Origin of the sequence: Anabaena subtropica FACHB-260 (genome assembly GCF_014697105.1) — a bacterium.
Classification (GTDB): domain Bacteria; phylum Cyanobacteriota; class Cyanobacteriia; order Cyanobacteriales; family Nostocaceae; genus Trichormus; species Trichormus subtropicus.
In genome coordinates, this window is the sequence record NZ_JACJRF010000001.1 from 1 (window position 1) to 57,671 (window position 57,671).

General features: G+C 41.1%; 49 protein-coding genes and 1 pseudogene (1 of these 50 running past the window's edge). 31 read left to right on the forward strand and 19 right to left on the reverse strand.

What is annotated here, in order from left to right; all coding sequences use genetic code 11:
* Positions 1 to 263 precede the first annotated feature (263 nt).
* Positions 264 to 779, reverse strand: coding sequence for a bidirectional hydrogenase complex protein HoxE (gene hoxE, locus H6G18_RS00005; protein WP_190405026.1), 516 nt, complete (start codon positions 777 to 779; stop codon positions 264 to 266).
* 167 nt (positions 780 to 946) lie between these two features.
* A complete protein-coding gene (locus H6G18_RS00010; RefSeq protein WP_190405027.1) occupies positions 947 to 1,483 on the reverse strand; it encodes a universal stress protein in 537 nt (178 codons plus the stop codon).
* A 626-nt stretch (positions 1,484 to 2,109) separates the two neighbouring features.
* On the opposite strand from H6G18_RS00010, the gene H6G18_RS00015 reads away from it, so the two are divergent.
* From H6G18_RS00015 to H6G18_RS00025, 3 genes are all read left to right on the forward strand, one after another.
* Positions 2,110 to 7,377, forward strand: a complete 5,268-nt coding sequence (locus H6G18_RS00015) for a response regulator (RefSeq protein WP_190405028.1) — start codon at positions 2,110 to 2,112, stop codon at positions 7,375 to 7,377.
* Entirely contained in the window at positions 7,349 to 7,735 is a 387-nt protein-coding gene (locus tag H6G18_RS00020) for a response regulator (RefSeq protein WP_190405029.1), read from the forward strand. Before H6G18_RS00015 ends, H6G18_RS00020 begins: the two co-directional genes overlap by 29 nt.
* 65 nt (positions 7,736 to 7,800) lie before the next feature.
* Positions 7,801 to 8,007 carry an RNA-binding S4 domain-containing protein gene (locus tag H6G18_RS00025; RefSeq protein WP_190405030.1) on the forward strand — a complete coding sequence of 69 codons (207 nt, stop codon included), beginning with the start codon at positions 7,801 to 7,803 and terminating at the stop codon, positions 8,005 to 8,007.
* 85 nt (positions 8,008 to 8,092) lie between these two features.
* On the opposite strand, the gene H6G18_RS00030 is transcribed toward H6G18_RS00025, so the two are convergent.
* From H6G18_RS00030 to H6G18_RS00040, 3 genes are read right to left on the reverse strand one after another with little or no spacing between them, the layout of a single operon-like run.
* Positions 8,093 to 9,448, reverse strand: coding sequence for a flavin-containing monooxygenase (locus H6G18_RS00030; protein ID WP_190405031.1), 1,356 nt, complete (start codon positions 9,446 to 9,448; stop codon positions 8,093 to 8,095).
* Positions 9,449 to 9,452: 4 nt separating this feature from the next.
* Positions 9,453 to 10,256 carry an SDR family NAD(P)-dependent oxidoreductase gene (locus tag H6G18_RS00035; protein WP_190405032.1) on the reverse strand — a complete coding sequence of 268 codons (804 nt, stop codon included), beginning with the start codon at positions 10,254 to 10,256 and terminating at the stop codon, positions 9,453 to 9,455.
* Positions 10,257 to 10,272: 16 nt separating this feature from the next.
* Positions 10,273 to 11,595, reverse strand: coding sequence for a glutamate-5-semialdehyde dehydrogenase (locus H6G18_RS00040; RefSeq protein ID WP_390824721.1), 1,323 nt, complete (start codon positions 11,593 to 11,595; stop codon positions 10,273 to 10,275).
* Between the two features lie 590 nt (positions 11,596 to 12,185).
* On the opposite strand from H6G18_RS00040, the gene H6G18_RS00045 reads away from it, so the two are divergent.
* Both H6G18_RS00045 and H6G18_RS25145 read left to right on the forward strand, forming a co-directional pair.
* The gene (locus tag H6G18_RS00045; protein WP_190405033.1) at positions 12,186 to 12,668 is read left to right on the forward strand and encodes a peptidoglycan-binding domain-containing protein; all 483 of its coding nucleotides are present in this window, start codon (positions 12,186 to 12,188) and stop codon (positions 12,666 to 12,668) included.
* 281 nt (positions 12,669 to 12,949) lie between these two features.
* Positions 12,950 to 13,072, forward strand: a pseudogene (locus H6G18_RS25145) (hypothetical protein); the annotation flags it as partial.
* Between the two features lie 123 nt (positions 13,073 to 13,195).
* Here the strand turns inward: H6G18_RS25145 and H6G18_RS00050 are convergent.
* Positions 13,196 to 13,708 carry a hypothetical protein gene (locus tag H6G18_RS00050; protein ID WP_190405034.1) on the reverse strand — a complete coding sequence of 171 codons (513 nt, stop codon included), beginning with the start codon at positions 13,706 to 13,708 and terminating at the stop codon, positions 13,196 to 13,198.
* 873 nt (positions 13,709 to 14,581) lie between these two features.
* Positions 14,582 to 15,028: a pyridoxamine 5'-phosphate oxidase family protein gene (locus tag H6G18_RS00055; RefSeq protein WP_190405035.1), complete on the reverse strand. Its 447-nt coding sequence runs from the start codon at positions 15,026 to 15,028 to the stop codon at positions 14,582 to 14,584.
* A gap of 325 nt (positions 15,029 to 15,353) precedes the next feature.
* On the opposite strand from H6G18_RS00055, the gene H6G18_RS00060 reads away from it, so the two are divergent.
* The 4 genes from H6G18_RS00060 to H6G18_RS00075 all read left to right on the forward strand — a co-directional run bounded on the left by H6G18_RS00060 (position 15,354) and on the right by H6G18_RS00075 (position 20,517).
* A complete protein-coding gene (locus tag H6G18_RS00060; RefSeq protein ID WP_190405036.1) occupies positions 15,354 to 15,857 on the forward strand; it encodes a DUF5132 domain-containing protein in 504 nt (167 codons plus the stop codon).
* A gap of 218 nt (positions 15,858 to 16,075) precedes the next feature.
* The gene (locus H6G18_RS00065; RefSeq protein WP_190405281.1) at positions 16,076 to 19,078 is read left to right on the forward strand and encodes a cation-translocating P-type ATPase; all 3,003 of its coding nucleotides are present in this window, start codon (positions 16,076 to 16,078) and stop codon (positions 19,076 to 19,078) included.
* Between the two features lie 34 nt (positions 19,079 to 19,112).
* Entirely contained in the window at positions 19,113 to 20,297 is a 1,185-nt protein-coding gene (gene metK / locus H6G18_RS00070) for a methionine adenosyltransferase (protein WP_190405037.1), read from the forward strand.
* Between the two features lie 82 nt (positions 20,298 to 20,379).
* Entirely contained in the window at positions 20,380 to 20,517 is a 138-nt protein-coding gene (locus tag H6G18_RS00075; protein ID WP_199311496.1) for a hypothetical protein, read from the forward strand.
* A 184-nt stretch (positions 20,518 to 20,701) separates the two neighbouring features.
* Here H6G18_RS00075 and H6G18_RS00080 read toward each other — a convergent pair whose 3' ends face one another.
* Both H6G18_RS00080 and H6G18_RS00085 read right to left on the reverse strand, forming a co-directional pair.
* Positions 20,702 to 24,226, reverse strand: coding sequence for a WD40 domain-containing protein (locus H6G18_RS00080; protein WP_190405038.1), 3,525 nt, complete (start codon positions 24,224 to 24,226; stop codon positions 20,702 to 20,704).
* Between the two features lie 653 nt (positions 24,227 to 24,879).
* On the reverse strand, positions 24,880 to 26,244 hold the full coding sequence (locus H6G18_RS00085; RefSeq protein ID WP_190405039.1) for an AAA-like domain-containing protein: 1,365 nt from the start codon (positions 26,242 to 26,244) through the stop codon (positions 24,880 to 24,882).
* 736 nt (positions 26,245 to 26,980) lie between these two features.
* Here H6G18_RS00085 and H6G18_RS00090 point away from each other — a divergent pair.
* Positions 26,981 to 27,286 (forward strand): hypothetical protein, encoded by a 306-nt coding sequence (locus H6G18_RS00090; RefSeq protein ID WP_190405040.1) that lies wholly within the window; start codon positions 26,981 to 26,983, stop codon positions 27,284 to 27,286.
* Between the two features lie 326 nt (positions 27,287 to 27,612).
* Positions 27,613 to 28,014, forward strand: coding sequence for a fasciclin domain-containing protein (locus H6G18_RS00095; RefSeq protein WP_190405041.1), 402 nt, complete (start codon positions 27,613 to 27,615; stop codon positions 28,012 to 28,014).
* Positions 28,015 to 28,242: 228 nt separating this feature from the next.
* Here the strand turns inward: H6G18_RS00095 and H6G18_RS00100 are convergent, their stop codons facing one another.
* Positions 28,243 to 28,557, reverse strand: a complete 315-nt coding sequence (locus H6G18_RS00100; RefSeq protein ID WP_190405042.1) for a threonine dehydratase — start codon at positions 28,555 to 28,557, stop codon at positions 28,243 to 28,245.
* Positions 28,558 to 28,698: 141 nt separating this feature from the next.
* Here H6G18_RS00100 and H6G18_RS00105 point away from each other — a divergent pair, with 141 nt between their 5' ends.
* From H6G18_RS00105 to H6G18_RS00120, 4 genes are all read left to right on the forward strand, one after another.
* On the forward strand, positions 28,699 to 29,340 hold the full coding sequence (locus tag H6G18_RS00105) for a MotA/TolQ/ExbB proton channel family protein (protein ID WP_190405043.1): 642 nt from the start codon (positions 28,699 to 28,701) through the stop codon (positions 29,338 to 29,340).
* Between the two features lie 175 nt (positions 29,341 to 29,515).
* Positions 29,516 to 29,722, forward strand: coding sequence for a glycogen debranching protein (locus tag H6G18_RS00110; protein WP_190405044.1), 207 nt, complete (start codon positions 29,516 to 29,518; stop codon positions 29,720 to 29,722).
* Positions 29,723 to 29,915: 193 nt separating this feature from the next.
* Positions 29,916 to 30,497 (forward strand): methylmalonic aciduria and homocystinuria type D protein, encoded by a 582-nt coding sequence (locus H6G18_RS00115; RefSeq protein WP_190405045.1) that lies wholly within the window; start codon positions 29,916 to 29,918, stop codon positions 30,495 to 30,497.
* 32 nt (positions 30,498 to 30,529) lie between these two features.
* Complete coding sequence (locus H6G18_RS00120) at positions 30,530 to 31,528, forward strand: heme-dependent oxidative N-demethylase family protein (protein ID WP_190405046.1); 999 nt, start codon at positions 30,530 to 30,532, stop codon at positions 31,526 to 31,528.
* Positions 31,529 to 31,544: 16 nt separating this feature from the next.
* Here H6G18_RS00120 and H6G18_RS00125 read toward each other — a convergent pair whose 3' ends face one another.
* Positions 31,545 to 32,609 (reverse strand): potassium channel family protein, encoded by a 1,065-nt coding sequence (locus tag H6G18_RS00125; protein WP_277875546.1) that lies wholly within the window; start codon positions 32,607 to 32,609, stop codon positions 31,545 to 31,547.
* 253 nt (positions 32,610 to 32,862) lie between these two features.
* Between H6G18_RS00125 and H6G18_RS00130 the strand changes: the two genes are divergently transcribed.
* Positions 32,863 to 34,146, forward strand: a complete 1,284-nt coding sequence (locus H6G18_RS00130; RefSeq protein ID WP_190405047.1) for an aspartate aminotransferase family protein — start codon at positions 32,863 to 32,865, stop codon at positions 34,144 to 34,146.
* 38 nt (positions 34,147 to 34,184) lie between these two features.
* Here H6G18_RS00130 and H6G18_RS00135 read toward each other — a convergent pair whose 3' ends face one another.
* The 4 genes from H6G18_RS00135 to H6G18_RS00150 form a co-directional block, all read right to left on the reverse strand.
* A complete protein-coding gene (locus H6G18_RS00135) occupies positions 34,185 to 34,886 on the reverse strand; it encodes a Uma2 family endonuclease (protein WP_190405048.1) in 702 nt (233 codons plus the stop codon).
* A 40-nt stretch (positions 34,887 to 34,926) separates the two neighbouring features.
* Positions 34,927 to 35,583 carry a tRNA (adenosine(37)-N6)-threonylcarbamoyltransferase complex dimerization subunit type 1 TsaB gene (gene tsaB, locus H6G18_RS00140; RefSeq protein WP_190405049.1) on the reverse strand — a complete coding sequence of 219 codons (657 nt, stop codon included), beginning with the start codon at positions 35,581 to 35,583 and terminating at the stop codon, positions 34,927 to 34,929.
* A 118-nt stretch (positions 35,584 to 35,701) separates the two neighbouring features.
* Entirely contained in the window at positions 35,702 to 36,712 is a 1,011-nt protein-coding gene (locus tag H6G18_RS00145) for an alpha/beta hydrolase (protein WP_190405050.1), read from the reverse strand.
* 130 nt (positions 36,713 to 36,842) lie between these two features.
* The gene (locus H6G18_RS00150; RefSeq protein ID WP_190405051.1) at positions 36,843 to 37,091 is read right to left on the reverse strand and encodes a Ycf34 family protein; all 249 of its coding nucleotides are present in this window, start codon (positions 37,089 to 37,091) and stop codon (positions 36,843 to 36,845) included.
* A gap of 86 nt (positions 37,092 to 37,177) precedes the next feature.
* Here H6G18_RS00150 and H6G18_RS00155 point away from each other — a divergent pair, with 86 nt between their 5' ends.
* The gene (locus H6G18_RS00155) at positions 37,178 to 38,446 is read left to right on the forward strand and encodes a CCA tRNA nucleotidyltransferase (RefSeq protein WP_190405052.1); all 1,269 of its coding nucleotides are present in this window, start codon (positions 37,178 to 37,180) and stop codon (positions 38,444 to 38,446) included.
* Positions 38,447 to 38,509: 63 nt separating this feature from the next.
* Here the strand turns inward: H6G18_RS00155 and H6G18_RS00160 are convergent, their stop codons facing one another.
* Positions 38,510 to 38,719 (reverse strand): hypothetical protein, encoded by a 210-nt coding sequence (locus H6G18_RS00160; RefSeq protein ID WP_190405053.1) that lies wholly within the window; start codon positions 38,717 to 38,719, stop codon positions 38,510 to 38,512.
* 203 nt (positions 38,720 to 38,922) lie between these two features.
* On the opposite strand from H6G18_RS00160, the gene H6G18_RS00165 reads away from it, so the two are divergent.
* From H6G18_RS00165 to minE, 10 genes are all read left to right on the forward strand, one after another.
* Positions 38,923 to 39,879 carry a homogentisate phytyltransferase gene (locus H6G18_RS00165; RefSeq protein WP_190405054.1) on the forward strand — a complete coding sequence of 319 codons (957 nt, stop codon included), beginning with the start codon at positions 38,923 to 38,925 and terminating at the stop codon, positions 39,877 to 39,879.
* Positions 39,880 to 39,883: 4 nt separating this feature from the next.
* A complete protein-coding gene (locus tag H6G18_RS00170; protein ID WP_190405055.1) occupies positions 39,884 to 40,351 on the forward strand; it encodes a tetratricopeptide repeat protein in 468 nt (155 codons plus the stop codon).
* A 31-nt stretch (positions 40,352 to 40,382) separates the two neighbouring features.
* On the forward strand, positions 40,383 to 41,945 hold the full coding sequence (gene cobA / locus H6G18_RS00175; RefSeq protein WP_190405056.1) for a uroporphyrinogen-III C-methyltransferase: 1,563 nt from the start codon (positions 40,383 to 40,385) through the stop codon (positions 41,943 to 41,945).
* 199 nt (positions 41,946 to 42,144) lie between these two features.
* Positions 42,145 to 44,244 (forward strand): RecQ family ATP-dependent DNA helicase, encoded by a 2,100-nt coding sequence (locus H6G18_RS00180; protein WP_190405057.1) that lies wholly within the window; start codon positions 42,145 to 42,147, stop codon positions 44,242 to 44,244.
* 7 nt (positions 44,245 to 44,251) lie between these two features.
* On the forward strand, positions 44,252 to 45,499 hold the full coding sequence (locus tag H6G18_RS00185; RefSeq protein ID WP_190405058.1) for a DNA-processing protein DprA: 1,248 nt from the start codon (positions 44,252 to 44,254) through the stop codon (positions 45,497 to 45,499).
* A gap of 62 nt (positions 45,500 to 45,561) precedes the next feature.
* A complete protein-coding gene (locus H6G18_RS00190) occupies positions 45,562 to 46,227 on the forward strand; it encodes a hypothetical protein (protein ID WP_190405059.1) in 666 nt (221 codons plus the stop codon).
* 5 nt (positions 46,228 to 46,232) lie between these two features.
* Positions 46,233 to 47,579, forward strand: a complete 1,347-nt coding sequence (locus H6G18_RS00195) for a four-carbon acid sugar kinase family protein (protein WP_190405060.1) — start codon at positions 46,233 to 46,235, stop codon at positions 47,577 to 47,579.
* 80 nt (positions 47,580 to 47,659) lie between these two features.
* A complete protein-coding gene (gene minC / locus H6G18_RS00200; RefSeq protein WP_190405061.1) occupies positions 47,660 to 48,760 on the forward strand; it encodes a septum site-determining protein MinC in 1,101 nt (366 codons plus the stop codon).
* Between the two features lie 43 nt (positions 48,761 to 48,803).
* Entirely contained in the window at positions 48,804 to 49,610 is an 807-nt protein-coding gene (gene minD / locus H6G18_RS00205; RefSeq protein WP_190405062.1) for a septum site-determining protein MinD, read from the forward strand.
* 32 nt (positions 49,611 to 49,642) lie between these two features.
* On the forward strand, positions 49,643 to 49,936 hold the full coding sequence (gene minE / locus H6G18_RS00210) for a cell division topological specificity factor MinE (protein WP_190405063.1): 294 nt from the start codon (positions 49,643 to 49,645) through the stop codon (positions 49,934 to 49,936).
* 92 nt (positions 49,937 to 50,028) lie between these two features.
* On the opposite strand, the gene H6G18_RS00215 is transcribed toward minE, so the two are convergent.
* Both H6G18_RS00215 and H6G18_RS00220 read right to left on the reverse strand, forming a co-directional pair.
* Positions 50,029 to 50,538, reverse strand: coding sequence for an MAPEG family protein (locus H6G18_RS00215; RefSeq protein ID WP_190405064.1), 510 nt, complete (start codon positions 50,536 to 50,538; stop codon positions 50,029 to 50,031).
* A gap of 249 nt (positions 50,539 to 50,787) precedes the next feature.
* Entirely contained in the window at positions 50,788 to 52,071 is a 1,284-nt protein-coding gene (locus H6G18_RS00220) for a hypothetical protein (RefSeq protein ID WP_190405065.1), read from the reverse strand.
* Positions 52,072 to 52,941: 870 nt separating this feature from the next.
* Here H6G18_RS00220 and fmt point away from each other — a divergent pair.
* Entirely contained in the window at positions 52,942 to 53,946 is a 1,005-nt protein-coding gene (gene fmt / locus H6G18_RS00225) for a methionyl-tRNA formyltransferase (protein WP_190405066.1), read from the forward strand.
* A 65-nt stretch (positions 53,947 to 54,011) separates the two neighbouring features.
* On the opposite strand, the gene H6G18_RS00230 is transcribed toward fmt, so the two are convergent.
* Complete coding sequence (locus H6G18_RS00230) at positions 54,012 to 54,383, reverse strand: DUF6464 family protein (RefSeq protein WP_190405067.1); 372 nt, start codon at positions 54,381 to 54,383, stop codon at positions 54,012 to 54,014.
* 518 nt (positions 54,384 to 54,901) lie between these two features.
* Here H6G18_RS00230 and psaC point away from each other — a divergent pair.
* The 3 genes from psaC to H6G18_RS00245 all read left to right on the forward strand — a co-directional run.
* Positions 54,902 to 55,147: a photosystem I iron-sulfur center protein PsaC gene (gene psaC / locus H6G18_RS00235; RefSeq protein WP_010997613.1), complete on the forward strand. Its 246-nt coding sequence runs from the start codon at positions 54,902 to 54,904 to the stop codon at positions 55,145 to 55,147.
* 247 nt (positions 55,148 to 55,394) lie between these two features.
* Entirely contained in the window at positions 55,395 to 57,257 is a 1,863-nt protein-coding gene (glmS, locus tag H6G18_RS00240) for a glutamine--fructose-6-phosphate transaminase (isomerizing) (RefSeq protein WP_190405068.1), read from the forward strand.
* 245 nt (positions 57,258 to 57,502) lie between these two features.
* Positions 57,503 to 57,671, forward strand: the beginning of a protein-coding gene (locus tag H6G18_RS00245) for an AIPR family protein (protein ID WP_190405069.1). It continues 1,508 nt past the right edge of the window; 169 of the gene's 1,677 nt are visible here — the first part of the coding sequence; its start codon is at positions 57,503 to 57,505; its stop codon lies off the right edge, out of view.

The window sequence follows — 57,671 nt, forward strand, 5'->3', positions numbered from 1 at the left end:
TTCCCCCTACTGCTTGCGCGTGTATTCTGATTGGATTTTCCACCACCTTTTACTCCCCACAACTCCTTCTGTTATTACTTTACTTGGACTTGTGTGTACACCGTAGCCTACAAGGAGAGAGGCTTTAATTTTTCCCCCTTCCCTCGCAGGGAAGGGGGTTAGGGGGTTAGGTTTTACGTTAGCTTTTCCACATAACGTGAAAAGTCAGAACAAAATCAGGCTTTCTGAATTTGGAATTTTGTTGGCGGAATCCTGGCCGTAGGCTATTTTCCATTTTTAATTGATTCCAGCCATCCTTGCACGCGCTCAGTCACAGATTCTGGGGTTTGATGACCTAAAACTTTGCCATCAAACACCACGGCCGGGGCAATTCCACAAGCACCCAAACAGCGTGCTGTTAGCAGTGATATTTGACCATCAGCAGTGGTTTCTCCAGGATGGATGCGAGTAAATTTTTCTACATCTGCCAAAATTGCTGGTGCGCCTTTGACATAGCAAGCCGTACCTGTACATACCACACAACTATGGACTCCTTGGGGCGCAAGGGAAAACAAATGATAGAAAGTTGCTACTCCATAAACTCTACTAGGCGGTAACTTCAATCTGTGGGCAATATGAAGTAATAAGTCGTTTTCTAAATAGCCAAAAAGTTCTTGAGCTTTGTGAAGAATTTCAATTAATGCGTCTTGTTGATACTGGTGACGCTTGATAGTTGCATCTAGCATTTTCCAGCGTTTATCACCACTGGGATGAGGATGAGATGGCGTTGCAGTAGTCATACCAATTCAAAATTTAGAGGCTTGTATCGTGAAGCGGTTTTCAATCCCAAATCTAAAATTGAAAGAGAAATGAGGATTGATTATTTAGACACAGAGACAGGGAGGAGAAAAGGGAAAAACTTTTTCAGTAACTTTTCGCCTCTACTTCATGGCGATACAGCCTTTGCTTATGCTGACAATACTTGTGTCTGCTGTGGTAAGTCTTCTTCAATGTCTTCAAGCTTTCCTAAATTCCGCACTATATGCACTGAACAAGGGGCATGATGCAGGACGTAGTTACTAACGCTGCCGAGAAATAATTCTTTTAACCCAGATAAACCCCGATGTCCCATAATAATTAGGTCAGCATCCCAATTACGGGCTAATTTACATATTGTGCGACCAGGGTTACCCAAGGTTTGTAAAAATTCTGTGGATACTCCTGCTGTGTTTGCTTTGGCGCTGAGGGTTTGTAACATCCCCACACCTTCAGCTTTAAAGTTATCCCATTGCTTTTGATATATCTCAAAGCTTTGACCGCTTAAACCTGGGTAATAATCATAATTAGATACCATAGGTATGCGTGGACTGCCTTCTTCTTCTGGAGATAGGACGTGCAGTAGTAATAATTTAGCTTGCGTGGCTTTTGCCAAAACTAATGCTTGTTCAAAAACTTGTTGTCCTATTTCGGAGCGATCCAATGCAACTAGAATTTTTTTTAGCATATAGACCTACCTTTGGGGAGTGGGGGAAGAATCTCTTCCTCAGCACTTATGTTTTTCCTTACACCTCTTTTTATAGGAGAACAATTTGAGGAACTTGTGAGGGCAACGATATCTGTATTATCTGAACAGTCCACAACCATGATAATTGAGGCTGATTTATTGAGAAATGTGGAAATAACTCATCAATGAAAAATTTTATGGATATTTTAATCAAAAAGCTCTTGATTTCTGATATTTTTCTTGGTGTTTGATATTTATTTCAATTAACTAACCAAAGTACTCATGGATTTTTGGTATAAAAAATTATTGCTCTTAAGTGGGAAAAATACAAAATCGAGGATAGACAATTTACCAACTAATAATTTATTTCTAAAGATTGATAAATATTGCTATTTGTTAATTAATATTAATTGATATGACGTTTGCAACCTCAAATACTTTTAAATACAAAAATGTGACTAATTTACATTAAAAGCTAAAATTGTTTACTATTTGACCTATTTTAATATCATTCAAAAATGATGTAAAGACAATATAATAATTTTTCCTAAATCAGGATTTCAGGAAAAATATAATTAAATCATGTCGATGTCTATTAAATAATTAACATTAGGTAAAACTTTAAGATGAAAATTTTAGTTGTTGAGGATGATGAGTTAAATGCTTATGCGCTGACAGCTGTTCTCACGAATCAAAACTATGCAGTGGAAGTGGCGGCGGATGGTGTTGCGGCTTGGGATTTAATCCAAACTTACGATTATGATTTGATTCTTTTAGATGTGATGTTGCCAAAGCTAGATGGTATTAGTCTTTGTCGGCAAATACGGTCTAGTGGTCGGCAAATGCCAATCCTTTTATTAACGGGTTGTGATAGTAGTCATGAGAAGGCGATCGGGCTAGATGCAGGCGCAGATGATTATGTAGTTAAACCGTTTGATCAAGAAGAATTGGTGGCTCGGATGCGGGCTTTATTGCGCCGAGGAGGAACAACATCGCAGCCAATTCTAGAATGGGACAATTTGCGACTTGATCCTAGTAGTTGTGAGGTCAGATATAATCAAAACTTACTATCACTAACTCCCAAAGAATATGCTCTTCTAGAGTTATTTTTGCGTAACAGCCGCCGGGTATTTAGCTGTAGCATGATTTTGGAGCATATATGGTCTTATGAAGATACTCCTGGGGAAGAAGCAGTTCGCACTCATATTAAAGGATTGCGAATGAAGCTGAGAAATGTGGGAGCGCCTAGTGATTTAGTGGAAACAGTTTACGGAATTGGCTATCGCCTCAAACCACAGCAAGAAGAGGGGGTGAGGAGTAAGGGGGAGGCGAAAAACCTTTCATCTACCCCAGAACGAAAATCTCAACAGCAAACATTGACCGCGATCGCTAGTATTTGGCAAAAGTTTTATGGGCGGGTGGATGAGCAAGTTCAGGTGTTGGAGCAAGCAGCGATCGCACTTACCCAACAAGCTTTAAACTCAGAATTACATTTGCAAGCAACAAGAGAAGCCCATACACTAGCCGGCTCACTAGGGACTTTTGGGTTACCCACAGGGTCGAAGTTAGCCAAGAAAATTGAGCAGCTACTGAAATCTGGCAATCAATTGACATCAACAGAAATTAAGAGCTTGCAAAACTGGGTCAAGTCATTAAGGCAAGAAATTGCAGCACAAAAACCAGAAACAACATCTACCGTTGAACCACTACCTCTATTATTAGTCGTTGACCGTGATGTGATTTTAGCTGAAAAGTTGGCGCAGACATTTGGTAAGGGGAAATGTCAAGTTACCAGCACTACTAATCTCGACCAAGCCAGAAATATCTTATATCGAGAGCATCCTCATGTAGTATTAATAGATACTAGCGTTTCCTCTTATCAAGAAGATAGTTTGAGTTTTTTGGCGGAACTAGCCCAACGCAAACCACCTGTACCCGTAGCAGTGTTGACAGACCAGACAGACTTACAAAATCGTCTGCAACTAGCTCGCCAAGGCGGACATACCTTGTTACAGAAACCGATGGATACTGGTGAGATTATAGAAGCGATCGCTCACCTATTGCAACAAGCCCCCCAAGCCGAATCTAAAGTCTTAGCAGTAGATGACGACCCGCAGATTCTCGCCTTGTTACAAAGTTTACTTCAGCCTTGGGGATTACAAGTAATTACCCTAGATGATCCACGGCGATTTTGGGAAACATTGGCAGATGTTAACCCAGACCTATTAATTCTAGATGTGGAAATGCCCCATACAAATGGGATAGAACTATGCCAAGTAGTCAGAAATGACTCCCAATGGAGCGAATTACCTATACTATTTCTGACAGTCCATAACGATGGAGAAATTGTTAATCAGGTGTTTAGTGTTGGTGCTGACGACTTTGTCAGTAAACCCATCGTCGGGCCAGAATTAGTAACGCGAATTATCAACCGTCTGGAACGGGTGAAATTGCGGCGACGAGTGAGTAAAAGTAGTGGTGCGGGGGAAGAAATTGTTTCCCCCAGATCCTCATCTCCCTCCTTCGCTGATTGGCGTACCATTTTCAACGCTGAACCAGAATGCGTCAAAATAGTGGCAGCTGATGGTACTTTGTTAGATATCAATCCAGCAGGTTTGGCAATACTAGAAGCAGATAGAGCTGCCGCAGTCATTGGTAAGTCTGTATATTCTTTGGTTGTGGCTGAATATCAACAAGCCTTTCGAGAACTGAATGAAAGCGTTTGTCAAGGAAAAGCAGGAACTCTGGAATTTGAAATTATTAGTTGTCGAGGTAATCGCCGATGGATGGCGACTCATGCTGTACCTGTGCGGAATGAGGCCGATGGTAATCTGGTGCAGTTGGCAATTACACGGGATATTACTCAAAACAAACAAGCAGAAGCAGAAATTAAACGAATCAATCGCACATTGCAAACTCTTAGTGATTGCAATCAGTTACTAGTACGTACCAAAGATGAGAGCGAGTTACTACAGCAAGTTTGTCAAATTCTGGTGGATGTTGGTAACTATCGATTGGCTTGGGTGGCTTTTGCGGAAAATGATGCAGAAAAAAGTATCCGTCCAGTAGCTCAAGCGGGTTATGAAGAGGGATATCTGCAATCTCTTCACCTTACTTGGGAAGATACAATTCGCGGTCAAGGACCAACGGGAACAGCCATTCGCACAGGAAAAACCGCAATCACTCAGAATATCTTGAGTGATCCGAACTATGAAATTTGGCGTTGTCAAGCTAGTAATCGGGGTTATGCTTCATCCATTGCTTTACCTTTAACAGATAATGGTCGAGTGTTTGGTGCCTTAAACATTTATGCTGCTGAAGCAAATGCTTTTGATATTGATGAAATAAAACTTTTAGAAGAACTAACAGCAGATGTGGCTTATGGCATAGTAGCATTACGGAATTTGAGCGATCGCCAACTAGCCGAAGCTGCACTACGAGAAAGCCAAGAGCGCCTTTCCCTAACTCTGGAAGCAGTCAATTTAGGTATATGGGACTGGAATCTGACTACTAACCAAATTATCTGGTCTGATGGTCATGCCCGATTATTTGGTATGGAGCCAGGGAAATTTGATGGCTCTTATGAATCTTTTAAAGCCTGTATCTATCCTGAAGACTGGGAAGCTTTAGCACAGGTAATAAATGATGCTTGTCAGCACAAAGCTGACTATAACCATGAATTCCGCATCGTTTGGCCAGATGGTAGTATTCACTGGATTGAGGGAACAGGCAAACTCTACTACAACACAGATGATGAAGCAGTGCGGATGCTGGGTACAGTCAGAAATATTACTTCTAGAAAGCAGATACAAGCAACCTTACAAAAAGTCAATAACGAACTGGAATTAAGAGTAGCAGAACGTACCGCCGAGTTAGTCAACGTCAATCGACAATTACGGTCACAACTTGATGAACGCCAAGGTATCGAGGCAGCACTACGCATTTCCCAAGTGCGACTGGCACGAATTTTAGATATTGCTGATGATGCCATTATTTCTATTGATGGTAGCCAGAAAATCACATTATTTAACCAAGGTGCAGAGAAAATTTTTGGTTACTCTGCTCAAGAAATTATCGGACAGCGCTTGGATACACTCATACCACAGCGTTTTACTCAAGCTCATCGTCAGCACGTAGCCGATTTTGGGCAAGCTCCTAGTCTGGCGCGGCGGATGGGAGAGCGGCGAGAACTATTTGGTTGTCGTAAGGATGGGAGTGAATTTCCGGCGGAGGCTTCTATTTCTAAATTCAATTTAAATCAAGAAGTATTTTATACGGTTATCTTACGTGATGTTACAGAACGCAAGCAAATTGATCGGATGAAGGATGAATTTGTATCTGTTGTCAGTCATGAACTCCGCACACCTTTAACTTCAATTCATGGTTCCTTGGGAATGTTGGCTAGTGGTCTATTACCAGCCGACTCAGAACAGGGAAAACGCTTACTACAAATTGCTACTGATAGTACGGAGCGCCTAGTACGCCTGATTAACGACATCTTAGATATTGAACGCATCGAGTCTGGTAGGGTGAAAATGGAACGGGAAACTTGTAACCTTACCGACTTGATTGAATCCGCCGTCAGTGTTGTACAGCCTTTAGCCAACAAAGCTGGAGTGAAATTATCAATTTCTAGCCCATCGATTCAATTATGGGTTGATCCAGACCGGATTGTGCAGACATTAACTAACTTGCTGAGCAATGCGGTTAAATTCTCCACGCCTGAGAAAACAGTCTGGCTGCTAGCGCAACAATACGGCGATGAACTGTTGCTGGAGGTAAAAGATAACGGACGCGGGATTCCATCTGACAAACTCGATAGTATTTTTGAGAGATTTCAACAGGTAGATTCTTCCGATTCACGCAACCATGAAGGTACTGGTTTGGGTTTGGCTATTTGCCAAAGCATTGTACAGCAGCATGGTGGACGCATCTGGGCGGAAAGCGTATTAGGTGAAGGTAGTACTTTTTATCTCACTTTACCGATTTTACCTATACTTCAAAGTGTAGAGTTGCTAAATTCTGCCTCGTCACTCCCTCCCCCCTCCGGGGTTTATCAGTCGTTCACGGGGGAAATCCCCAATACTAAGCTGACTCACCGTTCTCCTCAGGTTCTCGTGTGTGATGATGATTATGCGATCCGCATGGAACTACAGACTCTCTTAGAACAGGGGGGATATGGAGTAGTGACAGTGGCTACTGGACAAGAAGCGATCGCTTTAGCATCTACTCAACATCCAGATGTGATTGTACTAGATTTGCTCATGCCGGGAATGAATGGTTGGGAAACAATGGCTATGTTGAAGGAAAGCCCAGAAACCAAAGATATCCCCATTGTGATTTGTAGCGTTTACAAGCCAAGCAACAATCACCAACCCAGTGGCGATTTTATCGATTGGGTGAGTAAACCAGTCCAAGAAAGCTATCTCTTACAGTCTCTCAGACAAGCTATCTCTAAATCTTCCAGGCGAGTTCGTATTCTGATTGTTGAAGATGATGCAGATTTAGCTGAACTGTTTGTCACCTTGTTTGAAAGACATGATATTGAAACCTTTCTAGCTAAAACTGGACGGGAAGCCATCCACCTCAGCCAAGAAGTCAATCCCGACTTGCTAATTCTCGATTTAATTTTGCCAGAAACCGATGGGTTTGCGGTGGTAGATTGGTTACAGCAACACCAGCGCCTATGTAATGTTCCAGTAGTGGTTTACTCTGCTAAAGATTTGGAGGAATCAGAACGCAAACGTCTAAAGTTAGGACATACAGAATTTTTAACCAAAGGACGTGTCACAACCAAAGAGTTTGAACAAAGGGTAATCGAACTACTTCAGCGAATTACTAACAACCCACAAGAGACTAGTACTCATGAACAACAAGCGAATTCTAGTGGTTGATAACGAGCAGTATATTCAAGAAGTTGCCAAGATTTGCTTGGAAACAGTTGCAGGCTGGGAAGTTGTCACAGCCAGTTCAGGCAAAGAAGGCATAGATAAAGCCGAGACTTACCAAGTAGATGCTATTCTTCTGGATGTGATGATGCCGGGTATGGATGGTATTGCTACCTTTGAGAAACTACAAGCCAATCCCGTAACCAAGGAAATACCAGTCATATTATTAACCGCCAAAATCCAAGCCTCTGATCGTCGCCGCTACTCACAATTGGGGATGGTGACGGCGATCGCTAAACCTTTCAATCCGTTAGAATTGGCTGGTCAAGTAGCTACAGCCCTTGGTTGGAATTTGGATCAATAGCAGCTTTACACAAGGGATAAAATTAAGTTATTGGGCAACATACATTACTTTTAATAAATCGCCGCATGATTAAACTCGACCAATTTTTGAAGTTAGCAGGAATAGCGCCAACTGGAGGACAAGCCAAACTGATGATTATGGATGGTGATGTCAAAGTCAATGGTGCAGTAGAAACCCGCCGTGGACGAAAATTAGTAGAAAGTGACCAAGTGACAATAGCCGGACAAACTTTTGATGTTGGGGATGTAATTGCCAGTTCGGCGAATGAATGATGAGCATTTTGCTGTTGATGGTAAAAATGGGTTAACCCTCAGCGTTCCTCCGCGCTTAACTCAGCGTTCCTCTGCGTTCAAAAACTCAACAACTTTTAACAACACAACCGGGGAGTGTTCTATTACTAAAATTGGGATATTTGCGATCAATCTGATGAGCTTTTTTCTCGAATTGGTTAAATAAGAGATTAGCTCGTTCATATCCCTTAAAAAACTGCTGTGGATCGGCTAGATGGGTTTTTGGTAGCTTTTGTCCCATTTCTTTGAAAACTAAACCCAGAGGTACATTAATCTCATCTTGGAGTTGGAGATAACGAGCGAAAAGTGGAGCATAAGCAGCAATGATTGATCCTACTCCCCCCCGTGGCTGTCCCCAACCGATAAAATACAGTCCTTTGTAATCATCTAGAAACGAATCTGCATAACATTTGACCACTGATCCTTCGACGCGGTGAAGTTCTGGGGGAAGGAAGGGATAGGAAACATAATAGCCAGTTCCACAAACAATCAGATCAAATGTTTCTCGACTACCATCAACAAATTCTACTGCTTCACCAGCCAAGCGACTCACCCCTGGTTTAGGAATGATGCGTCCATGTTTGATGTAGTAGGGAACCTCACTATTAACTGTTGGGTGTTTCTCAAACAGACGATGTTGAGGTTTGGGTAGACCATAATTTTCATGCTTACCAAAGGTGAGACGGATGAGTAAGTAAACCATCAGCCTCTGATACCATTCTGGCGATCGCCCTTCAATACTATTGGCTACGGGAACACCCGCGAATGTTTTGGGGATGAACCATACAGATTCACGCATACTCAAAACACACTTGGTTCCAACGCGAGCTGCTTCTGCGGCGACATCACAAGCTGAGTTCCCCCCACCAATCACCAGAACTCGTTTACCACGTAGCTGATTCGGGTGTTTGTAATCTTTGGTGTGGATAATTTCACCGTCAAATTCTCCCGCGAATTTGGGAAACCGTTTGCACCAGTGATGACCATTGCACATTAACACCCCTTTGTAAAGGTGCTGTTCTCCATTGGTAAATGTGACTTCCCAAAGATTGTTTTCGACTGGTCGTAAATAACTGACTGTTCTGTTCAGTTGAATATGCTGACGTAAATCAAAATGGTCAGCAAACGAGTTTAGGTAATCCCGCATATTTTGGGCGCTGGGGAAGTCGGGATAACTATCCGGCATGGGAAAATGAGTAAACTGGGTGATGTTACGTGAGGAAATGATGTGTGCGGTTTCATAAACACCGTGATACCAATTTCCGCCAATATCATCACTAGCATCAACTTGATCGTAGGGGATATCGGCAGCTTTGAGTGCTTGCGCCATGCCCAATCCTACAAAACCAGCCCCGATGATTAAATGCTTTTCTCTCGTACTGACTATATTTTTTTCTCTATTAAAGTTCTTTACTTCCACCATTTTTTCACCTCCTACTCAATCGATTATTTATCCAGTCAACTAACGGCGGAAAATATCTTTTGAGTAGATGTAGCCTGTTAGCAGTTGCGTCGGGGAATACATGAAGTTTATTTTGAATAATTCCTTGAATTGTGGCACGCATCACATCTGATGGATCGGTGATTAAATGTTCTGGTACACCTTGGAAGTCTTTGGCTAGAGTCCCAAATCGTTCCGCCTGCAAAATGGGGGTGCGGCTAAAAAAAGGATAAACAGCTGTCACTTTTACATTGTAGTTCTTCACTTCATGGAACAGCCCTTCACTGAAGCCACGCAAGCCAAATTTACTAGCTGAATAATGAGACAAACCAGCGATCGCTGTCCACCCCGCTAAGGAGGAAATGTTGACAATATGCCCCTGTTGACGAGCAATCATCTCAGCCCCAAACAATGCACTTAACCGCATTGGTGTCAATAAATTCAACTGCATGAGGTACTCCCATTTTTCACTGGGAATTTCATCCATGCGACCAAATACCGCCACACCAGCATTGTTAATCAAAATATCGACGGGAGTATCAAGTGCTTTTACCTGATGATAAAGGTTTTCACATCCCTGCATATCAGAAAGATCGCTAGTGAGACAGGCTAGTACTTCGCCTGTTTTTACTTCAGTTTGAATTGCTGCAACTCGCTGACGCAAAATATCCTCATTGATATCTGTCAAAATTAGTCGGCTATCAGCCTCTAACAACTGTCGAGTTAGTTGCTGTCCAAACCCACCAGATGCACCCGTAATCAAAACAACTGCTTTTTTTAGTTTAGTCATTAGTTCTCTTCTGCACCTATTCCTTCATATCCTGATGGGTAAAGGGTTTAGCATTTGCGCCTGTGTAGGTGGCGACTATGTGTCCTGCGCCTGTCATTTGATATTTATATGTCACCAGTCCTTCTAAACCTACAGGGCCACGGGGGGGCATTTGTTGAGTACTAATGCCTACTTCTGCCCCAAAACCGTAGCGGAAACCATCGGCGAAGCGAGTAGAACAGTTGTGAAAGACTCCGGCGGAGTTGACTAAGCCAAAGAAGGTTTCGACGGCTGCCACATCTTCGGTGATAATGGCATCGGTATGACGGGAACCGTATTGATTGATGTGAGCGATCGCATCTGTTAATGAGTCTACAATCTTAATTGACAAGATAAAATCGCTGTATTCTGTTTCCCAATCTGTTGCTGTTGCTGGGACAATCTCAGGTAATATCTGTAGAGTTCGTTCGTCTCCGCGCAATTCTACTTGCTGTTCAGCTAAGGCTTGAGCTACTTTTGGTAAAAATTCTCCTGCAATTGATTGGTGAATTAGTAAGGTTTCAATGGCGTTACAAGCCGCAGGATACTGTACTTTTGCATCAACAGTGACGGCAATTGCTGTTTCTATATCCGCCGCTTTATCTATATATATATGACAAATTCCGTCGGCGTGTCCGAGTACGGGAATGCGGGTATTTTCCTGCACAAACCGCACGAAGGAATTGGAACCTCTAGGAATAATTAAATCTACATATTTATCTAACTGCAAAAGTGCTAAGGTTTCTTCTCTGGTTGTGAGTAACTGGACGACATCAGGATTTACATCTGTTGTTGATAACCCTGTTTTCACAGCCGCAACGATGGCTTCACAAGAACGTACAGCTTCTTTACCACATTTGAGAATTACACCATTTCCCGATTTGATTGCCAAGGAGATAATTTGAATGGCTGCTTCTGGACGGGCTTCAAAAATAATCCCTAAAACTCCCAATGGACAAGTAATCCGCTTGAGAATCAAGCCTGTATCGAGTTCACGCTGAATTTGTACTTGTCCTACAGGATCTGCTAGTTTACCAACATCTCGCACCCCAGCGATCGCATCCCTTAATTTATGTTCATCTAACTGCAACCGCTTATATAGTGGTTGGGCAATACCATCGGCTGTAGCGGCTTCACAATCAGCAAGATTTGCTTGTAATATTTTATCCTTTGCTGATTCTAAGGCTTGGGCAACAGATGCGATCGCTTGATTTTTTGCCTCAGTAGACAACAGCGCAAGTAAACTTGCAGCTTGACGAGTTTGTTGGGCGATGTCATTCAGAGAAGAAGCAATTTGGAGAGGAGTCATTTTATTGGTCATTAGTCATTAGTCATTAGTCATTAGTCCATAGTCGATAGTCCATAGTCAACAGTCCATAGTTAATAGTCTGAATGTCACGAAGAAAAGGTCAGTAGTTGATTTTTCAGTCTTTCCTTTATACCCTTACACCCAAAAGCCAGTCACATTAGAAGTTTGAGCTTAACTTATTGCCATTCTGGTAATCATTCTAGATTATTTTGAAATATTGTCGGGTCTTGATCCTAGAGTCGCATAATCCGGTAGTGATGAATAGTAGTTTCGTCTTAATAAATTTCAGTGAAAATAATTTAGTTAATTGTTTTTAATTAAAGTTTAAACGCATTGTAAACACTTAATATTTATATACTCCATTACCCTCATGCGTAAATCGAATTATACTTAAACTTTTTTCCATCCTGATCTTTTCTTTGTGGCTTTTACCTGTTACAACAATTACAGTGAAAATTGATCCCCATTCATCACTACATTTTGCTTTTTTGCTATCGGTTTAACTTACCTAGATAGTTAAAATTTAGAGTGGATGAGGTTTTTCTTTGGGCGATAAATTCACTTTTTTAATATAAAATACTAAGTGGTTTGGAGTATCAAGTATGACAATTATGGCTGATTCAACTAATAATCAAGCTTCTGGAAATAAACCGACACTCAAACAAGGTGATACGGGTGAAGTTGTGAAAGAATTACAACTGTTATTAAGGAATTACTACTGTTATTCTGGGCCTATTGACGGGGTGTTAAATTCAGAGACTGTCGGGGGTGTAATCTTATTCCAGCATCGCGTTTTTCTCCCAGAAGATGGCTTAGTTGAGTATAAAACTTGGCAAGCATTATATAGAGGAGGCGCAGTTAATTTACCTATTGTTGAACGTAGTAGCGAAGGTAAACTGGTTAAAGCCTTGCAACAAAGATTACACAATTCTGGATATTACACAGGATTACAAGATGGATATTTTGGTTTAGTTACAGAAGCTGCTGTGAAATCTTTTCAATTGCGTAATAAATTAAAAGTTGATGGTATTGTAGGCGATCACACTTGGTTCGCTCTTAGCAATACACCCATTTTTGACGGTTAAATATTTTAGGTTTCTTGCTGTCTACATACGAAGATTTGATCTCACCATTTATTCCAGATTATTAAGAAAATAACCAGATGTTTTGGTTAGTTATTCATTACTAATCATATTTTTAATTGGTTTAGGTAAGCACTCAGATGTTTTAGATATATGCCTAAATTTATTTACATTAAAGCTTGATTTTACGTGTTAATATTCAGCAAAAACAAAAAATATCTCCAGAAATCTAGCTAACTGCTGTAGAACGGGAAACATAAAGAATAGATTGAAACAAACTTTTTTATGCACTAGCCACCGCCTTCTGGACAAAGGATATCACCAAAGCTCATGCGATCGCTAACAATGACCGTGCTGGTACAGTGTTGGTCAACACCGGAGTTAAGACTGTTACTATCAAGCTGTAAAAGGATAGGGAGTGGTAAATTTGAGATTTTGGATTGAACAATCTAAAATTCAAAATTAAAGGGAGCGTCAGGGTAAATAACAGTTAACAAAATCTCCACCCATCGGGGGATGGAGATTTTTAATTAATGCTGTATTTCCAGATTGAGAATATAGCAGCCTAATTGGACTTTTTCTGCCCACAATTCGTATTCCACGCGCAAATGTTCTGGCAGTTCGTGTCCACTTAGGGTCAAGCTATTGGTATAGTTCCGTAAGCGAATGGGATCGTTTGGTTGTAATGACTCAGTTGGTAACCAATAGCGGCTAACGCCATAAACGCCCTGTTCCCAAAAGTGGCGATAACTAACTTGGTCGTTACCTTGCATGGTCATAATGACTCGATAGGGAGAAATTTCTAACCACAAAACTCTAGGACTAGGTGGAGCATAAGCTTTAGTAGTACGTTGGGAAAGTTTATCTTCGGGATTCTCGGAGCTTGCTAGTTCACAGGTGATTAGCGGCGGTGCAGTCAGTAATAAATGGAACCTATCAATGTCTTTTTGATATAGTGTTCCGGCAGTTTCTACGACTGACCAGAATGGCAGGTCAGTCGATACAAGTGATAAGCACACGGGTTTGCGGTGATGGGTCAGCATGGGAGCAATGAGGGCTAAAAGCTGTTGAAGGAGATGGAATTAATACCAGATGATCTACTAGGTCAGGATGAGCAACTAAAGAGTAAAACCTGATTAATATTAACTGAAGTTGCTTATTTAGTAAGCTAAATAAACAAACATCAAAATAAATTTGATATAAGTCTAAAAAATTAAAACTATTCTTACTCTACGATGTATAAATTTGTAAGTAAAGTAATTGAAAAGTTATACTTATGTGAATAATCAAACTTAATAGTTTCCAGATAGCAGGATTTTTGAGAATAAGTCTTCAGGATCTTCTGAAAGAGCCAGTGGGATGAGCATCTTGCTCTTGCCTGATGTTTTCGGGCGGGCAGGATGCTCACCCCACAAGTATCATCCCTAAATTCAGGAATAACGTTAAAATAAAAGTCTAGAAATTACGTAGACTTAGCCTTTTCTGGAGAAGCCCAAGCCTAGCTACAGGCTATTAGGGAAAACCAAAAAATAAATTAGTCCAAATTGACGGTTTGTAAGGTGCGTCAGTATGAATAATTTCTTGGTACAGCTAGGTTTTCTCGCACTGACGCACCCAACCTACTTGGATATTTTTTTATCTGGAAGTCCCTTATTGATTTTATTGTCTACAGAGTTTGTAGTCAAAACTTTAGCAGATGCTTGTAAAGTTCCCGGCTATATAAAAATTTCCCCGCTCTTCCGAAAAAAGGGGGATAACTTAGCAAATTTCTCTTTTTTAAGGGTAATTTAGAGGTGAGCAAAACTTATTACACATAACCAAGCACTCTTAAAAGTTCTTAGCTGTGATATTAAGCACTTATTTATCCCCCCTAGCCCCCCTTAAAAAGAATGAATGGTATTCCATCAAAATTTTGACTATAGCCCACTAATTGTTTTGGCATGACAGTTAGATTTATCATCCCAATAATCAACCTTTTTAATATTCACCTTCAGCAAAGCAATATTGGGTTCATCTAATCCTTGGGGAAACCAAGTTTCTAATTCCGGCTGCCATCGTTCTTGAATTTTTTGACGGTCTTTGACTAGTTCTGCTATACCCGATATAGATATAAATCGCTGCTGAGTGGATGACGAAAAATTGACGTTTACCTGTTGATGGTGTTCAATTTCAAATACTTTGTGGGAACTGGCAGAAGTGAAAAACCAGAGTGTGCCATCAGCGTCGATATCACTATTAAAGTACATTGGACGACTGTGTAAACTGCCATCATCATCGACGGTACTTAACATAGCATAATCAATGCCTTTAATTAGTTCTTGTAACTGCTTAACTTGTTGATTGTGTTCTTGAGAAATTGTCATTTATTTAATTACTCTATTTTTTTAGTGTTATTTATGATTTTCTGGCAATTTAAAATCACTTAATTATTGTTAACATTTTTATTTTATAATTTCCTCAGACCAAAGGCAGAATTTATCTAAAAAAAAGTTTGTATTTTTCTTTCTTTAGTTATTAGTATATAAAAACAAATCATGATAGGTAGCTAATATCTAATTTCTCTAAAAAATAAAAGTTAGCTGTTTAATATTAGTGGGGAAATACCTCTGTAACTTTAGGCTGATGGAAGCAGCAATTTATTTAAGTACTGTTTTATGTGACTCAATCATTATTAGAGGAAACCTATAAATGACAAATACACTGCAACTACCCGAAGCTATTGAGACTTTGACAAAAATAATTTTTTCTCCTGTGATTATTCCTGTAGCAGAAGCTGTCAAACAACCTGTGGTGCAAAGTGTCATCAAGGAGAGCATGAATTTTGCACAAACCTGCCAGGAACAAATTACAGAATTCAATGGAAATTTACATCAACAACATCAACAACAGTCAGAAGAATTTCCTCTCAGTAACACGCCTAATGGTAATTTTGAGCCTGCTAATGATGTGATTAATGTTATTTCTGATTTTAACTCTGATTTTGAAAGAATGACTAATGGTGTCGCTGATTTACGTTTGCTGTTTCCTCTAGCATTAACTATTCTGGCGATGCAACAATTATTAGTAAAAGGGGGGAAATTAAAAGACATCCCTTGGTATATTTTGGCTTGGTTTGCTTTTGATAGTTTTATAAAACTTAATAAAGTGAGTGATTCTTGTCAACGCAAAGGACGCAGCGAAAAGTTAATCTAAGCTTGGTTTCCTGGCGGAGGAAACTTTTCAAGACAGAGGTACGCAGATAATTTGTGCTGAACTCAGGATATACATTACTAGCAGTTTAAAAATATAACTTTGAAAGTCTTAACAGTTGCTGTGTTCATAAATGCTATTTTTAGTATTTATAATGAATCACAGACCGATACATATAAAAAATGACATTTGCTCAGGGCGTTACAGGAGTAGAAATTGCTGTGATTAAAGCAATACATACTAGTGTCAGGGGGAGAGCTAGATACAAAGTAAAAGAACTTTATCGTTCGCTATCTCTAAAAGAATATTTGGAGCGATCGCTCATCAATAAACCAGAAATTATCAATATTTCTGCTAATATCTCTACGAGTAATATTCTGGTATCTTTTCCACCAAAATATAATTACAAGCAAATTGCCTATTTGATTGATGAAGTTATATTAAATTATCGAAAAAGCCATCAGCAAATTCAGCCAGACAAGAAGACGAAAATTGTTAAAAAAGCCAAACAAATTGGTGATGGTAAACAACAAAAGAGTGAAAATTGGCATTTAATGCCAGCGAACAAAGTTCTGGATACCTTCAAAACCTCTGCATCAGGTTTATCTGGCGAGTCTGCGGCGACTAATTTGAGTATATACGGGCAGAATGTGCTTTCGGAAATGGAGGCACGTTCTAGTTTAAGTATCTTTGTTGACCAGTTCAAATCATTACCAGTGGCTTTACTGGGTGTGGCGGCTGGTGTTTCGGTGTTTACTGGGGGATTGATTGATGCTGTAGTAATTTTAGGTGTGGTTGGTCTGAATGCTGCCATTGGCTACGCTACAGAAACTCAGTCAGAACGGATTATTCATTCTCTGAAACACCAAGAACAAACATCTGCTTGGGTAATGCGAGATAGAAAAGCGCAAGAAATTCCTGTAGAAAATGTAGTCTTGGGGGATATATTAATTCTCAAACCCGGTAGCTATGTAGCCGCAGATGCCAGACTGATTGAGGCAGATAACTTAAGTATTGATGAATCGGCTTTAACTGGTGAAAGTCTCCCTGTAAGTAAAAATACCACATCTTTGACAGGTGATGATGTGCCGTTAGGCGATCGCCTGAATATGATTTACAGGGGAACTTACATCACCGGCGGTCAAGGATTGGCGGCGGTTGTCAGTACAGGGCAATTCACGGAAATGGGTAACATCCAAACCCTAGTGGGTACCGCCAATGCGACAGAAACACCCCTAGCCAGACAACTAGACCAGGTAGGTAGCCAACTAGTAGTCATTAGCATGGGTCTTTGTGGGTTGGTATTTGGTATGGGAGTGCTGCGGGGATATGGTTTAGTGCAGATGCTGAAATCATCCATATCTCTAGCTGTGGCGGCTGTTCCTGAAGGTTTACCGACAATTGCGACTACAACCTTAGCCTTGGGGATCCGTGATATGCGGCGGAATAAAGTCCTTGTCCGTAGCCTGAGTGCGGTGGAAGCTTTAGGTTCTGTGCAGACAATTTGCCTGGATAAAACCGGGACAATTACGGAAAATAAAATGTCCGTGGTGGAAATTCACACCAACACCCGCGAAATTAAAGTTGCTGACGGGGAGTTCATCGCTGGGGCAGAAAATATTAACCCCTATATGTACGATGAACTGTTAAAGCTGATTCATGTTTCGGTTCTCTGCAACGAAAGTGAAGTTAGTAAGGTAGAGGGTGAGTATGTAGTCACAGGTTCGGCTACAGAAAACGCCTTAATTTACATGGGAATCGCGGCTGGTGTAGATGCGATCGCCATCAAACAGAAGTATCCCTTGATACAAACAAACTTGCGTTCCGAAAACCGCAATATTATGAGTACGATTCACCAAACTCATAATGGATATAAATTTGTCGCCGTCAAAGGTAGCCCCGGCGAAGTAGCGCAGATGTGTCAGGGGTGGATGAAAGATGGACTGGTAACACCTTTAACCGACGAAGACCGTCAGATGTTGGAAATTGAAAACGATCGCATGGCGGGTAAGGCGCTGCGGGTATTGGGTGTAGCCTACAATCATATTGATGAATCACACAACGGCAATCATGAAACAGATTTGATTTGGTTGGGTTTGGTAGGTATGGCAGACCCAATTAGAAAGGGTGCGAAAGAATTAATTGCTGACTTCCATCATGCCGGCATTGATACAGTCATGATAACCGGCGATCAAAGCCCAACAGCTTATGCGATCGCCAAAGAATTAGAATTGAATCGGTCTCCCCAACTAGAAATTCTCGACTCCAGCAACCTCAACAACCTCACCCCAGAAGCCTTAACCGCCCTCAGCGACAAAGTAGACGTATTTGCCCGCATCAGTCCTAGTAACAAACTACAAATTGTCCAAGCTTTACAAGGTGCTGGTAAAGTCGTCGCCATGACCGGCGATGGGATTAATGATGCACCCGCCTTAAAAGCTGCTCAGGTTGGTGTAGCAATGGGTAAAGGAGGAACCGATGTCGCCCGTGAGGTAGCAGATATCGTCCTTGAGGATGACAGACTGGAAACCATGATTATCGCCGTCAGTCGCGGACGGACGATATACAACAACATCCGTAAATCCGTGCATTTTCTCCTAGCGACAAACCTGAGTGAAATCATGATCATGACCACCGCCACAGCCATAGGTATTGGCGAACCCCTAAATGCCATTCAACTACTCTGGTTGAATTTGGTCACAGACATCTTCCCTGGCTTGTCCTTAGCGATGGAAGCACCAGAACCAGAGGTATTAAGCCAGCCACCACGGAACCCAGAAGAGCCAATTATCAAGAACTCCGATTTTGGCAGAATTACCTTTGAGTCAGCCACCATATCTGCTAGTACCCTAGCTGCTTATGGTTACGGCATTCTCAAATATGGTATCAGCCCCCAAGCCAGCACCATCGCTTTCATGGGTCTGACCACAGCCCAACTGCTGCATACAATTAGCAGCCGTTCCGAAAAACACAGCATATTTAGTCAAGAAAAACTGCCCAAGAACCCTTACTTAACGGCGGCGGTAACAGGTTCCTTTGCCCTGCAACTATTAGCTGTAGCTGTACCACCACTGAGAAATCTGTTGAAGATTACCCCCATTAATCTTGTAGATGGCGCTGTCATTGGCGGTAGTGCCTTACTACCTCTAATTGTGAATGAAGGAACTAAAAATACTGGAGGTGGAGAGATGAGGAAGATCAGGAAGATCAAGGAAACAAAGTAGATAATATCCCCACTCTCCATTCTCAAGGTGAATTATGAAAAAAGACTTCATGTTTACATCTGAATCAGTCACAGAGGGGCATCCTGATAAACTTTGTGATCAGATTAGTGATGCGATCGTAGATCGTTTTTTACAACAAGACCCCTATGCTAGAGTCATTACCGAATGCGCTGCATCTACAGGTATCGTCTTTATTGCTGCCAGATTTGAACCCAATACTAATGTAGATTTCACGAACATAGCCAGACAAGTTATTGATCAGGTAGGTTATGAACAGAAGGAATTTAACGGCAAAAATTGTAGTATTTTGACTAGTTTAAAAGAATTATCTCCTGATCCATATCACTTATTTAATGAACACAAATTATCTGATGCAGAAATAGAGCAAATTACTGTTACCAACCAAGCAACAGTATTTGGTTTTGCTTGTAATCAAACACATACCTTAATGCCATTACCAATCTGGTTGGCACACAAACTAGCCAGACAAATTAGTAAAGTCAAACAGCAAAATATCTTAAGTTATCTGACACCTGATGGCAAAACTCAAGTAGGAGTTGAATATAAAAATCGCCGTCCTTACAGAATCCATAGTATTACCGTAGTTGCCAGCCAAAATAAAGCAGGAAAACCAGAATTAAAGCAATTGCAGGATGATATTAGAGAAACAGTAATTTATCCTGTATTTGCCGATGAAGATATTAAACCAGATGCAAAAACCCGGATATTTATTAACCCCGATGGCCCCTTTATAATTGGCGGCCCGGCGGTACATTCTGGCTTAACAGGAAGAAAAAATGCTATAGATACCTATGGTGAATATTCCAAACATAGTGGTTCGGCTTTGAGTGGTAAAGACCCCATCAGAATAGATAGAGTAGGTGCTTATGTTGCTCGTTATGCTGCGAAAAATGTTGTAGCTGCAAACTTAGCTGATGAATGTGAAGTACAACTAAGTTATTCTATCGGACTTTCTCGACCTGTGAGCGTGCAAGTAGAAACTTTTGGTACAGGGAAGATATCAGATGAAGATATCACGATGTTATTAGAAAAGCATTTTGATTTTCGGCTAGCGGGTATACTAAAACAATTTAATTTAAGACATTTACCCTCATTAACTAAAGGTGGCTTTTATAGAAAACTAGCTGCTTATGGTCATGTAGGTAGACAGGATATAGAACTACCTTGGGAGAAAACAGATAAAGTGGATATGTTTTGAGGTATTACTCAAATCTTGAAAAAAGAAGGCGACAGATACCCATAACCAAAGCTTTATCTTACAGATATTGTAAGATACAGTCATGTCAGAACTAACCTTAACATTAAAACTACCTTTTTATCGACTAAATCAAGTAAAAGCCCTTGAGCTTGAAAGACTAACTACCATCAATACTCAAGTGGCTAACGACTTGCTTTTAATCGATTTACTTTATCCATGATATGAAAGCGATCGCCCTTCCCTCATGCCCAAATTCTTCAAAAAATCAGTAGTGTAGAAAGCACTTTGTCTAGTATTATTTAATATCTACCTTCTAAAATTTTCAAAGAAAATATTTTATGCACCCGCCTCGTAATGTTGTTTTATTAATCACTCATAGTAGTGATTAGGAGTTACGCATTGTGCTAAAATTTATTGCAGATTTGACGATCGCTATCTTCCAAAGCTGTGTTATTTTTCAAATAGTCTTTTACCATAGTGCAAGCATAATCTAGTACATCTAACTGGAGAATTTGCGGTAAATTCCACAGAATCAGTGTGTTGTCATCACCACCTGAAGCCAGCATTACTCCATCCCGGCTGATAGCAATTTTCCTAATGGCGGCGGTATGTCCTGAAAGAGTCGTTAGTTCTGTACCATCAAGTTTCCAAAGCTTGACGGTAGCATCCACACTACCAGAAGCCAGTATTTTGCTGTCAGGACTAAATGCTATTCCCCAAATTGCAGCTGTGTGACCTTTAAATGTTTTGAGTAACTTACCATCAATTGTCCACAGCTTAACTGTATTATCCCCACTTCCAGAAGCGACCATTTTCCCATCAGGACTAAAGGCAACTCTCCAAACTGCTGCGGAGTGTCCAACGAGGGTTGTCAGCAACTTACCATCTAGTGTCCACAGCTTCACAGTGGCATCAGCACTGGCTGAAGCAACCATTTTCCCATCAGGACTAAAGGCAACTTGCCAAACTTCGGCTTGATGTCCTTTGAGAATCTGCGGTGCAGGCTGATTGATATTCCATATCTGAGCAATCTTGTCAACATTTGCAATGGCGATCGCTTGACCATCGGGACTTAATACTGCTCCTGTAATTTTGCCATGAATATCTTTGTAAGTAGCAACCTTCGTACCATCTCGCCGCTTGAGTGTAACTTTATCATCGTAATCGGGAAGAGCCATTAACTTGCCATCTTCACTGAATGAAACCTCGAATACTACTTTCTTTTGTGTCAAACTTTTCAGCAATTTGCCTTGACGACTCCAAAATTTAGCAGTGTTTTCGTGACTAGCTGTAGCGATGGTAGAACTGTCGGAGGTAATTGCTATTGACCAAATACCCGCACCATGAGCAATCATATTTTTTTGGAATGGATTCTCACTTTGCCAGAGTCTGACAATGCTTTCAGCACCCGCCGAAGCAATAAAGCTACCGTCAGAACTAAAACTCACTCCCCAAACAGAGGCACTATGACCTCTTAGCGTCCTCAGTTGTGTACCATCAATGTTCCACAGTTTGATTGTTTTGTCGAGGCTGGCAGAGGCAATGGTTTGACCATCTGGACTAAAAGTAACTGCCGAAATTCCAGCACTATGACCCAGCAAAGTTTTATCAAGACGATAGCTGCCATTTGTGCTATCTCGCCGCCAAAGTTTGACAGCTTTATCTTCACTCGCCGAAGCAAGTGTCTGGCCGTCAGGACTGAAAGCTACTCCCACAACCCAACCTGTATGACCCTTAAGCGTTTGTAGAGGTTTGGCGTTCTGCCAGCCTGAATTGTCTCGTTGCCAAAGTTTTATTGTCCCGTCTAGATTGGCAGCAGCAACTGTTTGACCATCGGGACTGAAAGCGACTCCCCAAAACCCTGCTCTGTAACCTGGAAAAGTTTTGAGTAAAGTCCCATCTTGCCGCCAGATTCTTACCGTTTTGTCCCAACCAGCAGAGGCTAGAAACTGACCATCCCGACTAAAGGCGACTCCCCAAACTGAAGCAGTGTGACCTTTAAAAGTCTGAAGTAAAGTGCTGTCTCGTTTCCAAAGTTTAATAGTACCATCCTCGCTTGCCGAGGCCAGCATTTGGCCATCGGGACTAAATTTAACTGATCTAACTGCTCCCTTATGACCTTTGAGAGTGGCAATTTCTTTACCATCTCGTTGCCAAAGCTTGATTGTTCTGTCCATACTGACTGAAGCGATTAAAGAACTGTCAGGACTGACATCTACTGCCATAACAGATGCGTTATGACCCCATAAACGGTTGTACTCATCTGTACCATAAACAGCTTGCCGCAGTACATTGTCCGCCTGATTTTTAATATCTTCATTGGGATTTTCTAGTTTTTGGAGTTGATGTTTGGCTTTAATTGCTTCTACGAGCGCATCTAAAGAGCGATTTGAGGCGAACATTCCCTCGGAAGAAGATATGAGTGCGCGAATTTCGCTGTTTTTGGCTTGAGTTTCACTGGTTTTGGTTTGGCGGTATAAAATGTAAATTCCGATAGCCAAGCTGCTAGAAATTAGGAACTTAATACACATTCCCATCAGCAGCAATCTTTGTAATTTAGTAGCTTTTTTTTCTTGTACTAATCTGGCTTCTACTTCTTGTAACCTTGCTGCTTCTAATGTTGTTCGGATTTCTTTCTGTTCATATTCTTGACTAGCAGTAAAAAAATGATAATCCAAATTGCTCAAACTTTTGCCTTGCGACCAATTTTGAGCATCTTTTAGTGCCTGTCCCCGCAGTAAACGTGACTCGTCTTGATAACCGGATGCTACCCAAGCATTAAATATTTGCGAGTAAGGACGCAAATTATCTAACTGTCTGATTACCCATTGGTGATTGAAAACATGGCGATAAATAGGATTTTTAATTTTGAGATAGCCGTTCTGCTTTTGGACTAAACCAGACAACAATAGTTCTGTTTGTTCTTGACTATCATCGACCGCTATAGGTAAAGTACCCGCCTCCGCTTGTAACACTAGCTGATAAATACCTAACAACCTGCCAGCACGTTGTTCGTTGAACAAAAGGCGATCGCGAATGGTGCGTAGGTGTTCTGGTTCATCTTTTCCTTCCCAGTGTTGAATAATATGCTTTTGTACCAGTTGCTCTACCCAATACCCTGCTGTGGCTGGAGGCAAATCAATTTTATGCTTTGGTCTTTCCCATGCAGCTTGCACCACTAAATGACAAAGTTTTTGCGTCAAAAAAGGTTGTCCACCTGTCCAGTCAATAATTTTCTGTAATACTGCTTGCGGTTGACTGACTACTTCTTCTAACCCTGTGAGTAATGGTGTAGCTTCATCGAGTGTAAAACCATACAACTGAATTGCCATACCAATGTTAAAGGGTGTGCGACGCTTATCAGTAATTAGGTCAGATGGACTAACCACCCCAAACAGCGCAAATCCTAAACGTTGAAATTTTGGGTCGTGCGCTCTTTGGTTATAACAATGACGAATCCAGGCAAAAAAGTCACTAACTGAAAAATTTAAGCTCAACAAACTATCGATTTCATCAATAAAGATAAAAATTCGATCACCTTGTTTTTGCGACAGTAAAATCTCTTCTAAAAACTGATTTAATTTCTGTATAGGAGACAAACCTGCCTGCATCTCCCACCATTGTTTAAAATTAAATTCTTGGGTCAAATTCAAGCCATAAAAAAGACTGATAATGATCCCTTTGTACCATTGTTCTGTTGTTGTATTCTCACTACCTAAGCGTGTAACATCGATATAAATACAGCTATGACCCTCTTTCGTTAGATGAGCGCTTGTACGATGTAGTAAGGATGATTTACCCATTTGGCGAGAATTGAACACATAACAAAAATCACCAGCTTTTAAGCTGGCATAGAGTTGTTTATCCGCCTGACGGATAACGTAGTTCGGATCATTACTAGGGAGACTGCCACCAACCTGATATTTCATGTTACTTTAGGCAAGAAAAAAATTATAATAGCAATTCAATATGAAGAGGCATATAATTAGCCTGATCATTTTATGTATGCCTCCAGAGTTCTAGTCTAAGGGCGTTAATGTGCAATTTTTCATAGAATAGGTATAATTTCTATAGTTAATACTGACATTTAAAAGTTAGCAATAACATCATTTCAACAGCATAATACTATAAAATAATTATTTTTTTTAGGCACATTAATTGCCTATCTTTTGTCTTAAATATCTTAAATGTCTTAAATGTCTTAAATGTCTCTATTTTTTAAAAAATTAATGCTTTAACTGTCTTAAATTTCCTTTAAATTTCATTACGAAAATAAGATTATATTGCCAGGTAGATTTCCAGCGACTTTCCTCGCGGCATTCATATATGGAATTAAATAAATTTCTCCTAAAAAAAGCAATTAAAAACTTTTGGTAAGGGAAAAAGGAAGAACAAAGAAAACCGAAAATTATAAAAATATTCCTCTTCTTTCCTACTCTGAAATATTAGTGGATTTCCTGTCCCCCATTGGCAGGTTGTAAGCATTGAACCTCATCAATGCTTCCACCATAAGCCATACCTGATTTCCTGGGATTTTTATAGGGATTGATGATCTTAAAATCTGCGTGATTAGGCAAATTGCTTAAACCATTGTGGAAAAATGCTTGGAAAAATAAGCGCGATAGAGTTCACAACGCGGTACGATGCGATCGCCTTCAAAGTCAATTAATCCTAGACTTTCTAGTTTATAAGCATCTATAGGATCAATAACAACACTTTGATTGGCTGCAACTAGTTTAGTATATACTCTGACTAAATTAGGATTAGCTTGTAATTTTACCCAATGTTGCTGTAAATGATGGCGGTAAATGCCACCATTGGTAATCGCTTCTTGGATTAACTCTCCTAAAGTCATAGTCCCAGAGCTAAGATAATACAACGCAAGTTGAATCAGTGCCGGATGACCGCCAACAACAGACCTCAACTTTGCCGATTCTTTACCATCTGTCCACTGTAGCCCATAGCGTCTAGCCAAATCTTCTACCTGTTGCTGGGTAAATTCATGCAGACGAATAGGTAATCCGATGTTAAATGGGGAGTGGTTAATATCTGGAGAAATATAGTGTTCTGTGGAGTAAACCACTACTAATCTCAGCTTGTGCCAATTGTGATTTTGTCGTGCTTCCTCGCACCAAGAACGCAATAAGGCAAAAAAATCACCAGCAATGTGAGGATACTCAAAAAAGCGATCAACATCGCTCAACACCAAAACTATAGGGCTATTACTCTGTTTGAGAATATAGTTTTGCAAATACAAGCTACAACTCAACTTACAACCAACTTCTTCATCCCATAGCTCATCAAGATTGATATTAATCCCTAATTGTTTGGCAATTTGCCAACAAAGACAACGCAAAAGCTTATTTAAGTCAGTAAAACATTGGCTATCAATCTGGCTGCACTTGATATGGACTGTATGATATTTTTGTGTCTTGGCAAAGGCACAAACACGCAGCACCAAAGAAGTTTTACCCATCTGTCTGGGGGCCCGAATCCGAATTACGCAGCCTGTTTGAGTCACTTGTTGATATACTAGTTCCTCTATTGGCGGACGCTCAACATAGAAAGGCGAATCTAGAGGTACAGCTCCATTCGGATATGACCAATGATTTTCTACTTGTATGGACGAACTCTCTGACAAAAAACCGGATATTTCGGTTTCATTCTCTTGGTTTAAAAGTGTGTAATCTTCTTCATTTATTTCTAAGTTAAAGGCACTAAAGCACAATTTTAAAGTTTTTTGATCTATACTTGCACTCAAAGACCATAATCGACTTAGCGTTTTAGCTGAAATGTTGATTTGTCTGCTTAATTCCTCTAAAGTTAAGCGATCGCCTTTATTTTCTAATATCTCCCAAGCTAAAATCGCTTCTTGTAATCGTTGTAGTCCGGTAGGAGTTAATACAACACCGCGTTTTCTCTTACTCTTTGTTTGGTGTAGTTTCATAGGTTATGTACGAACAACTTTTTGTCGACACACAATCTACTTGGTAGATGCTGATTATCCAATTGCTGTGCGTCAAATATTTAACAATTTTAATTTGAACAATAGCCACTTTTAGGAGCAAAAATGCTGCATAAAAATTAGCCAGATTTTACTCAAGCTACTTAGAGTTGTAAATCAAATTTGTTGCACAATAAGCTAAAAAGCTAAATTTTAGATAAATCTAGAATTTAACAATTCTTAAGATTTGAGCCAATTTAGACTTTACTGAGCAACAAATTTTTTGGTCAATTTATTAACTACCATTTTAATTTACTTCATATATTTACCTATAATTTTGAAATTTTCATGAACCTCTCTATGCCAATTATAGAGTCTTTTCATACATCAACTGACGGTATATTAACATGACGTGAGTTCGGCGGGAATTGGTGAACGGTATCAGAATTTTGGCTCAATGCCATTGTGCCGCTTTGTACTTCAATTCCTTACGTCCCCTACTTGTTCAATCAAAAGCATTCATGACAAGGATTTCAAGCCAAATGGTGGAATTTTTTATGAATCATTGCTATACCCCTTGATGAAACGGTAGCAATTGTTGCTAATGGCACAAGGCATTAGCAGTAAGATTTCTGGATGAACTTTGGTAAAAACTTCCCACTTGAAGCAGACACTGAAATTTTTACTCACAATTTGGGAAATTTGATAGTAACTGCTGTTGATGCAACGCAAAAGATAAATGATGAATTGCAATAATTTCCAGAAATTAGTAGCACTTGCAAATGAACACGGGATTAATTGCCAGGCAACCCCAGAACAGTGCTTGGTTGCATCCTTACCTGGATACGATGATTTCTTATTAGCTTTTACTTGGTCTGGTGCGGTTGAAGGAGAATCACCAGAACATGAATTAATAGCAATTAGTGTACAGGATATTACTCAAGAAAGAATGGTGGCAGCTTGGCAGATTCCTACTTATTTATTTGGCTACGTTTTAAGGCAAGCACAGATGCTTGTAGCTGCTCATATAGATTTTATGAGATGACAGATAAACTATAGCCCAAAGCTATATCTATACTCTCTAAGTTCCAAATTCTTACCTAAGATACTGACAGGAGTCGTATCCTTAGTATACTGTCAGATACTATCATGAACCCTGATTGTTCAATTTGGGATTAGCTAGAATTTCAAGTGTTTTTCCAGCAGATACAGACTAGTTTTGGAGTTTCTGGCTCAATCTAGTTAAATCCTATCAACGACATATTTCCATAAACAAACAAGTTGAGTTTAGGTACATATCTAAAGATAGATACAATGCACTATAAAAAAGTTTACATTTGTCGTGGGATGTAAAGAAATTAATAAAAACACATGGCTGACATTGTTGATACTGCTGTAAACGCTGGCTCTTTCAACACACTAGTTGCTGCGGTTAAGGCCGCTGGGCTAGATGATACTCTCAAAGGTGTTGGACCATTCACAGTTTTTGCACCAACTGATGAGGCATTTGCTAAACTTCCAAAAGGTACGGTAGATTCTTTACTGAAAGATATTCCAAAGCTCAAGAAAATTCTGACTTATCATGTTGTTTCAGGCAAAGTTCTAGCAGCAGATGTAGTTAAGCTGAAGTCAGCTACTACTGTAGAGGGTTCAGATGTAAAAATTGACGCTTCTAATGGTGTCAAGATCAATGATGCAACTGTTGCAACACCGGATGTTGCTGCTGATAACGGTGTTATTCACGTAATTGACACAGTGTTGATTCCTGCGTAAATAAACTCTGAAACAGAGAATAGTATTAGTGGGGCGGTGATTCTAGATAATCATCGCCCCACTAATTTTACTAAAAAGAGCGATCGCGCCCTAGCATTTTCTCTCACTTAGTTAACTAGTACCGCAAGGCGGAAGTCAACAGTTAAAAGCCAAAAAAGGTATTCCAGGCTTTTGCGCCATTTAAAATGGTATGTCAACTATGCCGTACAGTACTAGTTGATGGCTTTTTTAGTTCTTGTTCACCTCACGAGCCATGTTGAGGTAGTAGTCATCCATTTTGGCTTTAGGACGACGAGTAGTAGTAGGAGTGAAAATTTCAGGAGTAGCATTCTGAGCCGATTGCATCGGTTCTTTAGCTCCAGATTCCTTTATGCTTTGCGCTTCATCATTTTCCAAGAAATAACCAGATTTAGTAAATCCAAAAATCTTGGCAAAAAAGCCAAAGATATTGCTTACTAAACTCAACAAACCTTTGAAGAAAACACCAAACAAGCCTTCAAGTCGAAGAAACAAGTTCCGAAGAATTTGAATTAGACGAAACATAGCATCACCCTCGCAGATTGCCTATTATTATTATCGTCTTTGAAAAAATAATGCGACATCCATGTAGGGAAATAGGTTTTGATCAGAGATTTGCCACTACTATCTGCTAATCTAGGTTTGCATCAATGAGTTGGGCAACAGATGGCAATTCGTAATCTATTTACAGCAGGTGGCGTGGTTATGTGGCCACTGCTGGTATTTTCTTTATTAGGTGTGGCACTAATTATAGAACGTGTCATCTTTTGGGTAAAAGTCACGGGTAAGCAAAACCGTGTAGTACATGAAGTTTTAAAGCTATATCGTCTTGATAACGTGGTTAGTGCTTTAGAAGCACTACGGCAAAATGCAGATTTACCCATCGCGCGAATTTTTCTCGCTGCTTTAGAATTGGAGGAGCCAACACCAGAAGAATTTCGATTGGCTTTAGAAAGTGAAGCTCAAGCGGAAATACCTGTACTCAAACGCTTCCAAAATATTTTTGAAACCATAATTGGTCTAGCACCCTTATTAGGTTTGCTTGGTACTGTCTTGGGATTAATTACTTCTTTTGCTTCTTTAGATATCGGTGATGTGGGAGGTACTAAAACAGTTGGTGTGACATCTGGTATTAGTGAGGCTTTGGTATCTACTGCATCTGGCTTAGTTGTAGCTATCTTGACTCTGTTTTTTGCTAATAGCTTTCGGGGATTATACCAGCGTCAGATTGCCTGGATTCAGGAATATGGGGGACAGTTGGAATTACTCTATCGTCGTCGTTACGAGCAAAGAAGGAACCAAGGTTGAAATTTAAATGCGGAGCTACCCAGGAAGTTCCTACAAATTAATGAATTGCTGTATTCAGCGATCGCTAATTGTGTTTTATTGTTACTAGTTACTGATATTAACTGGGGTGTTTGCTGTAGAATTTTTAATTCTATTAGTCTTTTAAAAAGAGTCAATCGTTTTTCGGAGGTAATTTATGACTATTTGGGTAAATGAACAGATTGATCCATCGGGCATGATTCATGCCTGTATTGCTAGTTGTAATGAGTCTCAAGCGAAAGATTGCCATGAGTCATTTCAGGATAACTTGACCGATAATCAAAAAGCTTCTGGTTGGGTGGCACGCTTGCGGACTGTCAATTCTTGGGATGAAGTGCCGGTGAATGCTTTAAAACTTGATTAGTAATCATTACAAATTACGAGTTACTAAGTATAGAGGTACTAGCAAAGTCAAAGGAGGTTAATAAAGGATAAAAATTAGATTAAAAATTTACAAAGTGTTGAGATTTTTTCCAACTTTCATGATTTGTGGGAAGTATTAAGAGTTATCATCGATTCTAAAGAATAAATTAAAAAGTTACAAAAACCGAATCAATGTGGTGAACTATCCCATAGTGTATGCTGCGGAGCAAAGCCGTCCCATTAATTTGGTTGGTAAAAAGGGACTAGAGGTTCAAATTTACATTCATTCTCCCAGTCCGTATATCTGTGCCAACCGCGAACGGATATTACCAGATTGGCAAGAGCAAACTTTATTCTGGGTTGTGATTGTCTTACAACAATCCCAATATCCATTGGTGAAAAGTACGGCAGAAATCGAAAGAGAAAAAGAACGTTTGCGAGAAAAGTTTATGAGGTTTGGCTGCGATTTAGCTTTTAACTTGCACGATCGCGGTTACATGGCAGACCTGATAGATCCCCGTACTGGCTACCCTTTACTTTCTCGTCCAGGAGAAATTCCCCATAACGACACAGCAGTTGTCAAAGCTCTCCTTAATTACCCAGTCTTAAAAAACAAATGTTCTGTGATAGTTCATCCTACTTGGGGTACTGCTGTTTATCCGAGTATTTTTATCTCCGCAGCACCACCAATGATTGTGGAATGGGCGATTAGAAGCATAGCATCCATGCACGGGTGGCAAGAAGTTGAGGAAGAATCGGTGGTCAGTAGTCAGTAATATTAAAGATAGTTTCCCCTGATAACCAGTTAATGGAAGCTCAGACAGTCGAAAAATTTGATGGTACTGCTATTTACTTCCCTTTGATGAATGGCAGGTATGAAGTCAAGCCGGGAATGGAAGCTTTTGGTTGTGATTTGGGTAATGGTCAGGCTGACAAGCAGGTATTTCAAATTGATGAGTGTTTCGCTGATTACAGACAAGCTAAACTTTTAGCCCGTGGTGAAAGGTTAAGCAAGTACTACCAGACTTGTAATTATACTCAAGCTGTAGGGGGAGCGATCGCTCGTTTAATTATTGAGCGTCTCATTCAAGAACACCCGCAACACTTTGACTTACATCAAACAGCTAACACTTGGCAATTTCATAGCTATTTGACTCAAGAAACCCTTTACCTCAATGCAGACTTGGAGTTGCAACAAGTCTCCACTCTAGGTAGTCCAGTCTTTCCTGCTTACGCCTCCACCCTTGACGCTTTAGCCGCACAGCTACAAGAAGATTTAACGGTAATTTGTCGTAGTGCTGATGGTAGCAATTGGCTCAGTGCAGTCCATCTATGCTATCCCAACCATTGGTCAGCCGAAGAAAAAATTGGCAGAGATTTTGCCGCAATTCATGCACCTGTGGCTGGGATGGAAAAAATCAATCGTCGAGCTGAGGCGATCGTCAATACAATGATTGCGAGAAAACCGACAGTACGCTTTGCTTGGGGTTTGAGTACGGACACCCGCCTCAACCATCATCCCGAACCACCCCCTAATGTATCAGCTAGTCAGTGGCAAGGTAGAAAATTTGATCTACAATCTCCCAGACTTTATCTGCGAATCGAGCGTCAAGTAATTTGGGGTTTACCAGAGTATGACACTGCACTTTTTACCATTCGCACTTATTTTCGTGATTGTAGCGTAGTTAAACAAGACTCAGTTCTACGGTCTAAGCTATATGCTGCTGTTGAGTCGATGTCAGCAGAATCTCTGATTTATAAAGGCTTGGCGGAGAGTCGGGACAGTATTTTGCAGTGGTTTAGGTAGGGAATTGGAGAATAATTCAACTATTTTTAGGTTTACGCAATTGCCGAGAACCAATAGGAACAAGAACTTGGTTGAGGCTACGCAGTTGTTCGGCTGTACCCATGCAAATGAGCGTATCTCCTGGCATTAAGACTGTATCGCCAGTGGGGCCGCCGATAAGCATACCATCTAGACGACGAATAGCGAGAACTAACGCTCCTGTTTGCGATCGCAGTTTGGCTTTTTGCAAACTTTGACCAACGAAGGGACAAAAGGCGGGATCAAGTAAAAATTCTTCCATGTACAATTGGCGGTCTGCACCTGTGAGAATCCCATCTACAAAGTCTAGAACCTGTGGTCTGAGAGCAGCAGCAGCCATGCGCTTACCGCCAGTGATATAGGGGGAAATCACGGCATCAGCACCACCACGCTGTAACTTTTGTAAAGCTTCTTCCGTACTGGCGCGAGCGATCGCTCTAATTTGGGGATTCAGAGTTTTTGCTGATAAAACTGTGTATAAATTCTCAGCATCAGAAGGGAGAGCCGCAACCAAACAAATTGCTCTCTCAACACCAACTTTTAACAGCGTTTCATCGAGAGTAGCATCTCCTGGGTATGCTGTATGACCCTCTGCTTGCGCCCTTTCTACCGATTCGAGATCAGAATCAATCACCACAAATGGTACACCCTCTGCCCGAAATTCCTTGGCAATTTGACGACCAGTCCGACTAAACCCGCAGATGATGTAATGTTCTGATAGGGATTCCATTAACCGCCTCTGTTGCCTGAGCCGAATACCTTGTTGAAAGTAACCTTGAATAACTGCTTCTGTAAATCTGTTGACAATGTAACCGATGTTGATCACACCCAACAAAATTAGGGTAATTGTAAACAAACGTCCACGACTACCGAGGGGGTTAGTTTCACCATATCCCACCGTTGCTAAGGTAATGACAGTCATGTAAGCCGCATCTTCCCATGTCCAACCCTCGACAAAGCGATACCACAAAGTACCGATAATTAAGACACCACCGAGAGCGATCGCCCCAGCCATTAACTCTTTTTGGATGCGTTGGTATTTCTGCTCAAGAGTTGAATACAAAGTTATTTTCCACCACTGTCAAATTAAAGCTGACGCCAGGAGACTCTCTGTTTTGGGAGGATATAAGGGTTTTGAACAACGATACTTCTGTACCCCTAATCCAAACTATTAGATTTTCTTTACTCATGCTTAAGTTCTAATAATGTTAAGCTCAAGAGACAGTAAGAAACACAATAAATAAAAAGTTATTTTTAAGAAATTCTAGGAAACTAGTAAGTAAGTATACGATTAAAACTTCGCAGGAGGAGCGTTAGTGAGCCTACAAACTCTAATCGAGCAAGCCACGAACTTCCCAGAGTCAGGTTCTGCTGCATCTAGCACCTTTAGTACAGATAGCTTTGACGCATCTGTTATGTCCACATACGGACGGTTTCCCCTCGCCCTCGAACGGGGTGCAGGTTGTCGAGTGTGGGATACCCAGGGCAGAGAATACCTAGACTTTGTGGCCGGGATTGCCACTTGTACACTAGGACACGCCCACCCAGCTATGGTAGAAGCGGTGACACGCCAAATCCAGAAGCTGCACCACGTTTCTAATTTGTACTACATTCCCGAACAAGGTGAATTAGCCCAATGGATTATTCAACACTCCTGCGCCGATCGCGTATTTTTCTGTAATTCTGGCGCAGAAGCCAACGAAGCAGCCATCAAACTAGCACGTAAATATGCCCATACAGTATTAGACATTGAAAAGCCGATTATTTTAACTGCCAACGCGAGTTTTCACGGTCGGACTTTGGCAACTATTACCGCTACAGGGCAAGCAAAGTATCAAAAATATTTTGACCCCCTAGTACCTGGATTTTACTATGTAGATTACAACGATATCAGTGCGATAGAGACAGCAATTAGCGAGTTAGATGAAGGAGATTATCGCGTTGCGGCAATTCTCATCGAACCATTACAAGGGGAAGGTGGTGTTCGTCCTGGTGATGTGGAGTACTTCCGCAAGCTGCGGCAGATTTGTGATGAAACTGGCGTTTTGTTGATGTTCGACGAAGTGCAAGTAGGGATGGGACGCAGTGGTAAATTGTGGGGTTATGAGTATCTGGGTGTAGAACCAGATATTTTCACCAGTGCTAAAGGTTTGGGTGGTGGTATCCCCATCGGGGCGATGATGAGTAAGAAATTCTGTGATGTGTTCCAACCAGGAGAACACGCCAGCACTTTTGGTGGTAATCCTTTTGCTTGTGGTGTGGCTTTGGCTGTGTGCCAAACGTTGGAAAGAGAAAATATTTTGCAGAATGTGCAAGATAGAGGGGAACAATTGCGGAGTGGGTTGAGAGCGATCGCTGCTAAATATCCCCATCATCTCACTGAAGTGCGCGGTTGGGGTTTAATCAATGGTCTGGAATTAAATGCAGATATCCAGTTAACTGCTGCTGATGTAGTCAAAGCCGCCATCAATGAGGGCTTATTGCTAGTACCAGCCGGGCCAAAAGTCGTCCGCTTTGTCCCACCGTTAATTGTCACTGAGGCAGAAGTCAACACGGCTTTACAAATTGTGGAAAAAGCTTTAGCAACTGTGACTGCTTAAATTGTGAATCCCGAAAGCGAGGATGGGTGATTTTGTGCCTATTTCTCGCTTTCCTTTTGAGACAACTTTTCCACAAAACTCTGATGTTCTGCACTAGCTAAACCCTGCTGCAAAACTTCTAAAACCTTAGCTAAATTACCTGTCAATAAAGCCAATTTATCTAACCACAACCCCGGAAATACCTGAGAACAAATCACACCATCAGTATTAGCTTCCATCTGAACATATTCCCCTTCACGTAACTTGAAGCAGTCAAATTGAGCATCATAAACTCGCCACACCAAATACTCTTGTACTTGATTACGACGGTACACTTTTAGTTTGTCGTGTAAATCAATCGACACACTACTTGCAGCAACCTCCACAATTAACTCAGGCGCACCTTCAATATAGTCATCATTGCTAACGGTGGTTTGTCCGCCATTAGTAATTCTCAAACACGCATCTGGTTGAGGCTCATTATCTGCATCTAGACGTACAGTAGCATTATCAGCTAATCTAACTCCGGGCGTGGCAACTTTGTAAACTCCCAACCAAAGCATGATGTCAGCATGGGGTTCACCGTGACCTGTAACTCTTAACGGGGATGCCATATAAACAATTCTTTCAATCAGTTCAGCTTTTTTCACTTGCGGCATAGCATCATAACGACGCTCAAATTCAGGTCGTGTGAGTTTGTCACCGTTTTCCAAAGGCGGAAGGGTTGAAAGGAGAGTGATAGGCGCGTCAGTAAGTCTCATGGTTTTTCCTAGAGCAATTCAACCATAATCACATTGTGAATTAAATATCTACAGGATGCTGCCCATAATAGGGTAAAGCCTCCGACCAATTAGGGCGCTTACCTTGTTGCCATTCTAAATAAGCTAGTTCTAAAATACTTGTCACAGTTGCAGCTAACTCTGATTTGGCTGCTACTAACTGGTAATCAGTTTGTAAGTTAGCTAAAGTCTGTTGCCATGCTTCTGGTGTAAATACTGTATCAGACAACAAAGTGATTAATTCATTAGTATTAGGAGAAAGTTGGTAAATAGCACCAAAAATCTGTCCCCGTTGGGCTGGCATTTCTACAGCGATCGCTTGTTTTTGTTGACTCTTACTTACTTCTAACCAAGCAACTGCTGCTAAGGTAGAAATCCCAAACACAGGAATGTCTAATTGCTGCCCTAAAGTGCGGGCAATAACAACACCAATGCGAGTTCCTGTATAACCTCCAGGCCCTTTGGCAACGGCAATAAAATCCAAGTCTTGCCAAGTTTGGGGCGCGATAAATTCCAGTAAATATTGATGAATATAACTAGATAAATCCCGTCCTAAATTCCAAACCTGAGAGCGAGTTTCACCAGCAAAATTACCAATTGCTAAACCCAATTCAGGAGTAGTAGTATGCAGGGATAAACCGTATTTTCTTAATTTAAAGTCTTCTAATTGCGTAGTCAAAGTTAATTACAATATTAATTTTTATACAGTTGACATAATTTATTTATTCAACCATACAATAGCAACTTTGGCACTACCCAAACAATCATCAGCAAAATAAAATGTCTACTTTTAGGGCTTAATGGGGATTGATACATTTAAGATCCTCACAACCAAAACGTTCAGTCATCATTGCTGATAGCTGTTGTGAAGCTTGACTATCAAGGTTCAATTCTTGCTGAATTTGCTCATAAGCCTCTCCCTTGACTATCCTCGTTGCCATATTTTGGAACTGTTGCCAAGTTAAATCACTGCCGATAAATGCTTTGGCTAAGGTAATTACCAATTCCTCATAATCATTATCTTCCAGTTTGGTCATCATCCGGTGTTCAATATCCAGGGAATCATCAAAGCAGTAGTACCAGGACTTTGGTTGCTGCTGGAGTACCATTTTGAAAAAATCCTGCTGTTTAGAGCGACTAACGGCGCGATCGCTCTCACTGCATACCATTAAAATAGGAGCAGACATATCACTTTGAGCCTGTTCTAAAACCTTCTCTGCCAATTCCTGAAATATCCGTAACGCTGGAATCCGAAAACCTTGATAACCAAAATTACCAGATGCGTCTTTATTGAACCATTCAAAGTAAATGGGTAAAATTTTGATCAGTAGATCGGATAATAAATAACGACTACCTAAATAAGGTGTGAATAATAAGGCGCGCTCAATTTGTTGGGAATGCTCTAAAGCTAACCAAGCCGCTAAGGTTCCACCGGTGGATAATCCACCGACTACGACTTGTTCACCAAGTGTTTTGGCAATTTGCAACCACTCCAGCACAAACTTTTGATAAGTCTCAATGTCTGTAGGTAATGGTGGAGGCGTTTGGCGATTCCAATCTCCGGCTCGTCCGTGTCCCGGTTGTAAGGGAACCAGAACGTTGTATCCTTGGTTAAATAAAGCTTTTCCTAGTGGCTCAAATTGATAGGGTGCTGCTGTAAAGCCATGTAGGAAGAGACAAACTTTGGATGTAGTTTGGGGATGAATATAGAATTGGGAACGACAAGCTGCGTTCTTAAGTCCAACTTCTGACTCTAATTGATGGACTTGCTCAAGGATATCTATTGTCTTCTGGATGGTCACTCTCATCTCATCATTGGACTTCTGTATGTATCTATACATTGTCGCAAATGGGTAAGCTTCCCCAAGCTAGCAGAAGATATATTGTTGAGTTAATCAAGATACGAAAAAGGTTTCTTTCCCCACTCTCCTTGTCAAATCAAGTAGGTACTAACTCACCGGGACGCAACTTCGACCATTTTCCCATTTCCTTTTTAAAGCTGAGACAACCGACAACATCCCATTCCATTTCGATCACATCTTCTTGAGTCCGAATGTTAACGTTGATTGAGGGTTCATTGGGATCAAAATCTGGGGTTTCAGTCAAATGGGGTTGTTGGTGTTGTGCTTCTACGGCGTTATAAGTTACACAACGGTCTACATAGTGGCAGTTTACGCAAATACACATAATAGAACCAACTCCAGGGGCCTTTATTGTTAATCTAGCTTAAGCTAAAGCATTCAGCACCAGTTACTGGTTAGAGTTTTATTACAATGTCTGGATTTGTTCCTTCTATCCTAGCTCCCGAAAATTGGCCTTTTAGTCTGGAATGGTTGCCACAACCAGCTTACATGGTTGGTGGTGCTGTGCGGGATGCGATTCTGGGCAGAAGTCGTGAATATTTGGATCTAGATTTTGTGATACCATCAAATGCCGTTAAGGTGGCTAGAGCGATCGCTCATCATTATCAAGCTGGCTTTGTCCTACTCGACCCAGTGCGGCGAATTGCGCGGGTGGTATTTCCCCATGCTACAGCCGACTTTGCCCAACAGGAAGGGGATAGTTTAGAAAGAGACCTGCATAGAAGAGATTTTACAATTAATGCGATCGCCTACAATCCCCACACTCAAGAAATCATCGACCCCCTCAACGGTTATGCTGATTTACAGCTTGGTTTATTGCGGATGGTAGCCAAAGCTAACTTAGAAGATGACCCTTTACGCTTATTACGAGCCTATCGTCAAGCTGCTCAACTAGGCTTTACCATTGAACCAGAAACCCAAGCCACAATCCGCGATTTAGCATCACATCTCAGCCAAGTAGCCACGGAACGTGTACGCGTCGAAATTGGTTATTTACTCGCCAGTCCTCTGGGTAATCCTTGGATAGCAATGGCTGGAGATGATGGTTTACTGAAGCAGTTCTTCAAAAGTACTACAGACGAAAGCTTTTATAAGCTAGCAGCAGTTGATACCGTATATGACCTACTTGCAAAACATTGGCCTCAACTAGGCGCAGAACTAGGAAAATACGTCCGTGACACCGTGAAAACCACTTGGTTAAGTATTGCTAAACTTGCTTGTCTAGTCCATCCAGATCCAACAGTTGCAGAAATTGAGCTACACGAACTCACCTACAGTCGTGCAGAAATTCGTGGTGTCACCACTGCTCTGAAGCTATTCACCCAGCTAAAAACAGCCAATACCTTGCGTCAACAATATTTTCTGTTCCAAGAGGCAGGTATGATATTCGGGGCTACAGTTGTTTTAGCTTTAGTACACGATACTCTGGTAGAGGCGATGTCTGGCGACAATCGGCTATCCGTTTACTCTCCATTGATCACCCGCTACCTTAACCCTGATGATCTGGTCGCTCATCCCACTCAGCTAGTAAGTGGTAAAAAGTTAATGATAGCACTCAATGTTCCTGCCTCGCCACTGGTGGGTGAACTCTTAACAGAGATAGCGATCGCCAGAATTGAGGGTAAAGTGGGAACAGCAGAGGAAGCGATCGCCTTTGCTAGACAGCTACTTGAGGGTTAGAGGACTGTTGAGTGTTACTTATATGTGCAGATTCAGAAAGTGGGATATCTTTACAAATCTTAATTAATAATCGTCATCTTTGCCGAAGGAAACACAAGGGCTATCGATTTCCTGCACTGGCTGGAAAGAATTGCAGAAAATGACAGTGGCGCAATTCGCCTCTAATTCTTCAGGGTGAATACACTTAATTGCTTCTTCCACCTTGGTATGAAAAGCGCAATCATCACAGATAGTATGACTCAAGGTATGCGGCGAGTTAATTGAGTCAGACATAAGCCCAAATCCTTGTAAGCTATTCATTAAGTGTAACAAATATCAACACCAAAAAAGCCCAGTAATCACTGTTGGGGAATGGGTGTTGGGCTAGGTAAATTCTTTCGCCTCGGCTCCCTCACTCTCTATATCTTTGGATAATGGCAAAATTCTGTGACAATAGATGAACAGTAAGCCGGAATACCTACTTATCCAAGCTACTCATGAGCCAAAGTTCTCAAAACAGTCCTTCGCAGCGTAAACCATTGCAATCACCTTTCCAGTGGCTTTATGCTTTTTGGAAATTTTCCCGCCCACACACAATTATCGGCACAAGTTTGAGTGTTCTGGGTTTATATTTAATTTCTCTTAGTGTCAGTCCGACAGGTTTTGCTGTGACGCAACTAACTTCCGTGTTAGGTGCGTGGCTAGCTTGTCTATGTGGCAATGTTTATATTGTGGGGTTAAATCAATTAGAAGATATTGAAATTGATAAAGTTAATAAGCCTCATTTACCTTTAGCCTCAGGGGAATTTAGCCGTAGACAAGGACTAATAATTGTTATTTTTACTGGGATTACAGCCCTAGTCTTAGCTTGGCTGAATGGTCCCTATTTATTGGGGATGGTGGCTATTAGTTTAGCGATTGGTACAGCCTATTCTTTACCACCAATTCGGTTAAAACAGTTTCCCTTTTGGGCTGCTTTGTGCATTTTTTCTGTCCGGGGGACAATTGTCAATTTAGGATTATATCTGCACTTTAGTTGGTTACTACAAAACAAACAATCAATTCCCTTACCAGTGTGGGTATTAACTGTCTTTATTTTAGTATTTACCTTTGCGATCGCCATCTTTAAAGATATCCCCGATATGGAAGGCGATCGCCTCTACAATATCACCACTTTCACCATCCAACTAGGGCCACAAGCTGTATTTAATTTGGCGCTGTGGGTGCTAACTGTTTGCTACTTGGGTATGGTGATGATTGGTGTGCTGCGACTAGGTGCAATTAACTCAGTATTTTTAGTAATTACTCATCTAGTTGTTCTGTGTTGGATGTGGATGCAGAGCTTAACTGTAGACATACATGATAGAACAGCGATCGCTCAATTCTATCAATTCATCTGGAAACTCTTTTTTCTAGAATATTTAATGTTCCCTATTGCTTGTCTTTTGGCTTAAAATCATGCTCGACAACTTTCAATTAACTGATACTCTGGCGACTATTGCAGTTCTTGTTAGTATTACCCTATTAATTTATTTTGCAGTAAAAACTTTGATTACTTCTAATTTTTTCCAAAAAGGAGTAAATCTTTATCAACAAAAAGACTATAAAGGTGCAGAAGCGGCTTTTCGCAAAGTTATCGCTATTAACTCTACTAATGATGTAGTCCGCTTGTTTTTAGGAGACGTGTTAAAAGAACAAGGTCAAGTTGCAGAAGCTAAACAATTATATCAAGAAGTAATTCGCCGTAGTCCGAAAAATCCCCAAGGTTACTTACGTCTAGCAACTATTCTGATGCAGGAAAATAAACAAACAGAAGCTAAAACTAACTTAAAAAAGGCTCAGGAATTATTGCAAAAACAGCGTCAACCAGAAACGGCTCAAAAAATTGCTCAATTATTAGAGCAAATGAATACTAAATCAATCTAGATAATACAAGCGATCGCACTAATCCAAAATCATGACTGAACAAAAGGGCAAAGTCTACCTTGTAGGTGCAGGGCCGGGAGATATAGCATACCTCACAGTGAAAGCTTACAATCTGCTGGCTGTGGCTCAAGTGTTGGTTTATGATGCCTTAGTGGATGAGCAATTGTTGGAATGTGTGTCACCTGATTGCTTGAAGTTAGATGTAGGGAAGCGTGGCGGTAAACCCAGTACACCGCAAGCCGAAATCAATCATCTATTAGTTAAATACTGCCAAGAGGGTAAATTAGTCGTCAGGTTAAAATCGGGCGACCCGTTTATCTTTGGACGGTGTACCTCGGAAATTGAGGCTTTAAAATCAGCAGGCTGTGAATTTGCAGTAGTACCAGGAATTTCTTCAGCTATAGCAGCACCTTTATTAGCAGGAATCCCTCTGACAGATCCGGTGATGAGTCGTTGCTTTGCAGTCTTGACAGCCCATGAACCAGAGGTTTTAGACTGGGAAGCACTCTCAAGGTTAGACACCCTAGTCATATTGATGGGTGGGAAAAACTTTGCAGACATTGTACATGAACTTTTACGCAGAGGGCGATCGCATCTCACACCCATAGCCATTATTCGCTGGGCGGGAACACCCCAACAACAAGTTTGGACTGGTCAACTAATTAATATTCTTGAACAAACGACTGGTTTATCTCTCTCTCCAGTAGTCATCGTCATTGGTGAAGTGGTCGGGCTACGCAAATACCTACAACCTGAGACAATATCTTCAAAGGATCAAAATTCTCCCACCCCAGCTATGTCTAGTAACTTACCTCTCACTGGTAAAACTATCTTAGTGACTCGTTCAGTTGGACAATCGAGTCAATTTAGCGATCGCCTAACTGCATTTGGCGCTACAGTGATTGAAATGCCTACATTAGAAATTACACCCCCTTCTAGTTGGGAAGGATTAGATCAGGCGATCGCTAATTTAGCTCAATTCGACTGGTTAATTCTCACTTCTACCAACGGAGTAGATTATTTTTTTGAAAGACTACGTATTCAAGGTAAAGATACTCGTGCTTTAGCTGGGGTAAAAATCGCTGTTGTTGGTGAGAAAACATCCCAAAGCCTCAAACAACGAGGACTCCAACCTGATTTTATCCCCCTTAATTTTGTCGCTGATTCTTTAATAGAAAATTTCCCTGAACCATTGCTAGGTAAAAAGATATTATTTCCCAGAGTCGAAAGTGGTGGAAGAGAAGTTTTAGTCAAAGAACTATCAGCTAAAGGTGCAGAAGTAATTGAAATAGCCGCTTATGAATCTCGTTGTCCTAGTAATATGCCAACATCAGCAGAATTAGCCTTAAAAAATCGCACAATAGATATAATCACTTTTGCTAGTTCTAAAACTGTGCAGTTTTTCTGTCAACTTGTAGACAACATATTTCCTAACAATATCCCCAATGCTTTAGAAGAAGTATGTATTGCTTCCATCGGCCCCCAAACCTCGAAAACTTGCCATACTCTTTTAGGTCGTGTAGATGTAGAAGCTGAAGAATACACTCTAGATGGATTAACTCAAGCCATCATAAATTGGTCATTAAAACCCTAAAACTCTCATCAATGCCCCAATCACAAAAACTACCCTAACTCCCAACCAATCAGCTTCAAAAATCCTCCGCGTCACTCTGCGCTTACCTCCCATCCCTCTGCGTTGAAAACATTGCCTAATTTATACAGCTTATTCTTCAGGATTACTGGCACTAGTAATTTTTAATGCTACAACAAGAATAACTATATTCAGTATATATATGGTAACTCCAAATAAAGAAAAAGCACTATTGCTATTACGTCAAGCATTAGATAAACCAACATCTAATTTTCGCCCAGGACAATGGGAAGCAATAGAAGAATTAATCGAAAGGCGATCGCGTTTACTCGTTGTCCAACGTACTGGCTGGGGTAAAAGCTTAGTTTATTTTTTAGCAACAAAGTTACTGAGAGACGAAGGTGCGGGTTGTACCTTGTTAATTTCACCCCTACTAGCGTTGATGCGAAATCAAATTGCAGCCGCACAACGTATTGGAGTAAAAGCTGCAACAATCAACTCTAGTAATCAGGATGAATGGGAAGCCGTCAAAACCCAATTATTAGCAGGAAAAGTAGATATTTTACTGATTTCCCCTGAAAGACTAGCAAATGATGAATTTAGAGAAAATACTCTCTTACTAATATCTCAACGCATAGGCTTATTTGTGGTTGATGAAGCTCATTGTATTTCTGATTGGGGGCATGACTTCCGCCCAGATTATCGGCGAATTGTGAGAATTTTACAAGGACTACCACAAAATATTCCCATCCTCGCTACAACGGCTACCGCTAATAACCGAGTTGTTGATGATATTATCGTTCAATTAGGTTCTAATTTGCGTGTTGTGAGAGGTAATTTAACTAGAGAAAGTCTGCGGTTGCAAAATATTTACCTTCCCTATCCAGCAGCAAGAATGGCATGGTTAGCCGAACAATTACCTAAACTACCAGGAAGCGGAATTATTTATACATTAACAGTGAGAGATGCTAATCGGGTTGCCAATTGGTTACAAGCTCAAAGCATTAATGCTAAGGCATACCATAGCGATTTAGAAAATGACATTCGTATAACATTAGAAGATGAACTACTAAATAATAAAATTAAAGCTTTAGTAGCGACCACAGCTTTAGGCATGGGTTTTGATAAACCAGATTTAGGTTTTGTCATTCATTATCAACGCCCCGGTTCTATTGTACACTATTATCAACAAGTAGGAAGAGCAGGTAGAGCAGTAGAAACTGCTTACGGTATTCTTCTTAGTGGTGATGAAGATGATGAAATTACTAACTACTTTATTAATACAGCTTTTCCCCCACAAATTCACACCCAAAAAATTCTCAAATTACTAAACCAAGATGCAGAAGGTCTTTCAGTAACGCAGTTAGAACAAAAACTAAATCTTTCTAGGGGACAAATAGATAAAGTTTTAAAATTGTTATCCTTGGAATATCCTAGCCCTGTAACTAAAATAAATTCCAAATGGTATGCGACTGCTATCAATTATCAACCTGATACGGAAAAGATTACAAAATTAACAGCAATTCGCCGCCAAGAACAAGCTGTAATGTCAGCATATATGCAGAGTCAACAATGCCTAATGGCTTTTTTGGCAAACGAATTAGACGATCCAAATTCTCAAAATTGTGGTAATTGTGCTGTTTGCTTGGGTAGATATTTGTTACCAGTAACTTGTTCAATAGAAATGGTAAATAAAGCCGTTTTATATTTACGCCGCAGTGAGCAAATTATTGAACCGCGTAAAAAATGGCCATCACAAGCATTACTCAGTTATCAATTCTCTGGAAATATCAGCAATAATTTAAGAGCGGAGGAAGGAAGGGCATTATCATTATGGGGTGATGCTGGTTGGGGTGAATTGGTAAAACAAGGTAAATATAGAGATAATTATTTTGATGACGTACTGGTGCAAGGCACTGTAGACATGATTAATCGCTGGCAACCACAACCGTTTCCTACTTGGGTAACTTGCGTGCCTTCATTAAAACGTCCCGAACTTGTACCAAACTTTGCTCAAAGGTTAGCTGAGAAACTAGGTATAATTTTTGTGCCAATTGTTCAGAAGGTGCGGCAAACACAGCTACAAAAAGATATGAGCAACAGTTACCAACAGGCTCATAATTTGGATGGCGCATTTAAAATTGATGCTTGGCCAGGAATTGGTGGTTCTGTATTCTTAGTTGATGATATGGTAGATTCCCGTTGGACTTTTACTGTGATTGCGGCGCTTTTACGCAGTGCTGGTAGTGGACAGGTTTTTCCTGTTGCATTAGCCCTCAATTCATTAGGTCAAGGGGACTAGAATAATCATGTTAAATCATGTTTTACCGCCAGATACTCAAGCAATTTTGCTTTTGTGTGCTAATTTTGGGCAAAGTCGCCAAATTGAACCCCAACCCTTAACTTTAAGTGAGTATAATTCTTTAGCTGAATGGTTGCGGGAACAGGAAATGCGTCCAGCACACTTACTCGAACCAAACGCAAAAGAACAATTAAGCAAAATCAATATCAATAAACTTGACCCTGATAGGCTATTAGCTTTAATAGAACGGGGTGCAATGCTAAGTTTAGCAGTAGAGAGGTGGACAAGTCGCGGGTTATGGGTAGTTGGACGCAGTGATACGCAATATCCTAAACTATTGAAGCAGCGATTGAGACATTCAGCACCAGCGATTCTTTATGGCGTTGGTAATATAGACTTGCTTTCACAGGGAGGACTAGCAGTTGTTGGTTCCCGTGATGTGGATGAAGAATTACTTGCTTATACGCGAAAAATAGCAGAAACTAGCGCTTTAGAGGGAATGCAGATAATTTCCGGTGCAGCGCGTGGTGTAGACCAAGAAGCTATGTTAGGCATTTTGAATGCTGGAGGCACATCTGTCGGTGTACTGGCGGATAGTTTGACTAAAGCTTCAGTCAATAGCAAGTATCGCTCCGGTATTAAAGAAGGTAGACTAACGCTAATTTCTAGTTACGATCCTGACGCTGGGTTTAATACTGGTAATGCAATGGGGCGTAATAAGTACATTTATGCTCTAGCTGATTATGCCCTTGTAGTTAATTCTTCTTTTGGTCAAGGTGGAACTTGGTCTGGTGCAGTAGAAGCTCTTTCTCGACTCAAAGAAATACCGGTTTTTGTGCGAATAACTCCAACAGCATCAGAAGGTAATCGGCAATTACATAATCAGGGAGCAAAACCTTTTCCTCCTGAACCTTGGTATGGTTCTTTTAAGCAAATATTGGCAGAAGCTAGTTATGTTGCTGAATCAACTGATAGTAATATCATCCAGACTCCTCCAGAAATAGCCCAGGATACACACGCCCACGAGTTATCATCAACCCCGCAAAACATCTATGAAGCCGTCTTGCCTTTCATCCTCGTTCATTTACAACAACCAAAAGATGCAAAGACTTTGGCTCAGTCTTTAGAAGTCCAACCATCTCAAATGCAAGAGTGGTTAAAAAAAGCAGTGCAAGAAGGCAAAGTGAGAAAAATTAATAAGCCAGTGGCTTATGTAGCTAATCAACCCGTGACTCAACTTTCTTTATTGTTGTAAAACAGTCTCCAAACCACATTAAAATAGTGACACAACTCGCACCTCCACAGGAGTATCCAGTTGTGCAGCCCGACTTGATAGGTTTAGAGATTAGCAAAGGGGAACTGAGACGCTTAACAGGAGTGTCACCAGATAAAGTCCCTCGCCCTGGTGCAATCGCCAGCCGTCAACAGCGCTTAAAATTTTGGCAAGATGAAATATCTTTAGTATTAATACTAGCTGTGGTCATTGTTGGCTTGGTTTATGGCTTGATTATTCTGCCAACAATTGGTTCAGCAATTTCTTTAGGTATCATTTTATTCATTATAGTTGCAGTATTGCTGTTATTGGGGCGATCGCTTTGGCAACGTCTCAAAATCTCAAAATCACTGATAAAGCTTTTAGATGCAGTAGATCAATATCACGCCCTAATCGTAGCCGTGGATGTAAATGACCAGTTAGCAGTGTGTGGAAATTTAGATAATAGCCTTGAAGATAGAGTCCAAGTTATCACAGCCCTGCAACTATTGCGCGAAGATTTAGTCCAAGCTTTGAAAACAGAGCGACTTTTGCGGGATAATAAAAAACTGCTTGCTAATCAACAAGAGCTTTTTGTCAATCATTTAACTAATATTCAAGCCATCAAAGAGGATACCCAGGCTAGCGAATATGGTCAGATTATCAATCAATTATTGCAGATTGGTCTTGATGCACAAGCAGAACTGAGAAAACTACAATCTTCCCGTTGACTTTCATGAGCAACAAACCAAAAATAATCGTCTTAGATGATGACCCTACAGGTTCTCAAACAGTCCATAGCTGTTTGCTGCTGATGCGTTGGGATGTGGAAACTTTACGCACGGGGTTACGGGATGATTCACCGATTTTCTTTGTATTAACAAATACTAGAGCTTTACCACCGGAATCAGCCGCATCTGTGACTAGAGAAGTCTGCCAAAACTTGAAGGTAGCGCTGGCTGCTGAAGGTGTGAATGACTTTCTTATTGTCAGTCGTTCTGATTCTACCTTGCGTGGGCATTATCCCATCGAAACTGATGCGATCGCTCAAGAATTAGGGCCATTTGATGCTCATTTCCTGGTTCCTGCATTTTTTGTTGGCGACACTCCCCACAGCGAGGGGGGACGCATCACCCGCGACAGCATACATTACTTAATTATCGATGGTGCTCCTACCCCAGTGCATGAAACTGAATTTGCTCGTGATTCAGTTTTCGCTTACCATCACAGCTACCTACCTAAGTATGTAGAAGAAAAAACCAAAGCCAGTATTAATGCGGAACTTGTAGAAAGATTTTTACTAGATGACATTCGGACTGGTAGTTTAGAACGCTTACTCCAGCTTACAGGTAATCAGTGCGCTGTAGTGGACGGTGAAACTCAAGCGGATCTCAACCGCTTTGCTGTAGATGTATTAGCCGCCGCCAGTCAAGGTAAACGCTTTCTGTTCCGCAGTGCTGCTAGTATTTTAACTGCATTGGCTGCCCTACCTCCCCAACCCATCGCCGCCGAAAATATGGCTGAGTATGTGCGACAAGGTAAACCAGGGGCAGTTATCGTCGGTTCCCATGTCAAAAAAACGACACAGCAACTAGAAGCGCTGTTACAAGTTGCGGGAACGGTGGGAATCGAAGTTAATGTGTCACGGTTACTTGATAATCAGACAGATGCAGCTAATATACTGTTATCTGAAATCAAAACAAGTGTTGAGGAAGTACACAAATCTGGTAAAACACCAGTAGTTTATACTAGTCGTCAAGAACTCACATTTAGAGATGTAAAAACCCGGTTAGATTTTGGCATCAAAGTTTCCAGTTTATTAATGGATATTGTCCGTAATTTACCCCCTGACATTGGATTTCTCATCAGCAAGGGTGGAATTACTTCCAATGATGTATTGAGTACTGGATTAGCTTTAACTTCTGCCCGATTACTTGGTCAAGTGTTACCTGGTTGTTCGATGGTGTTAACATCATCTAACCATCCTCAGTTTCCCGATTTACCAGTAGTATTATTTCCAGGGAACGTTGGTGATACTAATGCCTTGGGAAAAATTTATCAAAGATTAACTAAAAATACTTAAGTAAGGATGTTGTTGCAATTAGCAACTAGTTTAAGATTGGTAATTACCGGGTCTGTCCCTTGTCTTTTGGCTGGTACTCCATGACTTCTGATTCTGCCATCCCCAATTTAGGGTCAAATTCTGCATTTTCGGATGCAGATTATAATTCTACCGTTGTCAACCCAGAGTCAAATTCTGCTCTTCCTGATGCAGAATCTAACTCTGTTATTCCTGATGCAGAGCTAAATTCTGTCCTTCAGTATTTAAAATCAAATTCTGAGGTCACTGAGGTCGAGTCCGATTCGCCAATGGTGGATGAGCAAGCAAATTCTGCCCCTAGTGATATAAAGTTACACAATGCCGATTTGGATTTAGAACCCAATTCTCTGGTGACAGATGGAAACTCTGATTCTGGTTGGTTGAGTCTTAATGCTCCTGAGTCAGTAGCAGAGAATAAAAGCAAAAATAATATCCAAGTACAGTTGAAAACTGAAGCGGGGAAATTACTAGTAGTTTTACCTACAGAATTACAAGTACCTGCAACAGAATTTACTTGGTCTGATATCTGGCAACAATTGAAGTTCCGTTTGAATGCAGGCGATCGCCTCCGTACTCGAAATACAAATGTACACTTAGTAGCCTATGACCGCCTCCTAGATGGCAGACAACTGCAACAACTCGCAGAAACCTTCAGCGAAGTACAACTGCAACTCAAATCTGTCGCCACTAGTAGGAGACAAACAGCGATCGCTGCTGTCACTTCCGGTTACTCTGTAGAACAATTACAGCCAGAAACCATCCTCAGTTCAGAACCAAAAGCAACTTCCACACCCCAAGCCGACGCTCTTTATCTGGAGATGACCATCCGTTCTGGAGTAGAAATTCGTCATCCAGGTACAGTAATTTTATTGGGAGATATCAATCCAGGTGGTATCGTAGTGGCAGATGGCGATATTCTGGTGTGGGGTCGTCTGCGGGGAATCACTCATGCTGGGGCTGCGGGCAATCGTGATTGTCTAATCATGGCATTGCAAATGGAACCAACCCAATTGCGAATCGCTGATGCTGTAGCTAGAGCGCCAGAAAAAGCACCGATGCAGTTTGTTCCAGAAGTGGCACATATTACGCCCCAAGGAATCCGCATCGTCAGAGCTAATGATTTTTCCAGAAACCAAATAACTAGGATCAATCAAGCACCATAAATATTTAATATATTTCTTTAACCCTAATCCAGCGCTTTTTATCATGACTCGCATTATTGTAATTACCTCCGGTAAGGGAGGTGTGGGTAAAACTACAGTTTCAGCAAACCTGGGCATGGCTTTAGCTAAAATAGGTCGGCAAGTCGCCCTAGTCGATGCGGATTTTGGTTTGAGGAATTTGGATTTGCTGCTAGGGCTAGAAAACCGCATCGTTTATACGGCGGTGGAAGTCCTCTCCAGAGAATGTCGCTTAGAACAAGCATTAGTCAAAGATAAGCGCCAACCTAACCTTGTACTTCTACCAGCAGCCCAAAACCGGACAAAAGATGCGGTAACGCCCGAACAGATGAAATTATTGGTGAACGCCCTGGCGCAAAAGTACCAGTACGTCATCATCGATAGTCCGGCGGGGATCGAAAACGGCTTTAAAAATGCGATCGCCCCAGCCAAAGAAGCTCTCATCGTCACTACCCCAGAAATTTCCGCCGTCCGTGACGCTGATAGAGTAGTTGGTTTACTTGAAGCCCAAGGCGTTAAGCGCGTTCATTTAATCATTAACCGGATCAGACCAGCAATGGTTCGGGCAAATGATATGATGTCTGTTCAAGATGTTCAGGAACTTCTGGCGATCCCCTTGATTGGAGTACTTCCTGATGATGAACGTGTTATTGTCTCCACCAATCGCGGTGAACCTCTGGTATTAGGTGATACTCCTTCCCTAGCTGCTGTAGCCTTTGAAAACATTGCGCGTAGATTAGAAGGAGACACAGTTGAATTCCTCGACCTCGACGCACCCCATGACAGCATCTTCTCTCGTTTGCGAAGGTTGTTATGGACTAAGATTGTGTAACCTACTTTCCAATCTCTGCATACTTATTGGCAATGATCCTCGAACTATTAGACAAACTTTTCTTACGTACTCCTGACACCAGTCGTTCACACGTCAAACGTCGTCTGCAATTGGTGATCGCTCATGACCGTGCCGGTTTAGATCCAGAAACTCTAGAAAAAATGCGGAAAGAGATTTTAGATATCGTCTGCCGCTATGTAGAAGTAGAATCAGATGGTCTGGAGTTTGCCCTAGAAAGCAATCAAAGAACAACCGCCTTGATTGCTAATTTACCCATTCGTCGGGTAAAACCAGAGCTACCTGTATTGGACGAAACATCTCAGTAAAAATACAGTTTTTCATCATCTCTTAACGAGTTTGTCACTTGACACTACATCGTTAAATTATGCTGCTTAATAATTTATCAACAGCAATGGTTTTAGGTAATGCCCCGAAAACCATAATATATACACGCTAAACTACCAACTATATAAACAAACCAGGTCATAAAAAAACCAATCGCTCGTCCAGGAGAAGGGCCGTAAATTTGAATCACACCCCAAGCATGGGTAACACGAGCAATAGTCAGTATGGACGCAAGTAGCCACACCAACAAAGTCTGAGCCTGCATTAGTTCCAAGGCTAATATAAACAGCAATCCATGAGGTACATACTCAACAAAATTGCCGTAGGCGCGAACCTTGCGTTGCAGTAAGCCATCATCGCTTTTGGTATTAGTGATTAGTTTTTGAGTCGTAGTTTCAACCATAGCCGCCCAAGCATTAGGGCTGACCAGTGGATCTGGCTGTTTTGACACATCTTCTGACGATTCACCATGCCAAATTCTGGTTTTTGTCCGTTCCACTACCGCGATAGAGGAGAGAGCCAAGCCGGTAAGACCATTGATCCCAATAAAAAGGGTAGATATGGGTATAGGGTTCTCAATCATTTCAATTCCTCACAATCTCTTCTGGAATCATACGATTATTAGCCTGTCATACCATTTTAGATTTTTAGATTGGGAATGGCTCTCTTTGTTTGGGTTCTGGGAATCCATCTGTCGCACACCTCGACTCCTTTCGACTCTGCTCAAGGAAAGTCGCTCAGTAACCATTTTTTTTCAAATTGGTATCACTTATGAAAAAAAATCCCGTCATCAACACTAGTGATAACGGGAGTTTTTCATATTTTCTGCTCATTAACGAGAAGCTACTTGTGGCCCTGCCCAAACTTGTGTCAGCTTATCACCATAGGTAATTGGCTGATCTGCTTCTGTTGTAGTTCCTGTTTTCCCATCAATAGCCACTTTTACCAAAGGCCAGTTTTCTTCGCCCATTTCACCAGCCCGGAAGATTACGTGATCGGGTTCGTTTTTACTCCAACCTAATAACACAGCAATTTTTTCATGGTCATGAGCTGCTTGAGCCGGAGCAACTGTGTTGGTTTGATTGTTCTGCCGATCCCAAATAACCGCCTGATCCGTTGAATCCCCGGTGTTGAATATCCCTTCAAACTTACGTGCTAAAAAGCGATCGCTTTTTTCTGACCAACTCACTGGCACTAATACCCCTATTTTGCCATCACCATCAGCTGGTTCCGTTGATACTTCCTGTGTCTTTAATAAAGGGTCATTAGCAATGCTAGTGGCTGACATCACCCGCAATTTCTTGGTTTCCCTGTCTTCTACAAACAGAACGCTATTCACTTTGCTGTTGTGCATTTCGGGTTTAACTTCAATTTGTACCCGACTGTAAACAGCATACTTACCATCAGGAGAAACCACAGGTACACTACGGTAATAGCGCACTCCTGAACCACCTTTAGAACCAATGGCTTCTTGAGTTGCCAAAATCCATTTCCAGGGAATTGGATGAGGACTACCGATAGGATCTGTTTGTGCTTCTAGTCCCTCTTGGGGTTCCTCAACTGATATGTCTGGAGTGGATGTTGGTTGTGATGGTTTCAGACCTGATGCAACTTGATTAGTTACTAATGAGTGAGCCTCAGACACTGCGTTCAAAATCACTTGGTCTTTTTCTTTAAGTGATTGCAAATCAGCATTCGTTGGTGTTTGACTCACAGGTAACTCTGTAATTGGTGCGAGTTCTACTGCTGCTAGAAGATTGTTTGAGTCAGAGTATTTTTTTGCTACCAAAGACTCTAGATTATCTGCTGGTAATATTTGTAGCTGCTCACTAAGTACAGTTTCTTGCGGTAACGTTTCCAGTTCTCTGGTTCTGGAGTTAATTTGACTTGCTGTTAAGACTTCTGCCAAATTTGGTTCACTAGTAGCAGCCGCTCCCTGTACTACAGAATCAGGTGTCTCTTTTTCAGTAGTAGTTTTGGCGATGGGCTTTGATGGCTTCGCTGAACTAGAATGACCTGATGCTGCCACCAAGGGAGCAATCAACATGATAACAACAACATAATTGAGAAATGGTTGCACGCGGAACCATCCAGACAGCAAGAGGGGTTTAAGCATGGGTGGACTCTCCAGAGGGGCGGTTGCTGTGTGAGGAGCAATATCTATTTGACTAAGGAAGCAGGCTGTTGATTACAGGTATAACAACAAACTCAAGGATTTAACTAGATTAAATAAAATTATTTTTTTAAATTTGCAGATTTTTACAAAAATACAGTTTCATTATTTACACCTTTTTATTCAATCTAATGGTTATTACCGAAAAATTGCCAACAAAAAACTACGGCAGATTCACTACCTAGTTATTACCTAAAATAAAAATTTGCTGCTCTTAAGAGTCAACCACAATCGAAAAGCGATGTCGCCTAAAGAGCATTTAAGGGGTAACCTGAGCCATACATTCCTGATAGCCCAAAATGACACGCAATAGCCAGACTTTAGGGTTAGCGTGATTAACAGCTAGCTATAAAAAGCTCCTCTGTTGACATTCCGCTACAACAGTGCAGACCCTGATAATGGTTTATGTGAGGCGTTACTTTAAAAGTTGGGAAAGCTGACGCATAAGATATATTACTCAAAAAACAACCTTAGCATCTACCCTAAGGTAGAAATTGCTATTGAAGTTTTCAGAAACGCAACTAAAATCTTAGCTATGTAGCTGGGAAAATAGTCACGGATATTTAATTTGGTAGACGTAGCAATATCAATGAAGTTTACTAACCGCAGATACAGTTATTAGCTGTATAGCTGCTAGCTAACTTAGTTATAAGTTTACCAAGAAAATCTCAGTTTTGCCACCGTATATTTCATTATTAGTTGCTAATAAAAAGTGCATAGGGAGACAAGGATAAAAGTATGAGTGTCGGCACTCAGAACTTCAAAGAGACAAGATAGAGTAATTAATGACTATTGACTGTTGATCATTGACTAATGAAAATTGTATTTTTTGGTACACCTGATTTTGCTGTTCCCACTTTAGAGAAATTGCTAAATAATGCAGATTTTGATGTTTTAGCAGTGATAACACAACCGGATAAACGCCGAGAACGTGGGAATAAATTAACACCTTCTCCAGTAAAAAATGTAGCGATCGCTCACAATTTACCAGTATGGCAACCAGAACGGATCAAAAAAGATAAAGAAACCCTGACTAAACTCAAGCAATTAGATGCCGATGCGTTCGTTGTGGTTGCTTATGGACAAATCTTGTCCCAAAAAATTCTCGATATGCCAAAATTAGGTTCTGTAAACGTACATGGCTCAATTTTGCCCCAGTACAGAGGAGCCGCACCCATTCAATGGTGTCTGTATAACGGAGAAAAAGAAACGGGGATCACCACCATGTTAATGGATGCAGGGATGGATACTGGAGCAATGCTACTTAAAGCAACTATACCCATTGACTTACTCGATAATGCCGATGATTTAGCCCAGAGACTATCTGTAATTGGTGGGGATTTATTAATAGAAACCTTGCTGAAGCTACAGCGCCAGGAAATCCAACCAATCCCACAAGACAATGCCGCAGCTACTTACGCGTCTTTAATTCAAAAGCAAGATTACGCCTTAAATTGGTCAAGAAGCGCTCTGCAACTACACAATCAAATCAGAGGATTTTACCCGAATTGTACAGCTACCTTCCGGAATCAACCTCTGAAGATCACAGCCTCCCTTCCCCTTGGCGCTGTTTACAGTGAGGAGCTACCACCAGAATTACAAAAAATATCCCAAAAATTGCCTGATTTATCAAATATATCGGGTAGTCCAGGAGAAGTAGTAAGCATCACCAAGGGAGTTGGTGCGATCACTCAAACTGGTGAGGGACTGTTGCTGTTACGAGAGGTTCAACTATCTGGCAAACGTCCCCAGTCGGGATGGGATTTTGTCAATGGTACTCGATTGACGGTGGGAGAAGTGCTAGGAAATGGGAACTAAGCTTAATTCGTAATTCTTAATTACTATACCGTTAGCATTTCATGGATGGGAAATGGGTGATTTGTTTAGGCTTGGGGATCAAGTTCTGAAGTTTCATAAGAACGACAGGAGTTACAAGGCCCGTGGGGATTTACGGCACAGCGAATGATTTCTGAGTGGGCATTGAATCTACAAGTGGCATCACCTACTACCCAACGCCCTGCTACTAAGGTTTTCTCTGCTGGTCTTTGAGCAGACTGGACGTAAAGGGCTATGTTATACAAACGGTAACGCCCTGATTTAAATTGATATCTATGGCGGCGTTCTAAAACTGCGTAGGTTTTACCTTCAAAATCGAGGTAGTTTCCGGGTTGGGGTGTCCAGTCAAGTCGGACTTTACCGAGGGAGCGACGTGGATGCGTCAGAATCACCTCGGTTGGTAAAGAATCTGGCTCCATGAGTTTATGTGATGTGGTTTACATTATAAAAATATTATCGCAGTAGCCTCATCTCGCTCACTGGATTCAGCATATAATTAATGATTCACTACATTTACACCGCTTTGTTTGTCAGTAGTCAATTGCCAGTGGTTTCGCTACTGATTTTGTCAACAATAGAATTATTAGCCAGTTTATAAATATATCGTTACACTTTTATTAATTATGGTCATCGATAGATTGTAATGAATTAGTACCATAGATAATCAGTCAATTAAGTCTTTGAGATCAACTTTCGCTTCACACATCGTTACAAAATTGTTGCAGCTAGAAGAGTGAGCAGAGTAATTACGAGGCGTTGATGTAGCTGATTTCTATGGAAATAGGGAGATTGCGGAAAAGCTAATTTTTCAGCGTGCCTATTACATTGTTTAAAGTTATGTAGCCTTTTACTTACGGCATATAAGCCACTGCGGTAAACTATGCCTTGATTATGATTCTTTCACAGAAAAGAACACTGGAAAGGAGCCGTTTTTTCAATGTCTCATACCGTAAAAATCTACGATACCTGCATTGGCTGCACCCAATGTGTCCGCGCTTGCCCTACTGACGTTCTAGAGATGGTTCCTTGGGACGGCTGCAAGGCTGCTCAAGTCGCATCTTCACCCCGTACAGAAGACTGCGTAGGCTGCAAACGTTGTGAAACTGCTTGCCCCACCGACTTCTTGAGCATTCGGGTTTATCTGGGTGCAGAAACAACTCGCAGCATGGGTCTAGCTTACTAAGGAATTGACTACCGATTCCTTTTTGTTCACCATTAAGTGTCTCGATAGCAAGCCTCTTTAGCTTTGTAGGGTGGGCGATCGCCCATCCTGCAACAATCATGAGAAATTTATAAAAATACCTAGTGGACAAAGGAGCAGGTTGCTCCTTTTTTTTGCGGTAAAGTCAATAGTCAATAGTCCACAGTCCAAAGCAATGACCAATGACTATACTGGATTTAATTCTCCTGAACAAAGGGTGGTGTGAGCAATGTGTGGCATCGTTGGGTATATTGGGACTCAAGCAGCGACCGAAATTTTATTGGCTGGGCTAGAAAAACTGGAATATCGCGGTTACGATTCCGCAGGCGTAGCTACAGTTTGGGAAGGAGAGGTTAACTGTGTAAGAGCAAAGGGCAAACTACATAACCTCCGTTCTAAACTAGAACATCTGGCAACCCCTGCTCAAATTGGCATTGGTCATACACGCTGGGCAACTCATGGTAAACCAGAGGAGTATAACGCCCATCCCCATTTAGATACGGCAATGCGAATCGCCGTTGTTCAAAATGGGATTGTGGAAAATTACCGCGAGTTACGCGAGGAACTGAAACACAAAGGACATAACTTCCGTTCTGAAACAGATACAGAAGTCATTCCCCACCTCATAGCCGAATTCTTAAAAAACATCCCTGATTCGTCACCTTCTCCTTTTTTAGAGGCGATACGCCAAGCTGTTAACCACCTGCAAGGGGCATTTGCGATCGCCGTTATTTCGGCTGACTATCCCGACGAATTGATTGTTGTCCGCCAACAAGCACCATTGGTCATAGGATTTGGTCAAGGTGAGTTTTTCTGTGCGTCTGACACGCCAGCGATCGTTGCCTATACACGCGCCGTCCTCCCCCTAGAAAATGGCGAAATTGCCCGCCTTACCCCTCTGGGTGTAGAGATTTATAATTTTGCTGGCGACAGGCTGAAAAAACAGCCCCGGATGCTGAACTTGAATCCCACAATGGTAGAGAAGCAGGGATTCAAACATTTTATGCTCAAAGAAATTTATGAGCAGCCAGGAGTAGTCAGAGCTAGTTTAGAAGCATACTTTGATCATGATACGGTCAGACTGGATTTACCAGATGAGTTTTACGCAGATTTATCACAGATTCATATTGTCGCTTGCGGTACGAGTTGGCACGCTGCCTTAGTAGGCAAATACTTACTTGAACAACTAGCAGGAATCTCCACTCAGGTACACTACGCCTCTGAGTATCGCTATGCACCATCACCCCTGACACCGAATACATTAATTATTGGTGTTACCCAATCAGGGGAAACTGCTGATACTTTAGCGGCTTTAGCAATGGAAAAAGAACGTCGCCAAGGGCAAGCACCCCAATATCAAGCACGACTCTTAGGCATTACCAATCGCCCAGAAAGTAGCCTCGGTTTGATGGTTTCTCATATTATCAATACCCTAGCAGGCATTGAAATTGGTGTAGCCGCGACCAAAACCTTTACCGCTCAACTGATGGCATTTTATGCCTTAGCCTTGGATTTAGCTAATCGCCGCCAGCTATTAACACCAGAAAAATTAATAGAGATTATTCAAGGGTTGCGCCAGATTCCTCAAGCAATTGAGGACACTTTAGAACGTCAGGTTGAATTAACTGAACACTTAGCCCATGAATTTGCTGAAACCCAAGATTTCATCTTTTTAGGTAGAGGGATTAACTTCCCCATTGCTTTGGAAGGGGCATTGAAATTAAAAGAAATCAGCTATATTCACGCTGAAGGTTATCCGGCTGGGGAAATGAAACATGGCCCCATTGCTTTATTAGATGCCAAAGTGCCGGTAGTTGCGATCGCAGTTCCTGGTAGTGTGTATGAAAAGGTGATTTCCAATTCCCAAGAAGCCAAAGCCAGAGATTCCCGCTTAATTGGGATAACACCAGTCAACGATGGCGAAGCGGCAGAAATATTTAACGATTTGCTTCCTGTATCATCAGTGGATGAATTACTATCGCCCATCCTCACCGTAGTACCATTGCAATTATTGGCTTATCACATCGCCGCCCGTCGTGGTTTAGACGTTGATCAGCCCCGTAATCTTGCTAAAAGTGTGACTGTAGAATAGTATAAAATTTACAACTTTATACTTAGGTATTCATGATAGAATAGCTTCTCAACAAGTATATTGTTTGCAGAAGCTATTTTTTATGCACAACTATTATAAGTATATACATATTACTGAGTTCATAGTGAACAGTTGAATTGTCAGTTTAAAGAACTTAAATGTATATTTTACAAATACGTATGCTGCAAACAAGCTTGTACTGTTTGATCCGATAACATCCAAAGTTAATTACATCTACCAAGATTATGAGTGAAATCCATTTACGCCAAATCAAGTCCTACCTTCAAAAAACATTTGATGGTTTGATTGACTTGTCGGATTATCAAAACAAATCTGAAACAGACAGAGAGTTAATTTTATTAACAAGAAGTTTAGCAGCATTTACATTGATGGTGTTAGCTGATATTTCTCCTC

Coding starts and splice junctions, on each gene's coding strand:
- hoxE (WP_190405026.1), bottom strand. CDS start 779: ATGACTACTGCAACGCCATCTCATCCTCATCCCAGTGGTGATAAACGC.
- H6G18_RS00010 (WP_190405027.1), bottom strand. CDS start 1,483: ATGCTAAAAAAAATTCTAGTTGCATTGGATCGCTCCGAAATAGGACAA.
- H6G18_RS00015 (WP_190405028.1), top strand. CDS start 2,110: ATGAAAATTTTAGTTGTTGAGGATGATGAGTTAAATGCTTATGCGCTG.
- H6G18_RS00020 (WP_190405029.1), top strand. CDS start 7,349: ATGAACAACAAGCGAATTCTAGTGGTTGATAACGAGCAGTATATTCAA.
- H6G18_RS00025 (WP_190405030.1), top strand. CDS start 7,801: ATGATTAAACTCGACCAATTTTTGAAGTTAGCAGGAATAGCGCCAACT.
- H6G18_RS00030 (WP_190405031.1), bottom strand. CDS start 9,448: ATGGTGGAAGTAAAGAACTTTAATAGAGAAAAAAATATAGTCAGTACG.
- H6G18_RS00035 (WP_190405032.1), bottom strand. CDS start 10,256: ATGACTAAACTAAAAAAAGCAGTTGTTTTGATTACGGGTGCATCTGGT.
- H6G18_RS00040 (WP_390824721.1), bottom strand. CDS start 11,595: ATGACCAATAAAATGACTCCTCTCCAAATTGCTTCTTCTCTGAATGAC.
- H6G18_RS00045 (WP_190405033.1), top strand. CDS start 12,186: ATGACAATTATGGCTGATTCAACTAATAATCAAGCTTCTGGAAATAAA.
- H6G18_RS00050 (WP_190405034.1), bottom strand. CDS start 13,708: ATGCTGACCCATCACCGCAAACCCGTGTGCTTATCACTTGTATCGACT.
- H6G18_RS00055 (WP_190405035.1), bottom strand. CDS start 15,028: ATGACAATTTCTCAAGAACACAATCAACAAGTTAAGCAGTTACAAGAA.
- H6G18_RS00060 (WP_190405036.1), top strand. CDS start 15,354: ATGACAAATACACTGCAACTACCCGAAGCTATTGAGACTTTGACAAAA.
- metK (WP_190405037.1), top strand. CDS start 19,113: ATGAAAAAAGACTTCATGTTTACATCTGAATCAGTCACAGAGGGGCAT.
- H6G18_RS00075 (WP_199311496.1), top strand. CDS start 20,380: ATGTCAGAACTAACCTTAACATTAAAACTACCTTTTTATCGACTAAAT.
- H6G18_RS00080 (WP_190405038.1), bottom strand. CDS start 24,226: ATGAAATATCAGGTTGGTGGCAGTCTCCCTAGTAATGATCCGAACTAC.
- H6G18_RS00085 (WP_190405039.1), bottom strand. CDS start 26,244: ATGAAACTACACCAAACAAAGAGTAAGAGAAAACGCGGTGTTGTATTA.
- H6G18_RS00090 (WP_190405040.1), top strand. CDS start 26,981: ATGATGAATTGCAATAATTTCCAGAAATTAGTAGCACTTGCAAATGAA.
- H6G18_RS00095 (WP_190405041.1), top strand. CDS start 27,613: ATGGCTGACATTGTTGATACTGCTGTAAACGCTGGCTCTTTCAACACA.
- H6G18_RS00100 (WP_190405042.1), bottom strand. CDS start 28,557: ATGTTTCGTCTAATTCAAATTCTTCGGAACTTGTTTCTTCGACTTGAA.
- H6G18_RS00105 (WP_190405043.1), top strand. CDS start 28,699: ATGGCAATTCGTAATCTATTTACAGCAGGTGGCGTGGTTATGTGGCCA.
- H6G18_RS00110 (WP_190405044.1), top strand. CDS start 29,516: ATGACTATTTGGGTAAATGAACAGATTGATCCATCGGGCATGATTCAT.
- H6G18_RS00120 (WP_190405046.1), top strand. CDS start 30,530: ATGGAAGCTCAGACAGTCGAAAAATTTGATGGTACTGCTATTTACTTC.
- H6G18_RS00135 (WP_190405048.1), bottom strand. CDS start 34,886: ATGAGACTTACTGACGCGCCTATCACTCTCCTTTCAACCCTTCCGCCT.
- H6G18_RS00145 (WP_190405050.1), bottom strand. CDS start 36,712: ATGAGAGTGACCATCCAGAAGACAATAGATATCCTTGAGCAAGTCCAT.
- H6G18_RS00150 (WP_190405051.1), bottom strand. CDS start 37,091: ATGTGTATTTGCGTAAACTGCCACTATGTAGACCGTTGTGTAACTTAT.
- H6G18_RS00155 (WP_190405052.1), top strand. CDS start 37,178: ATGTCTGGATTTGTTCCTTCTATCCTAGCTCCCGAAAATTGGCCTTTT.
- H6G18_RS00160 (WP_190405053.1), bottom strand. CDS start 38,719: ATGTCTGACTCAATTAACTCGCCGCATACCTTGAGTCATACTATCTGT.
- H6G18_RS00165 (WP_190405054.1), top strand. CDS start 38,923: ATGAGCCAAAGTTCTCAAAACAGTCCTTCGCAGCGTAAACCATTGCAA.
- H6G18_RS00170 (WP_190405055.1), top strand. CDS start 39,884: ATGCTCGACAACTTTCAATTAACTGATACTCTGGCGACTATTGCAGTT.
- cobA (WP_190405056.1), top strand. CDS start 40,383: ATGACTGAACAAAAGGGCAAAGTCTACCTTGTAGGTGCAGGGCCGGGA.
- H6G18_RS00180 (WP_190405057.1), top strand. CDS start 42,145: ATGGTAACTCCAAATAAAGAAAAAGCACTATTGCTATTACGTCAAGCA.
- H6G18_RS00185 (WP_190405058.1), top strand. CDS start 44,252: ATGTTAAATCATGTTTTACCGCCAGATACTCAAGCAATTTTGCTTTTG.
- H6G18_RS00195 (WP_190405060.1), top strand. CDS start 46,233: ATGAGCAACAAACCAAAAATAATCGTCTTAGATGATGACCCTACAGGT.
- minC (WP_190405061.1), top strand. CDS start 47,660: ATGACTTCTGATTCTGCCATCCCCAATTTAGGGTCAAATTCTGCATTT.
- minD (WP_190405062.1), top strand. CDS start 48,804: ATGACTCGCATTATTGTAATTACCTCCGGTAAGGGAGGTGTGGGTAAA.
- minE (WP_190405063.1), top strand. CDS start 49,643: ATGATCCTCGAACTATTAGACAAACTTTTCTTACGTACTCCTGACACC.
- H6G18_RS00215 (WP_190405064.1), bottom strand. CDS start 50,538: ATGATTGAGAACCCTATACCCATATCTACCCTTTTTATTGGGATCAAT.
- H6G18_RS00220 (WP_190405065.1), bottom strand. CDS start 52,071: ATGCTTAAACCCCTCTTGCTGTCTGGATGGTTCCGCGTGCAACCATTT.
- fmt (WP_190405066.1), top strand. CDS start 52,942: ATGAAAATTGTATTTTTTGGTACACCTGATTTTGCTGTTCCCACTTTA.
- H6G18_RS00230 (WP_190405067.1), bottom strand. CDS start 54,383: ATGGAGCCAGATTCTTTACCAACCGAGGTGATTCTGACGCATCCACGT.
- psaC (WP_010997613.1), top strand. CDS start 54,902: ATGTCTCATACCGTAAAAATCTACGATACCTGCATTGGCTGCACCCAA.
- glmS (WP_190405068.1), top strand. CDS start 55,395: ATGTGTGGCATCGTTGGGTATATTGGGACTCAAGCAGCGACCGAAATT.